Source organism: Pseudomonas sp. (assembly GCF_051660785.1).
GTDB lineage: Bacteria > Pseudomonadota > Gammaproteobacteria > Pseudomonadales > Pseudomonadaceae > Aquipseudomonas.
The window spans coordinates 1-50,099 of the sequence record NZ_JBOFQE010000024.1 but is presented as its reverse complement, the minus strand read 5'-3'; the positions used below and the strand labels follow the sequence as shown (position 1 = coordinate 50,099).

The following is a 50,099-nucleotide window of genomic DNA, read 5'->3' as shown; positions in this document are numbered from 1 at the left end:
GAGCCTGCTCGCGATAGCGGTGTGTCATCCAGCATGGATGTCGACTGATACACCGCCATCGCGAGCAGGCTCGCTCCCACAGGGGATTAGCGGTGCGGCGCGGGGTTTGGTATGGCGACGTTATCCAGCATCCGGTTCACCGCCAACTCAGCCAGCATGACGATCTGTTGAATCGCCATCGCCGTGTGCCGGTTCGGGCCTTCCAGATACCCCGCGAAATCACTCGCCATCACACTGGCCTGGGCCAATGACTCGCAGGTGTGGGCCAGCAGGTCTTCGTCTTTGATATCCGGTGCGATCACAAACATCGTGCTGGGTTTGCGGGCGACAGGGGATTTAAGGGCTGCGGGGTTTAGGTAGTGATCGAGCGCGCGTTCTGCGGCTTCGTTGAGTTTTTTGGAATCGATGGATTCGTAAGGGGGAACGTCGTCGGTTTCCGGGGGATTGGGTGTTTCTTTGAACATGGTGACACTCCGAATGAAAGGTTTGGCTGCCACTGATCGCTGCGACGCGATGTGAAGGAGGCAGCTGTACGCGGGGTCGCAGACCGAGCCATTCGGAAACTCGGCATACCCGAAGGTATCCCGCGCACAGCCACCATTAAGCAAAACGACTAGCATCGAAGCGCTGTGGTTTGGGCTGGCGATTATGCACCAAATGAACTGAACGGACTGCGACGCCCGGTCGCTGATGTGCAGCGACGTTCAAAGCCTATCCCCCCGACTTCCAACACAACAACCGCTAGAACGTGTCGGAATCGTCCCCCGGAACATGCAAGTCTGTAGGACGTCTGCAGTAATTTTCAGTCCAACATCGGCCCCAATGTGGGAGCGAGCCTGCTCGCGATGGCTGTTTAACATTCAACATTGAAGTTGCCTGACACACCGCTATCGCGAGCAGGCTCGCTCCCACAGGGGATCTTCTGTGCATTCCTGATTGGTTACAGATCCAGTACCAACGGCTGCGAACCTTGCGCCGGCACCGCGCAGCAAATCAGCACTTCTCCCGCATCAGGCACTTCCGCCGGGGGCTGTGGATAATTCACCTCCCCGCTGATCAGGCGAGTCTTGCAGGTCCCGCAGGAACCACCGCGGCAGCTGAATTCCGGGCGCAATCCACGGCTTTCCGCCAACTCCAGCAAACTGCCGCCCTCCGGCTGCCAGCGTGCCTCTTTTGCCGAGCGCTGGAACACCACGGGTACCGAAACGATGGCGGCCGGTGGTTGCTCGATAACCACGGCGTCCGGGTCCGGCGTGCGTCGCAGCGTCGACGGACCAAAGGTTTCGGCGTGAATCCTTGAGTCGCGAATGTCCATGTCCCGCAAGCTGTCGTACAGCCCTTGGGTAAAACTGCCCGGACCGCAGAGGACGAAATCCACCTGGTCGTAGTCTTGCACCTCAAGAATCGTCTTGAGCAAATCGGCGTCGATGCGCCCGGTCAGGTCAAAATCTTCACCCTCGCGGGCATCCGGCTCCGGCTGACTGAGTAACCGCAGCACGCGCACCGCGTCACCGAGGCCATCAAGCAAACGGTCCAGCTCAGGACGAAACGGTTGATCGGCCAGGGTTCGCGAACTCTGGAAAAACCAGGTCGGACGGATGCCCCGCGTGCGCAGGCCTTGATAAACAACCTCACGCACCATCGACAGCAGCGGCGTGATGCCGACACCCGCAGCCAACAGCACCAGCGGCCGCCGCTCATTGGGCGCCACGGTGAAATGCCCCTGAGGCGCCCGCGCTTCCAGCACATCGCCGACCCGGATCTGCTCATGCAGGTGCGAAGACACCACCCCGTCGCGCTTCACACTGATGCGGAAAAAGTCATCGGACGGTGCGCTCGACAGGCTGTACGTGCGGATATGCACCTCGCCGGCAATGTTGAATCGCAGGGGCAAATGCTGCCCGGCCTGAAACACCGGCAACCCGGCGCCATCGGCAGGCTCCAGATAGATCGAGCGGATGTTGTGGCTTTCCCGCTCGATCCGCGCCACCCGCAGCGGCCGCCAATGATCGCCCAGGGCCTTGGCTTGCAGGCGTGCATTCGCCTGCGCCCAGGTGCCGGTCAGCAAACTGGTGGGTGAGACGCCGTCAAAGCGCCAGCGCAAGGCCAAAGCTGCGGGCCGACGTACCACTCGCTCCACGTCGAATGTCCACAACCGCTCAGCCCCTTGAAAGGCTTCGACTTGCGGGCCTTCGAGGATGACTTGAGCGCGGCCACTGAGATGCAGCAGGTCGCCCGTATTGAAGTCGATGAACAACAGACCGGCACGAGGATTAATCAGCAGGTTGCCCAAGGTGTTGAAGAACAGGTTGCCGGCGAAGTCCGGGATGGTCAGGCGATTGCCTTCCACCTGGACGAAACCGGCCTGGCCGCCCCGATGAGAAACGTCCACCGAGCGTTGACCGTCGACGTCCACATAACTGGCGACAAAGAAGGTATCGGCGCTGGCGATCATGGCTTGGGCCGCGTCATCCAGCGCATTGAGGTGTTGCGGAACACGGGTCGCCGGATCCGCCAAGGCCACCGAACGAAACTGGCGCAGTTGAATGTATTGCGGGCAATTGCCGAAAGACTGCTCAACAGTCACCCCGAAACCGCTCTCGGTGACAGCGCCGACTCGGCCATTCATACGGTTGCGACGCCGGGTGTGCAGCTCGATACCGAGCAGACCGATCGCCGCGCCCTCTTGCAATTGCGCAGGGTCATCGCTGCCGGGCAGGCTGGCGAACTGCAACAGCGCAGGTGCTGGAGAGTGAGCAAAACCCGGCGGCCCTTCAAGAATACTGGCCCAAGGGTTACCGTCAGTATCCACCGCGCCGTACAGCATGAACGGCAGTTGCTGATAGAACTGACGGTGCTGATCCGGCATCTCGCCGCGAATCACCCTACGCCCTAATGTGTCCATTCGCTCGGCCACACCCACGTGAGCCTGCAACTGTTTCTCGCCAGCGTGCCAAGGTGAACGGTCCATAACGGCTTCTCCCCTGCGCTCATCGCGCAACAAGAACGGCCCGACTGAGTCGGGCCGTGAACATCAGGCAGTTTTTTGCAAACCGGCGACGGTGCGCGGCATGCCGACAAACCCTGGCAAGGCTTCGATACGCGCCAGCCAGGCACGGATGTTGGCGTAGTCGTCCAGCGACACGTTGCCTTCGGGAGCATGGGCGATGTAGCTGTAGGCCGAGACATCGGCGATGGTTGGTTCGTCGCCGACAAGGTATTGCGTGGCGGCCAGTTCCTGATTGATCACTTTGAGCCAGGTATGGGAATAAGCGATCACTTCTTCGGCGTTGTAAGACGCACCAAACACTGTGATCAACCTCGCTCTTGCCGGGCCAAAGGCAATCGGTCCAGCGGCGACCGACAACCAGCGCTGAACCCTGGCCGCACCGACCGGGTCAGCCGGCAGCCAGCGACCGTTGCCGTATTTCTGCGCCAGGTAAACCAGGATCGCATTGGAATCGGCCAGCACTACACCTTGGTCATCAATCGCCGGCACCTGACCAAACGGATTGAGTGCCAGGTAATCCGGCTGCTTGTGTGCGCCTTTGGCCAGATCGACAAAGATCACCTCGGTCGGCAATTGCAGCAGGGACAGCATCAGCTCCACACGGTGAGCATGGCCAGAGCGAGGAAAGTTGTAGAGTTTGATGGCTTGCATGGTCGACTCCGCTAAATGGAGGCGCCGTTTGGAAGGAGTGGGCGCCGATGGGTTGTCATCTTCCACCTGCTACCGAAACAAAAGAATAACCAGCAAATGCAATCCATTATTTCAACTGGCGCAATAACGCCTAGTTCTTCAAGGCTGGATGCTCGCGCAGAGCCTTCACCGTGAAGTCGACAAAACTGCGCACTCGCGCTGGCGCTTTACGCCCGCCCTGATAAATCACATGAATCGGTAACGGCGCCAACTCGAATTCGGCCAGGATGATTTGCAACTCACCCGCCGCCACCTTTCCCGCGACTTGATAAGACAACACACGGGTGAATCCCAGGCCCAGACAGGCGGCCGTGATGGCAGCCTGATTGGCGGTGACCACCAGCCGAGCCTCTGTGCGCACCGTCAACGGTTCGCCATTTTCAAGGAACGGCCAGTTGCGTAACTGGCCCGTGGCCGATGTCGCAATAATCGGCGCCTGCACCAGATCCTGCGGATGCAAGGGCTGACCATGGGCTGCGATCAGCGCTGGGGAACCACAAATCACCCGCCGCACTTCGCCGACCCGAATCGCATGCTGATTACTGTCAGGCAAATCGCCGATGCGCACCGCTACATCGATACCCTCTTCGACGACACTGACCACCCGATCAAGCAACAGCGCATTGATGCTGACCTCTGGAAACTGCGCCAGATAATCAACCATCACCGGCGTGACAAATAACTCCCCGAACAATACCGGCGCGGTAATCGTCAATTGCCCACGGGGTTGCGCGTGACTGCCCGCCGCCGAATCCTCCGCTTCCTGCACCTCAGTCAGAATCCTCCGACAGTCCTCCAGATAACGCTGCCCCGCCTCGCTCAAGTACACACTGCGAGTAGTGCGCGTCAGCAATTGCGTGCCGATGCGCTTCTCCAGCGCTGCTACTGCTCGAGTGACGCTGGCTGCCGACATCCCCAAACGCCGCGCCGCCGCCGAGAAGCCTTGCTCCTTGGCGACGGCGGCGAAGACCTGCATTTCCTGGAATCTGTCCATCGGGCAATGTCCTTCTTTGGATAAAAAAAATCGCAACCATAGGCTGCGATTTTTAGTGTTCAGTCAGCTGTGGATAACTTATTCCACCGTCACCGACTTAGCCAGGTTCCGCGGCTGGTCAACGTCCGTGCCTTTCAACACCGCCACGTAGTACGACAGCAACTGCAGCGGGATGGTGTATAGGATCGGCGACAGGATGTCGTGGATGTGCGGCATTTGCACCACGTGGGTGCCTTCGCCGTTGGTCATACCAGCCTTTTCGTCTGCGAAGACAATCAGTTCGCCGCCACGGGCGCGGACTTCCTGAAGGTTGGACTTGAGCTTCTCCAGCAGTTCGTTGTTCGGCGCCACGGTGACCACGGGCATGTCGTTATCCACAAGCGCCAACGGGCCGTGCTTGAGTTCGCCCGCCGGGTAAGCTTCAGCGTGGATGTAGGAGATTTCCTTGAGTTTCAGGGCGCCTTCCATCGCCACCGGGAATTGCGCGCCACGACCGAGGAACAGGGTGTGGTTCTTTTCGGCGAACAGCTCGGCGATTTTCTCCACGGTGCTGTCCATCGCCAGGGCTTCGCCCAGACGGGTTGGCAGACGACGCAGTTCTTCAACCAAGGTCGCTTCGACACCTTTGGCCAAGGTGCCGCGAACCTGGCCCAGGGACAGGGTCAGCAACAGCAGGCCGACCAATTGGGTGGTGAAGGCTTTGGTCGAGGCCACGCCGATTTCGCGACCGGCTTGAGTCAGCAGGGTCAGGTCGGATTCACGCACCAGCGAGCTGATGCCGACGTTGCAGATCGCCAGGCTGGCGAGGAAGCCCAGTTCCTTGGCGTTGCGCAAGGCGGCCAGGGTGTCGGCGGTTTCGCCGGACTGGGAAATGGTGACGAACAGGGTGTCTGCCTGCACCACGACTTTGCGGTAGCGGAATTCGCTGGCCACTTCGACCTGGCACGGGATACCGGCCAGTTCTTCGAGCCAGTAACGGGCAACCATACCGGCGTGGTAGCTGGTGCCGCAGGCGACGATCTGTACGTTGCGCACTTTGGCGAACAGCTCGGCAGCCTGTGGACCGAAAGCCTGAACCAGGACACCGTTCGGGCCCAGGCGACCTTCGAGGGTGCGTTGAACCACGGCCGGTTGCTCGTGGATTTCCTTGAGCATGAAGTGGCGGAACTCGCCTTTGTCAGCCGCTTCTGCACCGTCGCGATACTGCACGGCTTCACGCTCGACGACTTGGCCGTTGACGTCCCAGATGCTCACGCTGTCGCGGCGAATTTCGGCGATATCGCCTTCTTCCAGGTACATGAAGCGGTCGGTGACCTGACGCAGGGCCAACTGATCGGAAGCGAGGAAGTTTTCACCCAGGCCCAGGCCAATCACCAACGGGCTACCGCTGCGAGCTGCAACCAGACGATCAGGTTGATCAGCACTAATTACCGCCAGACCATAAGCACCGTGCAGTTCTTTAACGGTGGCTTTGAGGGCCACGGTCAGATCGCGCAGGTCCCTGAGTTTGTGGTTGAGCAGGTGAGCGATGACTTCGGTGTCGGTGTCCGAAGTGAACACATAACCCAAGGCCTTCAGCTGTTCGCGCAGGGCTTCGTGGTTTTCGATGATGCCGTTGTGCACCACGGCCAGGTCGCCGGAGAAATGCGGGTGAGCGTTGCGCTCGCACGGCGCACCGTGTGTGGCCCAACGGGTGTGGGCGATGCCGAGGCGACCGACCAGCGGTTCGGCTTCAAGGGCGAGTTCCAGCTCGCTGACCTTGCCCGGACGACGCGTGCGCTCAAGCTTTTCGTCGTTGGTGAAGACCGCCACACCGGCGCTGTCATAGCCACGGTATTCCAGGCGTTTAAGACCTTCGAGCAGGATGGCGGTAATGTTACGTTCTGCGACTGCGCCGACAATTCCACACATGCTATTTCTCCTGACTGACAGCCGCGCAAATCAAATTGATGCCGCGGGCCTGAATCTGATCGCGCGCCGCGGACGGCAGGCGATCATCTGTAATAAGGGTATGGACGCTGCTCCAGGGCAGCTCCAGGTTGGGAATCTTGCGGCCGATCTTGTCGGCCTCCACCATCACGATCACTTCGCGGGCGACGTCAGCCATGACCCGGCTCAGACCCAGCAATTCATTGAAGGTGGTGGTACCGCGAACCAGATCGATGCCATCGGCACCGATGAACAACTGGTCGAAGTCGTAAGAGCGTAGTACTTGCTCGGCGACCTGCCCCTGAAAGGACTCTGAATGCGGGTCCCAGGTGCCACCGGTCATTAAAAGCACCGGTTCGTGTTCGAGTTCGCTCAAGGCATTGGCAACGTGCAGGGAATTGGTCATCACCACCAGTCCCGGCTGCTGGCCGAGTTCCGGAATCATGGCGGCGGTGGTGCTGCCGCTGTCGATGATGATCCGCGCATGCTCGCGAATCCGCGTAACAGCGGCACGGGCAATGGCCTGCTTGTATTTGGAGACCGGTTGACCAATGTCGGCGACCAGCTCCTGAGGCATGGTGATCGCTCCGCCATAGCGGCGCAGCAACAGACCATTACTTTCAAGCGCGGCCAAGTCCTTGCGAACCGTAACTTCAGAAGTTTCGAAGCGCTTGGCCAGCTCATCCACACTGACTTCACCCTGCTCAGTGAGCAAGGCGAGAATGTTGTGGCGACGTTGGGGTGTATTGCGTTTCGACATGATCTGATAAGTTTCGATTCGAAAGATAACGTAAGCAATCAAAACCTATCGGTGAAACTTCGTCAAGCCTGCGCAAGAAAAATATCTGTGGATAAAAGCATCGCGGGCAAGTCCGCTCTCACAAGGTCTTGCAAACCTTGTGAGAACGGGCTTGCCCGCAATGACGATCAATCAGGCTGTGTATCACTAAAACCTGAAAACGCTGTGTGGATAACTCAGCTCTTCTTGATCTTCACCGGCCGTTTCCAGCCATCAATATTCTTCTGACGTGCACGACCCACCGCCAATTGTGCGTTATCCACATTCTGGGTAATGGTCGAACCGGCCGCCGTCGTCGCACCTGAAGAGATATCCACAGGTGCCACCAACGAGTTGTTGGAACCGATGAACACATCTTCACCCAACACGGTCTTCCATTTGTTGGCGCCGTCGTAGTTGCAGGTGATGGTGCCCGCGCCAATGTTGGTACGCGCGCCGATCTCGGCATCACCCAGGTACGTCAGGTGACCGGCCTTGGCGCCTTCGCCCAGATGAGCGTTTTTCAGCTCGACGAAGTTACCCACATGCGCGCGAGCCTCAAGCACTGTGCCTGGACGCAAGCGTGCGAATGGGCCGGCATCGCTGCCCTCACCCAGGATCGCGCCTTCGATATGGCTGTTGGCCTTGATCACCACGCCTTTGCGCAGGGTGCTGTTCTTGATCACGCAATTCGGACCGATCACCACGTCATCTTCAATGACGACCTTGCCTTCGAGGATCACGTTGATGTCGATCAGCACATCGCGGCCGACAGTGACTTCGCCACGCACGTCGAAACGCGCCGGGTCACGCAGGGTCACACCTTGCGCCATCAAACGGCGACCGGCGCGCAGCTGATAATGGCGCTCGAGCTCAGCGAGCTGCTTGCGATCGTTGGCGCCCTGCACTTCCATGGCGTCGTGGGGTTGCTCGGTGGCCACTACCAAACCATCGCTGACTGCCATCGCAATCACGTCGGTCAGGTAGTACTCGCCCTGAGCATTGTTATTGGAGAGACGGCTCATCCAACTGCCCAGTTGCGCGAAAGGCAACGCCAGGATGCCGGTGTTGCCTTCAGTGATCGCGCGCTCGGCTTCGTTGGCGTCTTTCTGCTCGACGATGGCCGTGACCTTGCCGGCGGCATCGCGGACGATACGGCCATAACCGGTCGGGTCATCCAGCTCGACGGTGAGCAAACCCAGCTGCTGCGGCGCCACTTTCTTGAGCAGGCGTTGCAGAGTTTCCACTTCAATCAACGGCACGTCACCGTACAGGATCAGAACGGTGTCGGACTCGATGAACGGCACGGCCTGAGCCACCGCATGACCGGTACCCAGCTGCTGGTCCTGCAGGACGAAATTCAGATCGTCCGCCGCCAGACGCTCCCGCACCGCTTCGGCGCCATGGCCGATCACCACGTGGATGCGCTGTGGATCAAGTTGTCGGGCGCTGTGGATAACATGGCCAAGCATCGAGTTGCCGGCAATCGGGTGCAGGACTTTTGGCAACGCCGAACGCATGCGAGTGCCTTGGCCGGCAGCGAGGATAACGATTTCAAGAGACATGACTGGCTACCAATCCTGGGTGGTCAGCGGCTGCGACCAGGTTATAAAAGTCGGAAAAGAAAAAAGGGTAGCCGAGGCTACCCTTTTTAATCAATCGCGCAACAAGCAATGGCCTATTAGTGGCCAAACTTCTTGCGGATCTGCTGGACGGTGCGCAGCTGAGCTGCGGCCTCGGCCAGACGTGCGGCAGCAGAACCGTAATCGAATTCCGCGCCCCGCTCATGCAAGGCCTTCTCGGCAGCCTTAACGGCTTCCTGAGCGGAGGCTTCGTCCAGGTCGGCAGCACGTTGCACGGTGTCGGCAAGAACCTTGACCATGTTCGGCTGAACCTCGAGGAAACCACCGGAGATGTAGTACACCTCCTCTTCCCCGCCCTGCTTGATCAGGCGGATCGGACCCGGCTTGAGATTGGTGATCAGCGGCGCGTGACCCAGGGCGATACCAAGATCACCCAGAGCACCGTGCGCAACCACCATCTCGACCAGACCGGAAAAGATTTCTCCTTCCGCGCTGACGATATCGCAATGGACTGTCATAGCCATCTGATTGCCTCAACCTAAATGAGCGCCCGTTGCCGGGCGCCGGGATTACAGTTTCTTGGCTTTCTCGATCGCTTCTTCGATGCCGCCGACCATGTAGAACGCTTGTTCTGGCAGGTGGTCGTAGTCACCGTTGAGGATGCCTTTGAAGCCAGCAATGGTGTCTTTCAGGGAAACGTATTTACCCGATGCACCAGTGAAGACTTCAGCCACGAAGAACGGCTGCGACAAGAAACGCTGGATCTTACGAGCACGGTTTACCAACTGCTTGTCGGCTTCCGACAGCTCGTCCATACCCAGGATCGCAATGATGTCCTTCAGTTCTTTGTAACGTTGCAGAACATACTGTACGCCGCGAGCGGTGTCGTAGTGGTCCTGGCCGATTACGTTCGGGTCCAGCTGGCGCGAAGTCGAGTCGAGTGGATCGACCGCTGGGTAGATACCCAGGGAAGCGATGTCACGGGACAGAACGACGGTGGCGTCCAAGTGGGCGAAGGTGGTCGCTGGCGACGGGTCAGTCAAGTCATCCGCAGGTACGTATACCGCTTGGATCGAAGTGATCGAACCGTTTTTGGTCGAAGTGATGCGCTCTTGCAGAGTACCCATCTCTTCGGCCAGGGTCGGCTGGTAACCTACTGCGGAAGGCATACGGCCCAGCAGTGCGGATACTTCAGTACCGGCCAGGGTGTAACGATAGATGTTGTCGACGAACAGCAGAACGTCGTTACCTTCGTCACGGAACTTCTCGGCCATGGTCAGGCCGGTCAGTGCTACGCGCAGACGGTTACCCGGCGGCTCGTTCATCTGACCGTAAACCAGTGCCACTTTGTCCAGAACGTTGGAATCCTTCATCTCGTGGTAGAAGTCGTTACCCTCACGAGTACGCTCACCCACACCGGCGAACACGGAATAACCGCTGTGCTCGATGGCGATGTTACGGATCAATTCCATCATGTTTACGGTCTTGCCTACACCGGCACCACCGAACAGACCGACTTTACCACCCTTGGCGAACGGGCAAACCAGGTCGATAACCTTGATGCCGGTTTCCAGCAGGTCGTTGCCGCCCGCTTGTTCAGCGAAGGTTGGCGCAGGACGGTGAATGCCCCAGCGCTCTTCGGTGTCGATCGGACCAGCTTCGTCGATCGGGTTGCCCAGAACGTCCATGATCCGGCCCAGAGTCGCTTTACCGACCGGTACGGAGATGGCTGCGCCGGAGTCGGTGACTTCCAGACCGCGCTTCAAGCCTTCGGTGGAACCCATCGCAATGGTACGAACCACGCCGTCGCCCAGCTGTTGCTGAACTTCCAGGGTGGTTTCAGCCGCGCTCACTACTTTCAGCGCGTTGTAGATGCTCGGTACGCTGTCGCGTGGAAATTCCACGTCGATAACGGCGCCGATGATTTGAACGATACGTCCGCTACTCATAGCTGGATCCTCTGAATATTTGAACCGTTAAACCGCGGCAGCGCCGCCGACGATTTCCGAGATCTCTTGGGTGATCGCAGCCTGACGCGCCTTGTTGTAGACCAGCTGCAAATCGCTGATCAAATCACCGGCGTTGTCGGTAGCGTTCTTCATCGCGATCATCCGCGCAGCCTGTTCAGCCGCGTTGTTCTCGACCACCGCCTGGTAGACCTGCGACTCCACGTAACGGACCATCAAGCCGTCAAGCAGCTCTTTGGCGTCCGGTTCGTACAGATAATCCCAGTGGTGCTTGAGTCCTTGATCCGGGGTTGCCACCAGTGGAATCAACTGCTCCACGGTAGGCGTTTGCGTCATGGTGTTGACGAACTTGTTGGACACCACGGACAGGCGGTCAATACGGCCGTCCAGGTAGGCATCCAGCATCACCTTGACGCTGCCGATCAGGTCATTGATCGACGGCTCTTCACCCAGGTGGCTGATAGCTGCTACGACGTTACCGCCGAAGTTGCGGAAGAAAGCCGCACCCTTGCTACCAACAACACACAGATCAATCTCGACGCCGTTTTCGCGGTTTACCGCCATGTCCTTGACCAGGGCCTTGAACAGGTTGGTGTTCAAGCCACCACACAGACCACGGTCACTGCTCACTACGACATAACCGACGCGCTTGATTTCACGCTCGATCATGAACGGGTGGCGATATTCCGGGTTGGCGTTGGCCAAATGGCCAATAACCTGGCGGATGCGCTCCGCATAAGGACGGCTAGCAGCCATGCGCATTTGTGCCTTGCGCATTTTACTGACCGCCACTTTTTCCATGGCGCTGGTAATCTTTTGCGTGCTTTTGATGCTCGCAATCTTACTGCGAATCTCTTTTGCGCCTGCCATGTAACACCTATCAGGTTAGCAAGCGGGAGCCTTTCGGCCCCCGCTGCGGCTTACCAGGTTTGGGTGGCCTTGAACTTCTCGATACCGGCTTTCATGCCAGCGTCGATTTCGTCATTGAAGTCACCCTTCACGTTGATCTTCGCCATCAAATCGGCGTGATCGCGGTTGAAGAAAGCAATCAGCGCTTGTTCAAAGCTGCCGATCTTGGCGATTTCAACGTCAGTCAGGAACCCACGCTCAGCGGCATACAGCGACAGCGCCATGTCAGCGATCGACATTGGTGCGTATTGCTTCTGCTTCATCAGCTCGGTAACGCGCTGACCATGCTCAAGTTGCTTACGGGTCGCTTCGTCCAGGTCAGAAGCGAACTGGGCGAATGCCGCCAGTTCACGGTACTGAGCCAGAGCGGTACGGATACCACCGGAGAGCTTCTTGATGATCTTGGTCTGAGCGGCACCACCCACACGGGATACCGAAACACCGGCGTTCACAGCAGGACGGATCCCGGAGTTGAACATGGCCGATTCCAGGAAGATCTGACCGTCGGTGATGGAAATCACGTTGGTCGGAACGAACGCGGAAACGTCGCCAGCCTGGGTTTCGATGATCGGCAGTGCGGTCAGGGAACCGGTTTTGCCGGTCACTGCGCCGTTGGTGAACTTCTCTACGTATTCTTCCGAAACGCGGGATGCGCGCTCCAGCAGACGGGAGTGGAGATAGAACACGTCGCCTGGGTAAGCTTCACGGCCTGGTGGACGGCGCAGCAGCAGGGAAATCTGGCGGTAAGCCACTGCTTGCTTGGACAGATCGTCATAAACGATCAGCGCGTCTTCACCGCGGTCGCGGAAGAATTCACCCATGGTGCAACCGGAGTACGGTGCCAGGAATTGCAGTGCTGCAGATTCCGAAGCGCTCGCTGCCACGACGATGGTGTTAGCCAGTGCGCCGTTTTCTTCCAGCTTGCGAACCACGTTGGCGATGGTCGATTGTTTCTGACCGATTGCCACGTAGACGCAGAAAATGCCGCTGTCTTTCTGGTTGATGATCGCGTCGATCGCCAGAGCGGTTTTACCGATCTGACGGTCACCGATGATCAGCTCACGCTGGCCACGGCCGACAGGGATCATGGCATCGACAGCCTTGTAGCCAGTCTGTACAGGCTGGTCTACCGACTTACGCCAGATCACGCCTGGAGCAACTTTCTCGACCGCATCGGTCTCGGTGTTGTTCAGCGGACCTTTGCCGTCAACCGGGTTACCCAGTGCGTCGACTACGCGACCCAGCAGTTCCTTACCAACCGGAACTTCGAGGATGCGGCCGGTGCACTTGGCGCTCATGCCTTCAGCCAGAGACTGGTAGGAGCCCAATACAACGGCACCTACGGAGTCTTGCTCCAGGTTGAGAGCCATACCGAAGACGCCGCCCGGAAACTCGATCATCTCGCCGTACATGACGTCGGCCAGACCGTGAATCCGCACGATACCGTCAGATACGCTGACGACAGTGCCTTCGTTACGGGCTTGGGAGGTCACATCGAGCTTGTCGATGCGGCCCTTGATAATTTCACTTATTTCGGAAGGATTGAGTTGCTGCATTGCTCTGCTGCCCCTTCAAACTCAAGATTTCAATGCTTCGGCAAGGCTCGCGAGTTTGCCGCGAACCGAGCCATCGATAACCAGGTCGCCGGCGCGGATGACAATGCCCCCAATAAGGGATTTGTCTTCCTCGACTTGCAGGCGCACTTCCCGGTTGAGTCGTGCACTGAGAACCTTGGCGAGTTTGTCTTGCTGTTCTTGGTTCAATGCAAAAGCACTGGTCACTTCAACGTCTACCGACTTCTCTTGTTCGGCCTTGTACAGGTCAAACAGAGCGGCAATCTCCGGCAACAGCGGGAGACGGTCGTTTTCGGCAACGACGTGAATGAAGTTCTGTGCCTTGGCATCAAACTTGTCGCCGCACACGTCAATAAACGTGGCGGCCTTGTCTGCGCTCGTCAGTCGCGGGGCCTTGAGCACGCGCTGCATAGTGTCGTCTTGCGACACTGCTGCAGCCAGGCCGAGCATGGCTGACCAAGAGGCCAGTTGCTGGTGGGCCTGGGCGTGCTCGAAGGCTGCCTTAGCGTAAGGTCGGGCCAACGTGGTCAATTCTGCCATGATCGCCCTCGCTTAAATTTCAGCAGCCAGTTTGTTTACCAGCTCCGCGTGCGCGTTTTGATCGATTGTGGAACCCAGGATCTTCTCGGCGCCGGAGACTGCCAGGCTACCCAGTTGGGTACGCAGCGCGTCTTTGACACTGTTCAGTTCCTGCTCGATCTCGGCCTGAGCCTGAACCTTCACACGGTCAGCGTCGATACGGGCTTTTTCAACAGCCTCTTCAACGATCTGGTTACCGCGTTTCTTGGCTTGCTCAATGATTTCGGCTGCCTGAGCTTTTGCTTCGCGCAGTTGCTGACCCGCTTTATCTTGGGCCAGCTCCAGGTCGCGAGCTGCTCGGGCGGCAGCGTCCAGTCCATCCGCGATCTTCTTCTGACGTTCGTGCAAAGCCGCGATGACCGGAGGCCACACGAACTTCATGCAAAACAGTACAAAAATGAAGAACGCAACGGACTGGCCAATCAGGGTTGCATTAATGTTCACGCCAACACCTCGCTCGTTCGTTGCACATCACACCAATTACTCGAAGGTTCGAGTAATTAGCCAGCGAGTTGACCAACGAATGGGTTCGCGAAAGTGAAGAACAAAGCGATACCAACACCGATCATGGTTACGGCGTCGAGCAGACCGGCAACGATGAACATTTTAACTTGCAGCATTGGAACCATTTCTGGCTGACGCGCTGCGCCTTCCAGGAACTTGCCGCCCAACAGGCCGAAACCAATTGCGGTACCCAGTGCGCCCAGGCCGATCAACAGTGCAACAGCGATAGCGGTTAGACCAACTACAGTTTCCATCTTTCCTCCCGACTTTTACGTCGTATGGTTTAGGTTTTTTAGATTTTAAAGCGGTAAAACAAATCGTTTCATAGCCCTGTTCGGGCACCCACCCGTTTGACCGGGTGGGACATCAGACTAGTCGAGACTGGTCTTAATGGTTCTCTTCGTGCGCCATCGACAAGTAAACGATGGTCAGCATCATGAAGATAAACGCCTGCAGGGTGATGATCAGGATGTGGAACACAGCCCACGCCCACTGCAGAACTATGCCCAGGCCGCTAAGCCAGAGCAGACCGCTGCCGAACATCACAGCAATCAGAATGAAGACCAGTTCGCCGGCGTACATGTTGCCGAACAGACGCAGTGCCAGCGAAATAGGCTTGGCCACCAGTGTCACGAACTCCAGCAGAAAGTTCACCGGAATCAGCAGGGCTTGAACGAAGATGTTCTTGCTGCCGAACGGGTGCAGGGTCAGTTCGCCAATGAAGCCGCCGATACCCTTGACCTTGATGCTGTAGAAAATGATCAACGCGAACACCGACAGGGCCATGCCCAGGGTAGCGTTCGGGTCAGTGGTTGATACGGCACGGAACGGAATGTGCGCATCACCAGTGATCAGGATGGCCAGCTGAGGAATCCAGTCGACCGGAATCAGGTCGACCGCGTTCATCAGGAAGACCCAGACGAAGATGGTCAGTGCCAACGGTGCAATCACCGGGCTACGGCCATGGAAGCTGTCTTTCACGCTGCCATCGACGAATTCGACCAATACTTCAACGAAGTTCTGCAAAGCACCAGGCTGACCGGAAGTCGCCTTCTTTGCCGCCATGCGGAAAAGAAGAACGAAAATCAGACCCAACGCGACCGACCAGCCGAGGGTATCGACGTGGAAAGCCCAGAAGCCCATTTCTTTAGCTTCTGCTGCGGTGTGGGCAAAACCCCACCCGCCAGTTGGGTGCTGACCGAAGGTCAGGTTCTGCAAGTGGTGCTGGATATAGCCCGAAGCGGTTGTCTCTGCCATGGTTGCCTCAAACGCCCTAAGGTCTCGAAAGTCTTGTTCTCATCAGCAGGGGCGCGAACCAGCTGACCAGTTGGGTCAACACGAAGACGCCGAATACTGCTAGCGGCGCCAATGGCTTCACACCTGCGAACGTCAATGCAAAGAGCACTGCCGTCAAAATCAGTTTGCCCGCCTCACCGGCATAAAAAGACCGGACGATGGCTTGGGCTGCTCGGGCGCCGGAAAACCGAAATGCCCTGTGAGCGAAATAAACATTGGGCAGCAAGGCTATCAGGCCTCCGCAGAGTCCCGAGTATCCGGCTACGACTCCATGCCAGTACCAGAGCGCCAAAGCGGCCAGTACCAAAACGACAAATTGAGCCATCAAGACCGGAAAAACTGCCAGGCGATGGAACGGCAAGCGGTTTGGCGTGCGGCTCTCCATCGTTTTTGCTCCCCAATGATCGGCTGCCAGAATTCAATAACTTGGCATAATTTGTGCCGACAAAATGCGCGCAGAGTATAGGGGCGGTTCTGCCCCTATTCAACTGTCAGGTAGTGATTTCCGACTGCACGCTACATGAGGAAATGTTTCAGCGAATGTGCGCGAGCACACCCTGAAGCTCATCGAGGGAGTTGTAACCAATGACCAACTGCCCTTTCCCCTTCTTTCCGTGGCGGATCTGCACCGCAGAGCCTAGGCGTTCGGCCAGGCGCTGCTCGAGTCGGGCGATATCCGGGTCCGGTTTGACCGGTTCGGCAGGCTCCTGTTTGCCACTCAACCACTGGCGAACCAGTGCCTCAGTCTGGCGTACCGTCAGCCCCCGTGCGACAACATGTCGCGCCCCTTCAACCTGTTGATTCTCCGGCAAACCGAGCAAAGCACGTGCGTGACCCATTTCCAGGTCACCGTGCGACAGCATGGTTTTGATAACTTCCGGCAACGCGATCAAGCGTAGCAGGTTGGCCACGGTCACGCGGGATTTGCCCACGGCTTCGGCCACTTGTTGCTGAGTCAGCTGGAATTCCTGCTGCAAACGCTGCAGGGCCACGGCTTCTTCGATGGGATTGAGGTCTTCACGCTGGATGTTCTCGATCAGCGCCATGGCGATCGCGGTTTCATCCGGCACATCGCGAACCATCGCCGGGATGGTTTCCTGGCCAGCCTGCTGGCTGGCACGCCAGCGACGTTCACCGGCAATGATTTCGAAGCGACCGCTGCCGATCGGACGCACCACGATCGGCTGCATCACGCCCTGGGCCTTGATCGACTGCGCCAGCTCTTCCAGCGCCTGGGGATCCATGTCCCGACGCGGCTGGTATTTGCCGCGCTGGATCAGGTCCAGAGGCAGGTGCTGCAGCTCACGCTGATCGGCCTGCACCGCTTGTTCTTCCAGCGAGCTGACAGTCGGACCACTCAGCAGTGCATCCAGTCCACGTCCGAGACCTCGTTTCTTGACGGCCATGGGGATTCCTTAAGTTGGCTGAGCGGCGGCGGTGCGTGAGTTTTTGCGTTGACGACGAACCAGCTCGCCGGCCAATGCCAGATAGGCGATAGCGCCACGCGATGCTTTGTCGTAGGCCAGTGCCGGCATGCCGTAGCTGGGTGCTTCGGCCAGACGGATATTGCGTGGGATGACTGTGTCGTACAACTGCTCGCCGAAGTGTTCCTTGAGCTGCGCCGAAACGTCGTTCATCAGGCTCAGGCGCGGGTCATACATGGTCCGCAACAGGCCCTCGACTTTCAGGTTCGGGTTGAGCAATTCAGCGATGCGCTTGATGTTATCCACAAGGTCGCTCAACCCTTCGAGCGCGAAGTACTCGCATTGCATGGGGATAATTACCCCGTCTGCTGCGACCAGTGCGTTCAGCGTCAGCATCGACAGCGACGGTGGGCAGTCGATCAAAATGTAATCGTAGTTTTCACGGATCGGCGCCAATGCACTGCGCAAGCGGCTTTCCTTCATCTGCATTTCCAGCAGAACCACTTCGGCTGCGGTCAGGTCACGGTTGGCCGGCAACAACTGGTAACCGCCGTGCTCGGAGTAGTGCATGGCCTGGGCCAGGTCGCACTCACCGATGAGCAGGTCGTAGACCGAGTTTTCCAGTCCGTGTTTATCCACACCGCTACCCATGGTGGCGTTGCCCTGTGGATCGAGATCGATCAACAGCACCCGGCGCTTGGTAGCGACCAGGGACGCTGCGAGGTTGATGCAGGTGGTGGTTTTACCCACACCACCTTTCTGGTTCGCTATCGCGAATACCTTAGCCATTCTTGCTTGTGTTCCCAATCATGCCGTGCGGCGCAGTATCAGCAGATGGCGTTGGCCTTGGCAACCAGGTACGGCCAGGGCGTGTTCGCTATCGAGGTGGAAGTCTGCGGGCAATGCTACCAGCTCATCGGCCGGATGAACGCCCTTCATTGCCAGCCAGCGTGTATCGGCGTCGCCCAAGTGGCGAGTCCAGTTACTGAAATTCTCCATGCTGCTGAACGCCCGGGAAATGATCCCGTTGAATGGCTGCGCAGGCTGGAAAGATTCGACACGGCTGTGGATAACTTGCAGGTTATCCAGTTTGAGTTCGAGTTTGACTTGGGTCAGGAAGCGGGTTTTCTTGCCGTTGCTGTCCAGACAGGTCACTTGCGACTCTGGAAACAGGATGGCCAACGGAATACCAGGCATGCCGCCGCCGCTGCCAACGTCCAGCCAGCGACCGTTCTCGACGAAAGACATCACGCTCAAACTGTCGAGCAGGTGACGGGAGACCATTTCGTCCGGATCACGCACGGCAGTCAGGTTGTAAGCCTTGTTCCATTTGATCAACAGGGCCAGATAGCCCAGCAATTGCGTGTGCTGGGCTTCTGTCAGCGTGACACCGAGCTGGCGGGCACCTGTGGATAACTCTTCGGCATGTTGCGAGGTGACCAACGAACTCAAGCGCTTTGCTCCAACTGACGGCCCGCGCCGCGTTTTTTCAAATGAATCATCAACAGCGAAATCGCTGCCGGCGTGACGCCCGGGATACGTGACGCCTGGCCCAAGGTCTCTGGACGGGTCGCACCGAGCTTGCTCTGAATCTCTTTGGAGAGACCGGAAATGTTTGTGTAATCGATATCCACAGGCAGTTTTGTGTCCTCGCTTGCCCGCAGACGAGCGATTTCATCCTGCTGACGATCGATGTAACCGGCGTATTTGGTCTTGATTTCAACCTGCTCGGCGACTTGTGGATCTTCTGCGCCACCACCGGTGACGGAGATCAAACCAGCGTAGTCGATTTCCGGACGGCTCAGCAGATTGAGCAAATTGTATTCGTGGGTCAGCGGCGTACCGAACTTCTCGGAAATTGCATCGCCCTGCTCGGTGCCCGGGCGGACCCAGGTACTTTTCAGACGCTGCTCTTCCACGTCGATGCTCTCGCGTTTCTTGCAGAACGCCGCCCAACGCGCGTCATCGACCAGTCCCAATTCGCGACCTTTTTCAGTCAGACGCAGGTCGGCGTTGTCTTCGCGCAGGATCAAGCGGTACTCGGCGCGGGAGGTGAACATCCGGTAGGGCTCTTGGGTACCAAGGGTGATCAGGTCGTCGACCAATACTCCGATGTACGCCTCGTCGCGACGCGGACACCAGGCGTCTTTGCCCTGTGCACGCAGTGCGGCGTTGGCTCCGGCCAACAAACCTTGGGCGCCGGCCTCTTCGTAACCGGTGGTGCCGTTGATTTGCCCAGCGAAAAACAGACCGCCGATGACTTTGGTTTCGAGGTTGTACTTCAGGTCACGCGGGTCGAAGTAGTCGTATTCGATGGCGTAGCCCGGGCGAACAATGTGCGCGTTTTCCATGCCGCGGATCGATTGCACGATCTGCAATTGCACGTCGAACGGCAAGGATGTGGATATCCCGTTCGGGTACAGCTCATGCGTCGTCAAACCTTCCGGCTCGATGAAGACCTGGTGGCTTTCCTTGTCGGCAAAGCGGTGGATCTTGTCTTCGATCGACGGGCAATAACGCGGGCCGATGCCTTCAATCTGCCCTGCATCGGAATACATCGGCGAACGATCGAGGTTCGCGGCAATGATTTCGTGGGTGCGGGCGTTTGTATGGGTAATCCAGCAGCTCACCTGTTTCGGATGCTGCTCTTTGGAGCCCATGAACGACATCACTGGAATCGGCGTATCGCCTGCTTGCTCGGTCATGACCGAGAAATCCACGGAACGACCGTCGATACGCGGTGGTGTACCGGTTTTCAGGCGACCCACCCGCAGTGGCAATTCACGAAGACGACGAGCCAGGGCGATCGATGGCGGATCGCCGGCGCGACCGCCGGAATAATTCTGCATGCCTATGTGGATAAGTCCACCGAGGAAAGTGCCAGTGGTCAACACCACGGAATCTGCGAGGAAACGCAGGCCCATTTGGGTGACAACACCGCGCACTTGTTCCTGTTCGACGATCAGGTCATCAGCAGCTTGTTGAAATATCCACAGGTTCGGCTGGTTTTCCAATGCTTCGCGGACAGCGGCCTTGTACAGAACCCGGTCTGCCTGAGCGCGAGTTGCACGCACGGCGGGGCCTTTGCGGCTGTTCAAAACGCGAAATTGAATACCACCTTTGTCGGTAGCCATGGCCATCGCGCCGCCAAGGGCATCAATTTCTTTCACCAGATGGCTTTTGCCGATCCCGCCAATGGCAGGGTTGCAACTCATGGCACCGAGGGTTTCCACGTTATGCGTCAGCAACAGGGTTTTCGCACCCATACGTGCTGAGGCCAGTGCTGCCTCGGTACCGGCATGACCGCCGCCGATGACGATCACTTCAAAACGGGAAGGGAAATCCACCACGCACCTCGTGCCTGCTTCAGTCAGGTAATCAGGAATAGTTTGAGCTCAGGTTTCTATACCTGGTCGGCAAGTATAGGGACTTCGCCCTTCCTAAAGAACCCTCTGCACAAAATTTAACCAGCTGTGGAGAAGTCTGGGTTATAGAAATTAAAAAGAGAGAAATTTATTAAATCTTTGTTTTTATGTTTATTTCTACTGAGGCACCTTTCTGTGGATAGATCTCTACAGGCCTTTACATTCAATATGTACAGAGATTCAAAACCCTGTGACCATGTGCCAATGAGGCCGTTGGATAACCGGTTTAAGCCTGTGGATGAAAGGGGTGGTTATCCACAGGGGACGTTATCTTCAGTTTTAAGGCCCTGTTATCAACTGCCCTTAGTGGCAGTTACTCACAGGGCTTAATCCACAGAAAACAGCTGATCGAGTAGATTCCGCACACGGAAATCCACTCAAGCAGAAAGAATCTGCTCAGCGCTGGAGGAAGATTTAGGAAAAGGGAGGGAACAGACAGGCCCTAATGGCCTGTCTGTGAACTACGGAAGGACTATTTACCGATGCAGAAGCTGGAAAAAATGCGTCCCAACAGGTCATCGGAGCTGAAGGCACCGGTGATTTCACCCAAAGAATGCTGAGCCTGGCGTAAATCTTCGGCCAGCAGTTCACCGGCGCCCGCCAAGGTCAACTGTGCACGGCCATGCTCAAGGGATGCGCTGGCATGTCGCAATGCCTCAAGGTGACGTCTGCGTGCGCTGAAGCTGCTTTCCGAAGTCTGTTCGTAGCCCATGCAGGCCTTGAGGTGATCGCGCAGCAATTCCAGGCCCTCGCCTGCGGACTTGGCACTCAGGCTGATGGTGACGTGGCCATCGTCACTGACTTCCAGGGCGATGGCTTCGCCAGTCAGATCAGCCTTGTTACGAATCAGCGTGACTTTGGCCGGATCCGGTCGGATTTCGAGGAACTCCGGCCATAAAGCGAACGGATCAAGTGCCTCAGGAGCGGTTGCATCGACCACCAGCAGCACGCGATCTGCCTCGCCGATGGCTTTCAACGCCCGCTCGACGCCGATTTTTTCCACCTGATCATCGGTATCCCGCAGACCAGCGGTGTCGACGACGTGCAACGGCATGCCATCGATGTGGATATGTTCGCGAAGAATGTCCCGGGTGGTGCCGGCAATCTCGGTCACGATCGCGGCTTCTCGACCGGCCAAGGCATTCAGCAGGCTGGACTTGCCAGCATTCGGCCGGCCGGCAATAACCACGGTCATCCCATCGCGCAGCAAGGCACCTTGCCCGGCTTCGCGAAGCACTGTGGATAATTCATCGCGCACTTTGTCGAGCATCGCCAGTACGTGGCCGTCAGCCAGGAAGTCGATTTCTTCTTCCGGGAAATCGATGGCCGCCTCGACGTAGATGCGCAGGCCAATCAACTGTTCGGTAAGGTTATGCACACGTTGGGAGAATGCGCCCTGCAACGAACGCAGCGCGTTTCGCGCAGCCTGTGCAGAACTTGCCTCGATCAAGTCGGCGATGGCTTCCGCCTGCGCCAGATCGAGTTTGTCATTGAGGAATGCACGCTCACTGAATTCACCTGGCCGGGCCAGACGACAGCCCAATTCCAGGCAACGTTTGAGCAACATATCCAGAACGATCGGCCCGCCGTGACCCTGCAGTTCAAGCACGTCTTCGCCGGTGAAGGAGTTCGGTCCCGGGAAATACAGCGCGATGCCTTCGTCCAGCACCTCTTCGTTTTCATTGAGAAACGGGCCGTAGTGGGCAAAGCGGGGTTTGAGTTCGCGACCGCTGATCGCCTTGGCGGCAATGCTCGCCAACGGCCCGGAAATACGGACGATGCCCACACCGCCACGCCCTTGAGCGGTGGCGACAGCTGCGATGGTTTCACGAGGAACGCTCATAAACCGGTATCCAGACAAAAGTGACAGATAGCAAAACGCCCCACTAGGGGGCGTTTTGAGTGGTTATCCACAGTGTAAATCAGGCAGCTGCTTTAGTAGCCGCTTCGACTTTACGCGTGATGTACCACTGTTGGGCGATGGACAGGCAGTTGTTCACTACCCAGTACAGCACCAGACCAGCCGGGAACCACAGGAAGAAGAAGGTGAAGATGATTGGCATCAGCTTCATCACCTTGGCCTGCATCGGATCCGGAGGAGTCGGGTTCAACTGCTGCTGGATGAACATGGTTGCACCCATGATGATCGGCAGAATGAAGAACGGGTCCTTGATCGACAGGTCAGTAATCCACAGCATGAACGGCGCTTGGCGCATTTCAACGCTTTCCAGCAGAACCCAGTACAGCGAAAGGAAAACCGGCATCTGCACGAGGATTGGCAAGCAACCACCCAGCGGATTGATCTTCTCTTTCTTGTACAGCTCCATCATGGCTTGCGACATTTTCTGCCGGTCATCGCCATGTTGCTCTTTCAGCGCGGCCAGTTTCGGTGCCACTGCACGCATGCGTGCCATGGATTTGTAGCTGGCAGCCGACAGCGGGAAGAAAATCCCTTTGATCAGCATGGTCAGGAAGATGATCGACCAGCCCCAGTTACCGATCAGCGCGTGGATGTGTTGCAGCAGCCAGAAGATTGGCTGGGCAATGAACCACAGAATGCCGTAGTCGACGGTCAATTCCAGACCTGGGGACAACTCTTTCAGCACAGCCTGGCTTTTCGGGCCGGCGTACAGAACAGCGCTGACTTCAGCTTTTGCACCTGGTGCAACGGTCACTGCCGGAGCGGTGTAGCCGATGATGTAGTTGCCTTTGCTGTCTTTACGGGTCTGGACGACGTTGTTTTCGCCCTTCGCCGGAATCCATGCGGTCACGAAGTAGTGCTGCAACCAGGCAACCCAACCACCGTTAACGGTTTCTTTCAGCTGAGCCTTGTCCATGTCCTTCATCGACACTTTCTTGTACGGCTCGTTACTTGTCCACAGGGCGGCGCCCAGGTAAGTCGCGGTGCCGGTGGCAGTGCTGGAAGAAGGATCGGAGCTGGCGTCACGCTTCAGCTGGGCAAACATCGCACCCGACCAAGGCTTGGCGCTTTCGTTGTCGATCAAGTAGGAAACAGTTACGTCGTACAGGCCACGTTTCACGGTGAAACGCTTGATGTAGTTGACGCCGTCCTTGCTGAACTTGAGGTCCACGACCAATTGGTCCTGGCCGTCAGCCAACTGGTAGATCTTCTTCTCGGAGGAGTAAACCGGACGACCGGCCGGATTTGCGTCCGGACCATCAGTACCGATCAAACCGCTCTGGGCCAGATAAGTCCGCTCGTTGCCGTTATCGAACAACTGGAATGGAATTTCCGGATGGTCCTGGCGACGTGGATACAGCGGCAGCGTCAACTGGGCAACATCACCACCTTGTGGATCGATAGCCAGGTTGAGCACATCCGTTTTGATCTGGATGAGATCTTTGCTTACAGCTACTGGTGTTTCAGCAGGTGCAGTTGCACTGGTATCACTTGCGGCGCGTGGAATGTCGTCACTGACAGAAGCATTATTGCCAGTCGCCGTGTCCGGTAGGCCCGGTGCGGTAGTACTGGAAGCAACATTCTGAGTCGGCAGGGCAGCCTGGCCATAGTCCTGGTTCCATTTAAGAACCATAACGTAGGACACGATTGCCAGGGCGACGATCAGGATCGTGCGTTTGATATCCATGATTACTCGGCCATCGAAGAAGAACGGGAGGTAGGGATAGATGGAACCGGGTCATAACCACCGGGATTCCACGGATGACAGCGACCTAAACGACGAAAGGTCAGCCAGCCACCGCGCAGAAGGCCATGATTTTCTATGGCTTCATACGCGTAGCAGGAACAACTGGGGTAGAAACGACAGTGACTGGCCATCAGAGGACTAATGGCATAGCGATAAAACTGGATCGGAACGAGTGCCAGTTTACGCATCGGGACTGTCTACCCCTACAGTTTCGGTGTTGACTGCTGGTACCGGCTTGCTACGTGCCAGACGCTTCCAGAGCTTGCCGAAATGCTGAATCAATTCGGGGTTTTCTACGTCACCCAAACCTTTGCGCGCGACGATAACGATGTCCCATCCGACCAGAGAATCCTGGTTCAGGCGAAACGATTCGCGCATCAGACGTTTGAGGCGATTGCGCTCGACGGAGAGCTTTACGCTCTTTTTCCCGATAACCAGCCCGAGACGGGGGTGATCGAGATCGTTGTTGCGCGCAAGGAGCAGGAGATTTTTCCCCGGAACCTTGCCGGTAGGGGAGTCAAAGACTGCCTTGAAATGCCGGGGAGTAAGCAGACGCTTTTCCCGACTGAAGTCCTGACTCACCTCCAGTGCCGGCTTATCAAACTGCCAGACGCGCACGACCTTTGGCGCGGCGACGCGACAGAACGGCACGGCCGTTCTTGGTAGCCATGCGAGCACGGAAACCGTGGGTACGAGCGCGTTTGATAGTGCTTGGTTGGAAAGTACGTTTCATTGTCGTGTTACCTGGTTCGTCCACAACGGGCCGGAATGGCCCCCGTTTTAAGAGACCGGGGATTCTAGAGAAAGCAAGCCTCTAGGTCAATTTCCAACCAGCGTTTCCTTATAAATAGATATCCAGGCTTTTTCTCGTCCGCAGGTCCTTCGCTAGATATAAAAATAAAGAAGGAAGTTATTTAAAGCTTTTCTGTAAAGCTTATAAAAGCTAGGCACCCGATCATCTGTGGATAACTGCCTTTAGCCCATCTATCTCGTGCTGTACAGAGAATGACAACTACGGTGGAAAACGGTGGTCAGCCTGTGCTGCGCTGTCGGATAAGCTGTGTGTGGAATGGGTAGTTATCCACAGGCAGGTTATCCACCGAGTTTCGCCCCCACTTGTCCAGTGCCCTCATGGGCAGTTATCCACAGAGCTTATTCACATACCATTGGTCGTCTTTTTGACGGTTACCGCGTTGATAATTCATGGCCTGTGCGCAACCTGCATGTGGATAAGTGGACGTCTGGCCGCTACAATGGCCGCTTGTTTTTGCCTCACCGGCTTTCAACTTAGGGGATATCCGTGTCAGTGGAACTTTGGCAGCAGTGCGTGGAGCTTTTGCGCGATGAGCTGCCTGCCCAACAATTCAACACTTGGATCCGTCCACTACAGGTCGAAGCCGAAGGCGACGAGTTGCGTGTTTACGCACCGAATCGTTTTGTTCTCGACTGGGTAAACGAAAAGTACCTGGGCCGCGTCCTTGAACTGCTGGATGAGCATGGCAATGGCATGGCGCCTGCGCTCTCCTTATTAATAGGCAGCAAACGCAGTTCGGCACCGCGTGCGGCACCGAATGCACCGTTGGCTGCCGCAGCTTCCCAGGCTCAGGCCGCTCAAGCACCACTCAGCGCGCCAGCACCTGCTCCCGCGGTCCAACAGACCAAGCGTGCAACGCAAAAAGTCGCCGAGGTGAGTGAAGAGCCGTCTCGCGACAGCTTCGACCCAATGGCCGGCGCCAGTTCGCAACAGGCACCGGTTCGCTCCGAGCAGCGCACGGTGCAGGTCGAGGGCGCGCTCAAGCACACCAGCTACCTGAACCGGACCTTCACCTTCGAAAACTTCGTTGAAGGTAAATCCAACCAACTGGCCCGGGCTGCAGCCTGGCAAGTGGCGGATAACCCGAAGCACGGTTACAACCCGCTGTTCCTTTATGGTGGCGTCGGCCTGGGTAAGACCCACTTGATGCACGCGGTGGGTAACCACCTATTAAAGAAGAACCCGAATGCCAAGGTCGTTTACCTGCACTCGGAGCGCTTTGTCGCTGACATGGTCAAGGCCCTGCAGCTGAACGCGATCAATGAGTTCAAGCGCTTCTACCGTTCGGTGGATGCGTTGCTGATCGATGACATTCAGTTCTTCGCCCGCAAAGAGCGATCCCAGGAAGAGTTTTTCCACACCTTCAACGCCCTGCTTGAAGGTGGCCAGCAGGTCATCCTTACCAGTGACCGCTATCCAAAAGAAATCGAAGGACTTGAAGAACGCCTTAAATCCCGCTTCGGCTGGGGCCTGACGGTTGCCGTCGAGCCTCCGGAGCTGGAAACCCGCGTAGCGATCCTGATGAAAAAGGCCGACCAGGCTAAAGTCGATCTGCCACACGATGCGGCATTCTTCATTGCCCAGCGCATTCGCTCCAACGTCCGCGAGCTGGAAGGTGCGCTCAAACGCGTCATTGCCCACTCTCACTTCATGGGTCGCGATATCACCATCGAGTTGATTCGCGAATCTCTGAAAGACTTGTTGGCGCTGCAAGACAAACTGGTCTCTGTGGATAACATTCAGCGCACGGTCGCCGAGTACTACAAGATCAAGATATCCGATCTGCTGTCCAAGCGTCGTTCACGCTCGGTCGCACGTCCGCGTCAGGTTGCAATGGCGTTGTCCAAAGAGTTGACTAACCACAGCCTGCCGGAAATCGGTGATGTGTTTGGCGGCCGCGACCACACGACCGTTTTGCACGCCTGCCGCAAGATCAACGAACTCAAGGAATCCGACGCGGACATCCGCGAGGACTACAAGAACCTGCTGCGTACACTGACCACTTGATGAACACCAGCGCAGCTTATTAAGGCAAGGGACTAGACCATGCATTTCACCATTCAACGCGAAGCCCTGTTGAAACCCCTGCAACTGGTCGCAGGCGTCGTCGAGCGCCGACAGACCTTGCCGGTGCTCTCCAACGTGCTGCTGGTTGTCGAAGGCCAGCAACTGTCGCTGACCGGTACCGACCTGGAAGTCGAGCTGGTCGGTCGTGTGCAACTCGAAGAGCCTGCGGATCCGGGTTCCATCACCGTGCCTGCGCGCAAGCTGATGGACATCTGCAAGAGCTTGCCGAACGATGCGCTGATCGACATCAAGGTCGACGAGCAGAAGCTCGTGGTAAAGGCTGGCCGTAGCCGCTTTACCCTGTCGACCCTGCCGGCCAACGATTTCCCAACGGTTGAAGAAGGCCCTGGCTCGCTGACGTGCAGCCTGGAGCAAAGCAAACTGCGTCGCCTGATCGAACGCACGAGCTTCGCCATGGCCCAGCAAGACGTGCGTTATTACCTGAACGGCATGCTGCTGGAGGTTTCTGAAGGCATCATCCGCGCCGTGGCCACTGACGGTCACCGTCTGGCCATGTGCTCGATGAAGGCGGATATCGGTCAGCCGGATCGCCACCAGGTGATCGTGCCGCGCAAGGGTATCCTTGAGCTGGCGCGTCTGCTGACCGAGCCGGACGGCATCGTCAGTATCGTGCTGGGTCAACACCACATCCGCGCCACTACCGGCGAGTTCACCTTCACCTCGAAACTGGTCGACGGCAAATTCCCTGACTACGAGCGCGTTCTGCCAAAAGGTGGCGACAAACTGGTACTCGGTGATCGCCAGGCCCTGCGTGAAGCCTTTAGCCGCACCGCGATTCTGTCCAACGAGAAGTACCGCGGCATCCGTCTGCAATTGGCCAACGGTCAGCTGAAGATCCAGGCGAACAACCCGGAGCAGGAAGAAGCTGAAGAAGAAGTGGGCGTTGAGTACAACGGCGGCAATCTGGAAATCGGCTTCAACGTGAGCTATCTGCTCGACGTGCTGGGTGTTATGACCACCGAGCAGGTTCGCCTGATCCTGTCCGACTCCAACAGCAGTGCGCTGGTGCAGGAGTCCGACAACGACGACTCGGCTTACGTCGTCATGCCGATGCGTCTGTAATCATGCTCAGCAGAAGCTAGATGTCCTTAAGTCGCGTCTCGGTCACCGCGGTGCGCAATCTGCACCCGGTGACCTTCTCCCCCTCCCCCCGAATCAATATTCTTTACGGCGCCAACGGCAGCGGCAAAACCAGTGTTCTGGAAGCCATTCACCTGCTGGGGCTTGCCCGTTCGTTTCGTAGCAGCCGGCTCTTGCCCGTCATTCAGTACGAGCAGTTGGCGTGCACGGTGTTTGGGCAGGTTGAGGTGGCCGAGGGCGGCCACAGCGCCTTGGGGATATCTCGCGACCGTCAGGGAGAGTTCCAGATACGCATCGACGGTCAGAACGCTCGTAGCGCGGCGCAACTGGCGGAGATCCTGCCGCTTCAGCTGATTAACCCGGATAGTTTCCGCTTGCTGGAGGGCGCGCCGAAGATTCGTCGGCAGTTTCTCGACTGGGGCGTGTTCCACGTGGAACCGCGATTCATGTCCACTTGGCAGCGCTTGCAGAAGGCCCTGCGCCAGAGAAACTCTTGGCTGCGGCATGGTACACTTGACGCCGTTTCGCAAGCGGTTTGGGACAGGGAACTGTGCCAGGCCAGCGCTGAAATAGATGAATACCGCCGCGCTTACATCAAAGCCTTGAAACCAGTCTTTGAACAGACCTTGAGCGAACTGGTTGAGCTCGAGGGCTTGACGCTCAGTTATTACCGCGGTTGGGACAAGGACCGCGAGCTGAGTGCTGTGCTCGCCGGATCCCTTCAAAGGGATCAGCAAATGGGTCATACCCAGGCTGGACCACAACGTGCTGATTTGCGTCTTAGATTGGGCGCACATAACGCCGCGGACATCTTGTCCCGTGGCCAGCAGAAGTTGGTGGTCTGTGCATTGCGGATTGCCCAAGGGCATCTGGTGAGCCAGGCCCGACGCGGCCAGTGTATTTATCTGGTGGATGACCTGCCGTCCGAACTGGACGAGCACCACCGTCGCGCGCTTTGCCGCTTGCTGGAAGACTTACGCTGCCAGGTGTTTATCACCTGTGTAGATCACGAATTATTGAGGGAAGGCTGGCAGACGGAAACGCCAGTCGCTCTGTTCCACGTGGAACAGGGCCGTATCACCCAGACCCACGACCATCGGGAGTGAAGGCATTGAGCGAAGAAAATACGTACGACTCAACGAGCATTAAAGTGCTGAAAGGCCTGGATGCCGTACGCAAACGTCCCGGTATGTACATTGGTGACACCGACGATGGCAGCGGTCTGCACCATATGGTGTTCGAGGTGGTCGACAACTCGATCGACGAAGCGCTCGCTGGCCACTGCGACGACATCAGCATCATTATCCACCCGGACGAATCCATCACCGTTCGCGACAACGGCCGTGGCATCCCGGTAGACGTACACAAAGAAGAAGGCGTTTCCGCAGCCGAGGTCATCATGACCGTGCTGCACGCCGGCGGTAAGTTCGACGATAACTCCTACAAAGTATCCGGCGGCCTTCACGGTGTAGGCGTCTCGGTTGTGAACGCCCTGTCCGAAGAGCTGGTCCTGACCGTTCGCCGCAGCGGCAAGATCTGGGAACAGACCTATATCCACGGCGTTCCGAAAGAGCCGATGAAAATCGTTGGCGAGAGCGAAACCACCGGTACTCAGATCCACTTCAAACCGTCCGACCTGACCTTCAAGAACATCCATTTCAGCTGGGACATCCTGGCCAAGCGGATTCGTGAACTGTCCTTCCTCAACTCCGGTGTCGGCATCGTCCTCAAGGATGAGCGCAGCGGCAAGGAAGAGTTGTTCAAATACGAAGGCGGCCTGCGTGCGTTCGTTGAATACTTGAACACCAACAAGACTCCGGTCAACCAGGTGTTCCATTTCAACATCCAGCGTGAAGACGGCATCGGCGTAGAAATCGCCCTGCAGTGGAACGACAGCTTTAACGAGAACCTGTTGTGCTTCACCAACAACATTCCACAGCGCGACGGCGGTACTCACCTGGTGGGTTTCCGTTCCGCACTGACGCGTAACCTGAACACCTACATCGAAGCAGAAGGTCTGGCGAAGAAGCATAAAGTCGCCACCACCGGTGACGATGCCCGTGAAGGCCTGACCGCGATCATTTCGGTAAAAGTGCCGGATCCGAAGTTCAGCTCCCAGACCAAAGACAAGCTGGTGTCTTCCGAAGTGAAGACCGCGGTCGAACAGGAAATGGGCAAGTACTTCTCCGACTTCCTGCTGGAAAATCCAAACGAAGCGAAACTGGTCGTCGGCAAGATGATCGACGCGGCTCGCGCTCGTGAAGCGGCGCGTAAAGCCCGTGAGATGACCCGTCGCAAAGGCGCGCTGGATATCGCCGGCCTGCCGGGCAAACTGGCTGACTGCCAGGAAAAAGACCCTGCCCTCTCCGAACTGTACCTCGTGGAAGGTGACTCTGCTGGCGGTTCCGCCAAGCAGGGACGTAACCGCCGCACCCAGGCCATCCTGCCTCTCAAGGGCAAGATCCTGAACGTCGAGAAGGCGCGCTTCGACAAGATGATCTCTTCCCAGGAAGTGGGCACCTTGATCACCGCGCTGGGCTGCGGCATCGGTCGCGACGAGTACAACATCGACAAGCTGCGTTACCACAACATCATCATCATGACCGATGCTGACGTCGACGGTTCGCACATCCGTACCCTGCTGCTGACCTTCTTCTTCCGTCAGCTGCCGGAGCTGATCGAGCGTGGCTACATCTATATCGCCCAGCCACCGCTGTACAAAGTCAAGAAAGGCAAGCAAGAGCAATACATCAAAGACGACGACGCCATGGAAGAGTACATGACGCAGTCGGCCCTGGAAGACGCGAGCCTGCACCTGAACGAAGAAGCCCCGGGTATCTCCGGTGAAGCGCTTGAGCGCTTGGTGAATGATTTCCGTCTGGTGATGAAGACCCTCAAGCGTCTGTCGCGCCTGTACCCACAGGAACTGACCGAGCACTTCATCTACCTGCCGGCTGTCAGCCTGGAGCAATTGTCCGATCACGCAGCGATGCAGGAATGGATGGCCCAGTACGAAGTCCGCCTGCGCACCGTCGAGAAGTCTGGCCTTGTCTACAAAGCCAGCCTGCGTGAAGACCGTGAACGTAACGTCTGGCTGCCAGAGGTCGAACTGATCTCCCACGGCTTGTCGAACTACGTAACGTTCAACCGCGACTTCTTCGGCAGCAACGATTACAGAACCGTTGTATCCCTGGGCGCTCAACTGAGCACCTTGCTGGACGACGGCGCGTACATCCAGCGTGGCGAACGCAAGAAGCCGGTCACCGAGTTCAAGGAAGCCCTTGAATGGCTGATGGCTGAAAGCACCAAGCGTCACACCATCCAGCGATACAAAGGTCTGGGCGAAATGAACCCGGATCAGCTTTGGGAAACCACCATGGACCCAAGCCAGCGCCGGATGCTCAAAGTGACCATCGAAGACGCCATTGGCGCAGACCAGATCTTCAACACCCTGATGGGTGATGCGGTCGAACCTCGCCGTGACTTCATCGAAAGCAACGCCCTGGCGGTGTCCAACCTGGACTTCTGATCCGGGGTTAATTGGACACATTCAGTAGCTCACTAAAATAAACCCCGGCCTTTTCGTCGGGGTTTTTTTTCGTTAATAGGTTGAGAATAGGACCGCTGACTGAGCGCCACGACATTGAGCTGATGAACGACGAGGGATGAGAATAATGGACGAGCAATACCAGTCTTTTGAAACGCAAAAGCAGATCGACGAGCAAGGAGCGGAATATTGGTCTGCGAGAAACCTTTCAAAACTGCTCGATTATTCTGAATATCGCCATTTTCAGTCTGTTTTGAATAGAGCCAAAGAGGCTTGTTCGAACAGCGGTCAGACTATTCTGGACCATTTCGAGGATGTGCTCGTGATGGTCAGGATAGGTTCAGGGGCTCAAAGGGAGCTGCGGGATGTAATGCTTTCGCGCTACGCCTGCTATCTGGTTGTCCAGAACGGTGATCCGTCCAAGCCAATTATTGCTGCTGGTCAAACGTACTTCGCCATCCAGACACGTCGGCAGGAGCTTGCCGATGACACTACCTTCCAGCAACTGAAGGAAGATCAGAAGCGCTTACTGCTGCGCAATGAATAACAACCAGCTTGTGGAGGTTGCGCAGCAAGCAGGTGTGGAAACCGGACTAGACTTCGCAATTTTTCTAAACCATGGATATCAGGGGCTCTATGGGGGGCTTGATCAAAAAGCTATCCACAGGCGTAAAGATCTCAAGAGAAGCCAGAAGATTCTTGATCATATGGGTTCTACTGAATTAGCGGCCAATCTGTTCCGTGCTACACAAGCTGAAGAAAAGCTTCGTCGCGATGACGTCAAGAACAAGCAGCACGCAAATCAAGTTCACTTAGAAGTTGGTAAGAAGGTCCGCGAAACCATCGCAGATTTGGGAGGCACCATGCCGGAGGATCTCCCCACCCCCGAAAATAGCATCAAGCAAATAGCGTCCGCTTTGAAAAAGCTGCAGAACAAGCCCTCTACGGAATGAGCGGTATCCTTGTTTTAGTCTTTAGTGCACCGCAAATCCCAGGCATAAAAAAACCGGCTATATCAGCCGGTTTTTTTGCGCCCGAAAAAAACTTATGCACCATTTCCCGCGTTTTATGTGTTTAAGAAATATGTATATAAATCATAAAGATATGATCATAAATCCATAGTTTTCAGTAAAACGGTACACAGGTTATCCACAGAATCTCAGACAGCGACCTGATCGTTCGCAGAGGGTGCAGCCGGAGCTGCCGGCAGCGAACCCATTTCCCTTTGCATTTGCTCGTTCCAGCTCTGCACCCGGTCATTCAGGTCGGCAATGGCGCGCGGCCCACTGCCCACGGCGTACATCGGTTTTCCGATGATCACGGTGATGACGCCTTGCTTCTTCGCCCAACCGGTTTTCGGCCAGAACTTGCCAGCATTGTGCGCAATCGGCAGGACTGGAAGTGCTGCGTTGACCGCCAACGCGGTGCCACCGCGGGAAAACTTGCCGATGGTGCCATAAGGAACGCGAGTCCCTTCGGGGAAGATCAGCACCCAGACGCCATCCTTCAGCAGTTCATCGCCTTTCTTCGCCACATGCTTGAGCGCGGCTTTCGGATTGTCACGGTCGATGGCGATCGGTCGCAGCATGGCCATGGCCCAGCCGAAGAACGGCACATACAGCAAGGAGCGCTTGAGCACCTGGCTCAACGGCTCGAAGTAAGCGGAGAGGAAGAATGTTTCCCAGGTGCTCTGGTGGTTCGACTGAATCACGCAAGGCTGGTCAGGCACGTTCTCGGCGCCCTTCACTTCGTAGCGGATGCCGAGGAACACTTTGCTCAGCCACAAGGCGCAACGGCACCAATATACGTTGATGAAGCGATAGCGCGCCTTGAAGGGCAGGAACGGCGCGATAAAAAAGCTCAGGCTGCACCAAAGCAAGGAGCTGGTGCCCAGCAACAGATAAAAGAGGAACGTTCTGATGGCCTGCAGTATCGACATGGCGACGTTTACCGTGCGGGCTCTGCCCGTCTATATAAAGCGCACTCCCGATCAATCCTTGGTCAGGAAATTCGAAAGCACTCTAATTGTGGATAAGTTCTGCGGCAATCGCCGCCAGATCGTCAAATATCAAGGTGCCTACCGGTAGGGTCTTGCCCAAAGTCTTTTCGCCTTTCCCGGTCCTTACTAAAACTGGCTGAGAATCGACGGCTTTTGCGGCTTCCAGGTCACCAAGACTGTCGCCGACGAACCATAGATCAGTCAGCAATACGTTGTAATGCGCGGCGATGGTTTTCAACATCCCGGGTTTTGGCTTGCGGCAATCGCAGCCGTCGTCCGGCCCGTGCGGGCAGTAGACGATCAGCCCGACCTCGCCGCCCTGCTCCGCCACTAGCGAGCGCAAGCGCTCGTGCATGGCGTCCAGGGTCGCGATGTCGTAATAGCCGCGAGCAATGCCCGACTGGTTGGTAGCCACAGCTACCGTCCAGCCGGCCTTGCTCAACTGCGCGATGGCTTCGATCGAACCGGGGAGCGGAATCCACTCCTCCACCGACTTGATGTAAGCGTCGGAGTCGAAATTGATCACCCCGTCCCGATCGAGAATCAGCAGTTTCAACAGCAGTCCCTCAGCCCAGCATCGAAATGTCGGCAACGCCGAGGAACAGCCCACGCAGGCGCGCCAGCAATGCATAACGGTTGGCGCGGACCTTGGCGTCTTCAGCGTTGACCATCACCGCTTCGAAGAACGCATCCACCGGCTCGCGCAAGGCAGCCAGACGTGCCAGCGATTCGCTGTACTGACGCGCCGCAGCCATCGGCTGGACAGCCTGGTCAGCCTGCTGGATCGCCGAGTACAGGGAGAACTCGTTGGCATTGTCGAAGTACTTGGCTTCCACGACCGAAGGAACGGAGCCTTCGACCTTGCTCAGCAAGTTCGAAACGCGCTTGTTCACCGCAGCCAGGGCAGCGGCTTCCGGCAGTTTGCGGAACGCTTCTACCGCTTGAACGCGCTGATCGAAGTCCAGCGCCGAACCCGGCTTCAGTGCACGAACCGACAGGTAAGTCCCGACATCCACGCCTTCGTCTTCGTAACGCGCACGCAGGCGGTCGAAGATGAACTCCAGCACCGAGTCGTTGAGGCCGGCAACCTTGACCTTGGTACCGAACGCATTCACGGCAAACGCCACGGCGTCGTTCAGGTCGAGGTCGAGCTTCTTGTCGATAAGGATGCGCAACACGCCGAGTGCCGCACGACGCAGGGCATACGGGTCTTTGCTGCCAGTAGGCAACATGCCGATACCGAAAATGCCCACCAGCGTGTCGAGCTTGTCGGCGATGGCCACGGCCGCACCGGTCAGGGTGGTCGGCAGTTCAGCACCGGCACCGCGCGGCATGTACTGCTCGTTCAGCGCCAGGGCAACTTCTTCCGGCTCGCCATCGTTGAGGGCGTAGTAGTAACCGGCGACACCTTGCATCTCCGGGAACTCACCGACCATCTCGGTTGCCAGGTCGCACTTGGACAGCAGGCCGGCACGGGAGGCCCAGGCAGCGTTACCGCCAATGCGTTGAGCGATGAACGCAGCCAGTTTGGAAACGCGCTCGGCCTTGTCGTAGACGCTGCCGAGTTTTTCCTGGAACACCACGTTCTGCAGGCGCAGGTTGAAGTCTTCGAGTTTTTGCTTTTTGTCTTGCTTGAAGAAGAACTCGGCGTCGGTCAGGCGTGGGCGAACCACTTTCTCGTTACCGGCGATGATCTGCTGCGGGTCTTTGCTTTCGATGTTGGCCACGGTGATGAAACGTGGCAGCAACTTGCCGTCGGCATCCAGCAGGCAAAAGTACTTCTGGTTGTCCTGCATGGTGGTGATCAGGGCTTCTTGCGGCACATCAAGGAAGCGTTCCTCGAACGAGCACACCAGCGGCACCGGCCATTCAACCAGCGCGGTCACTTCATCGAGCAGGGATGGAGGAACGATGGCAGTACCTTCCTGCATCGTTGCCAGCTCTTCGGTGCGCTTGCTGATCAGCTCGCGACGCTCGTTGGCATCGGCCAATACGTAAGCGGCACGCAGGTCGCTCAGGTAATTGGCCGGCGAAGTGATGCGTACGCTTTCCGGATGATGGAAGCGGTGACCACGGGAATCACGGCCGGACTTCTGGGCGAGGATCGTGCAATCGATGACCTGGTCACCGAGCAGCATCACCAGCCACTGGGTCGGACGAACGAATTCTTCCTTGCGAGCGCCCCAGCGCATGCGCTTCGGGATCGGCAGGTCGTTCAGCGAGTCTTCGACGATGGTTGGCAGCAGGCTCGCAGTCGGCTTGCCGGCGATGCTTTGGCTGTAACGCAGTTTCGGACCGCTCTGATCGATTTCGCTCAGGTCGACGCCGCACTTCTTGGCAAAACCCAGGGCTGCTTGAGTCGGGTTGCCTTCAGCATCGAACGCGGCCTGACGCGGTGGGCCGTCGAGGTTGATGCTGCGATCCGGCTGATGGGTCGACAGCGAAGTGATCAGCACCGCCAGGCGACGTGGCGCGGCGTAGACGGTTTTGGTCTCGTAGTTCAGGCCAGCGGCTTGCAGGCCCTTGTCGATACCGGCCAGGAACGCGTCGGCCAAAGTGTTCAGGGCTTTGGGTGGCAGTTCTTCGGTGCCCAGTTCAACCAGAAAATCTTGAGCACTCATTGTGCAGCCTCCAGCTTGGCCAGTACTTCATCACGCAGGTCCGGGGTCGCCATCGGGAAGCCCAGCTTGGCGCGGGCCAGCAGGTAGGCTTGCGCAACGGAACGCGCCAGGGTGCGTACGCGCAGGATGTATTGCTGACGCGCGGTCACCGAGATTGCCCGGCGCGCATCCAGCAGGTTGAAGGTATGGGAGGCCTTCAACACCATTTCGTAGCTTGGCAACGGCAGTGGCTGGTCGAGTTCGATCAGGCGCTTGGCTTCGCTTTCATAGAAGTCGAACAGTTCGAAAAGCTTCTCGACGTTGGCGTGTTCGAAGTTGTAGGTCGACTGCTCCACTTCGTTCTGGTGGAACACGTCGCCGTAGGTGACCTTGCCCATCGGGCCGTCAGCCCAGACCAGGTCGTAGACCGAGTCCACGCCTTGCAGGTACATGGCCAGACGCTCGAGACCGTAAGTGATCTCGCCGGTCACCGGGTAGCACTCGATGCCGCCCGCTTGCTGGAAGTAAGTGAACTGCGTCACTTCCATGCCGTTGAGCCAGACTTCCCAGCCCAGACCCCAGGCGCCCAGCGTTGGCGACTCCCAGTTGTCTTCGACGAAGCGGATGTCGTGGACCAGCGGGTCCAGGCCGACGTGCTTCAGGGAGCCCAGGTACAGTTCCTGGAAGTTGTCCGGGTTCGGCTTCAGGACCACCTGGAACTGGTAGTAGTGCTGCAGACGGTTCGGGTTTTCGCCGTAGCGGCCGTCAGTCGGGCGACGACTGGGCTGCACATAAGCGGCGTTCCAGGTTTCCGGGCCAATGGCGCGCAGGAATGTAGCGGTGTGGAAAGTGCCGGCGCCTACTTCCATATCGTAGGGCTGAAGTACCACACAACCTTGCTCGGCCCAGTATTGCTGGAGGGCGAGGATCAAGTCTTGGAAGGTACGCACGGCTGGCGTAGGCTGGCTCACGAAATTCACCTGTTTCTTGGGCTGCGATTTAAAGAGCGGGAGTATACCCGATTCGGTCCTGCGCACGCCCCCTGGAGCCTTATGCCACGCTGCTTTTGGTGTTCCGAAGATCCGCTGTACATGGCTTATCACGATCAGGAGTGGGGCACGCCGCTACGCGATGCGCAGGGTTTGTTCGAGTTGCTTTTGCTCGAAGGGTTCCAGGCCGGCCTTTCCTGGATCACCGTGCTGCGCAAACGTGAGCGATATCGCGAGGTATTGTTCGGCTTCGACGTACAGCGAGTGGCGCAGATGAGCGACGCGGAAATCGATGAATTGATGCTCGATCCGGGCATCATCCGCAACCGCCTCAAACTCAACGCGGCCCGTCGCAACGCCCAGGCCTGGCTGGCGCTGGAGGACCCGGTTGAGTTTCTCTGGTCCTTCGTCGGCGGCACACCTGTGATCAATCATTTCAAGGATCGCACCGAGGTGCCGGCGGTCACGCCGGTCGCGGTGGAGATGAGCAAAGGTTTGAAAAAGGCCGGCTTCACGTTCGTCGGTCCGACCATTTGTTACGCGCTGATGCAGGCCTCGGGCATGGTCATGGATCACACGCAAGACTGCGACCGCTACGCTCAGCTCGCCAACGGCGGTTAGAATGGCCGCCTCGCGCACAGCACAAGATCAGGAGTGACCTGTGGATAAGTTTAAAGGCGCCTTGCTGGTAGGCGCTCTGCGGCTGTTTGCCCTGCTCCCGTGGCGGGCAGTGCAGGCCGTGGGCTCGGCCATCGGCTGGGTCATGTGGAAAACCCCCAACCGTTCCCGTGATGTGGTGCGGATCAACCTCGCCAAGTGCTTTCCGCAGATGGACCCGGCTGAACGTGAGCGTCTGGTCGGCCAGAGCCTGCGGGACATCGGCAAGTCCCTGACCGAAAGCGCCTGCGCATGGATCTGGCCTGCCCAGCGTTCCATCGACCTGGTGCGTGAAGTCGAAGGGCTCGACGTGCTGAAGGACGCCCTCGCCTCCGGCAAAGGTGTGGTCGGTATCACCAGCCACCTGGGCAATTGGGAAGTGTTGAACCACTTCTATTGCAACCAGTGCAAACCGATCATCTTCTATCGTCCGCCAAAGCTGAAAGCTGTGGATGATTTGCTGCGCAAGCAGCGGGTTCAATTAGGTAACCGCGTGGCCGCCTCCACCAAGGAAGGCATCCTCAGCGTTATCAAGGAAGTGCGCAAAGGTGGTGCAGTGGGCATTCCCGCTGACCCGGAACCGGCCGAATCCGCCGGGATCTTCGTGCCGTTCTTCGCCACCCAGGCGCTGACCAGCAAGTTCGTACCGAATATGCTTGCCGGCGGTAAAGCGGTCGGCGTGTTCCTGCATGCGCTGCGGCTGCCGGATGGTTCGGGGTACAAAGTGATCCTCGAAGCCGCGCCGGAGGCCATGTACAGCACTGATACCGAAACGTCCTGCGCGGCCATGAGCCAGGTGGTCGAGCGTTATGTGCGGGCCTATCCGAGCCAATACATGTGGAGCATGAAGCGCTTCAAGAAGCGGCCACCGGGTGAAGAGCGTTGGTATTGAGTTGATTGGCATGATCTGTGGATAACCTTGAACCCAGGGTTATCCACAACGGTTCATACAAGGGCGCAAAAGATGTCCGAACACCGCAAATCGTTTCGCATCAAGATCACTCACGAAAGCTTCGGCGAATGCCTCGGCCAGACCCGCAACCTCTCGGCCACGGGCGTCTACGTCAAGCATCCGGGCTTGTCGTCGTTGCCTAAAGGCGCGGTGGTGTATGGACAGGTGCAGGACTTACCCACAGGCGCGCCGCGAGTGCCCATGGAAGTAGTGCTGGTGGATGCCGATGGCATTGGCCTTCGCTACCTCTGATCAGTGCGCCTGACGCTCAAGCTTTTTCAAAAACACCGTCATCTCCTTCTCTGCCTGCTTGTCACCATGGGCGCGGGCGGCTTCCAGGCCCTGCTCCCACGCGTGACGCGCAGCCGCAAAGTCTGCCAGCGCCAGATGGGCCTTGCCTAACAGCTTCCAGGCTGCCGAATACTTCGGATCGAACTCGACGCAACGCTGGAAATGCTCGGCGGCCTTGGCGTTTTCCCCGAGATCCAGATAACCCTTGCCCAGGCCGAAGCGCAGCAATGAGTTATCCACACCCTTGGCGAGCATTTTTTCCAGGGATTCGAGCATTAGTGGATTCCTTATTCGGGTGTGTCAGGGGGGGATCTGTTTTTGTGAGACCGCTATCGCGAGCAGGCTCGCTCCCACAGTTGATCTTCGGTGAACACAGAAGTTGTGTACGGCAGAAATCCATTGTGGGAGCGAGCTTGCTCGCGATGGGGCCGGACCAGCCGACGCAAATTTAGAAGAAGCTCAACCCCACATGGAACAGCTTCTCCACATCCCGAATATGCTTTTTATCCACAAGGAACAAAATCACATGGTCGCCCGCCGCGATCACCGTGTCGTCATGCGCAATGATCACTTCTTCATCACGAATGATCGCGCCAATCGTGGTACCCGGCGGCAACCCGATGTTCTCGATGGACTTGCCAATCACCTTGCTCGACTTCGCATCGCCATGGGCAATCGCCTCAATGGCCTCCGCAGCGCCGCGGCGCAACGAGTGCACGCTGACGATATCGCCACGCCGCACGTGGGCCAGCAAGGTGCCGATGGTCGCCAGTTGCGGGCTGATGGCGATGTCGATATCGCCGCCCTGGATCAAATCCACGTAAGCCGGGTTGTTGATGATCGTCATCACCTTCTTCGCGCCCAGGCGCTTGGCCAGCAGCGAGGACATGATGTTGGCTTCGTCATCGTTGGTCAGGGCCAGGAAAATGTCGGCGTCGGCGATGTTCTCTTCCATCAGCAAGTCGCGGTCGGAGGCGCTGCCCTGCAACACCACGGTGCTGTCGAGGGTGTCCGAGAGATGGCGGCAGCGGGCCGGGTTCATCTCGATGATCTTCACCTGATAACGGCTTTCGATCGCTTCGGCCAGACGCTCACCGATCTGCCCGCCACCGGCGATGACGATGCGCTTGTAGGTTTCATCCAGGCGGCGCATTTCGCTCATCACCGCGCGAATATTCGCCTTGGCGGCGATGAAAAATACTTCGTCGTCAGCCTCGATCACCGTATCGCCCTGGGGCAGGATCGGCCGGTCACGACGGAAAATCGCGGCAACCCGGGTTTCTACGTTGGGCATGTGTTCACGCAACTGGCGCAATTGCTGACCCACCAACGGTCCGCCGTAGTACGCCTTGACCGCCACCAGTTGCGCTTTGCCTTCGGCGAAGTCGATCACCTGCAAGGCGCCCGGATGCTGAATCAGGCGCTTGATGTAATTGGTCACAACCTGTTCCGGGCTGATCAGCACGTCCACCGGAATTGCTTCGTTATCGAACAGCTCGGAGCGCGTCAGGTAAGCGGCTTCGCGGACCCGGGCGATCTTGGTCGGGGTGTGGAACAGGGTATGGGCGACCTGACAGGCGACCATGTTGGTTTCGTCACTGTTGGTCACCGCCACCAGCATGTCGGCGTCATCCGCGCCGGCCTGACGCAGTACGGTCGGCAACGATCCGCGGCCCTGCACGGTGCGGATGTCCAGACGATCGCCGAGGTCGCGCAGGCGTTCGCCGTCGGTGTCGACCACGGTAATGTCGTTGGCCTCGCTGGCCAGATGTTCTGCCAGCGAACCGCCGACCTGCCCTGCGCCGAGGATGATGATTTTCATCCAGTCACTCCCTTAAAACCCATTAACCGCGCGCGGCGGCGATCTTGATCAGCTTGGCGTAGTAGAACCCGTCATGGCCGCCTTCCTGGGCCAGTAACTGGCGACCGTGAGGTTGCTTGATACCGGCCGCCGTGGCGAGGTCCAATTCACGAGCGCCCGGCGTGCGAGCGAGGAAGGCTTCGATGACTTCGGTGTTCTCGGTCGGCAGCGTGGAGCAAGTGGCGTAAAGCAAGATGCCGCCGACGTCCAAGGTTATCCACATCGCATCGAGCAACTCGCCCTGAAGCACCGCCAGTGCGGCGATGTCATCCGGTTGGCGAGTCAGCTTGATGTCCGGGTGACGACGGATCACGCCGGTGGCCGAGCACGGTGCATCGAGCAGGATGCGCTGAAACGGTTTGCCATCCCACCAAGTCGCGGTGTCGCGGCCGTCGGCGGCAATCAGTTCGGCGCTAAGGCCCAGGCGTGCGAGGTTCTCACGCACGCGCACCAGACGTTTGGCTTCCAGGTCCACCGCCACGACGCCCGCCAGTTTGGGCTCGGCTTCGAGGATGTGGCAGGTCTTGCCGCCCGGTGCGCAGCAGGCATCGAGCACCCGCTGGCCCGGCGCCAGGTCGAGCAGGTCGGCGGCCAGTTGCGCCGCTTCGTCCTGCACGCTGATCCAGCCTTCGGCGAAACCCGGCAGGCTGCGCACGTCGGACGCGGCTTCGAGGATGATGCCGTCCTGACTGTAAACGCATGGCGTGGCGGCGATGCCAGCCTCAGTCAGCAAGCCGAGATACGCATCACGGGTGTGATGACGACGGTTGACCCGCAGAATCATCGGCGGATGCGCGTTGTTCGCCGCGCAAATGGCTTCCCACTGCTCAGGCCAGAACGCCTTGAGGGATTTTTGCAGCCAGCGCGGATGCGCGGTGCGCACCACCGGGTCGTGTTCCAACTCGGCCAGCAGCGCTTCGCTTTCTCGTTGGGCGCGGCGCAAAACAGCGTTGAGCAAGGCTTTGGCCCAGGGCTTTTTCAGCTTGTCGGCGCAACCGACGGTTTCGCCGATGGCGGCGTGGGCCGGGACGCGGGTGTAGAGCAATTGATAGAGGCCGACCAGCAACAGCGCCTCGACATCGGCGTCCGCTGCCTTGAATGGCTTCTGCAACAACTTGGCCGCCAGCGCCGACAGACGTGGCTGCCAGCGCGCGGTGCCAAACGCCAGGTCCTGAGTGAAGCCGCGATCACGGTCTTCAACCTTGTCCATTTGAGTCGGCAGAGAACTGTTGAGTGAGGCTTTTCCGTTAAGAACAGCGGCGAGTGCCTTGGCGGCGGCCAGACGTGGATTCATTGAGCGTCCGCCGCTTGACCGAGGATCGTGCCGAGGGCGAATTTCTCACGACGGCTGTTGAACAAGTCGCTGAAGTTCAGCGCCTTGCCGCCGGGCAATTGCAGACGGGTCAGGCACAGCGCCTGCTCACCGCAAGCGACGATCAACCCGTCCTTGCTGGCGCTGATGATCTGGCCCGGTGCGCCCTGCCCCTCGGCGAGGCTCGCGGCCAGCACCTTCAGCGCTTCGCCGTTCAGCGTGCTGTGGCAGATAGGCCACGGATTGAAGGCGCGGACCAGGCGTTCCAGCTCAATGGCCGGACGGCTCCAGTCGATGCGCGCTTCCTCCTTGTTCAATTTGTGAGCGTAGGTGGCGAGGCTGTCGTCCTGCACTTCGCCTTCCAGTGTGCCGGCCGCGAGGCCGGCAATCGCCTGAATCACGGCCGGTGGGCCCATTTCTGCCAGACGGTCGTGAAGGCTGCCGCCAGTGTCTTCGGCGGTGATTGGCGTGGTGACTTTCAGCAGCATCGGACCGGTGTCGAGGCCCAGTTCCATGCGCATCACGGTCACGCCGCTTTCGCTGTCGCCCGCTTCGACGGCACGCTGGATCGGCGCCGCTCCGCGCCAGCGTGGCAGCAACGAGGCGTGGCTGTTGATGCAACCCAGGCGCGGAATATCCAGCACCGCTTGAGGCAGGATCAGGCCGTAGGCGACCACTACCAGCAAGTCCGGTTTCAGTGCAGCCATTTCAGCCTGTGCGTCTTCGTTGCGCAGGGTCGGCGGCTGCAACACCGGGATATTGTTTTCCAATGCGAGTTGCTTGACCGGGCTCGGCATCAGCTTTTGCCCACGGCCCGCCGGACGGTCCGGCTGGGTGTAGACCGCGACGATCTCGTAAGGGCTGGCGAGCAGGGCCTTGAGGTGTTCGGCGGCGAATTCCGGGGTGCCGGCAAAGACGATGCGCAGTGGCTCAGTCATGGGAGCAATCTCTGAAAAGAAAAAGGCTTGCCGCAGCAAGCCTTTGAAAGAAGGGCATCAAGCGTTCTGGCGATGGAGCTTTTCCAGTTTCTTCTTGATTCGGTCGCGTTTGAGGTTGGACAGGTAGTCGACGAACAATTTGCCATTGAGGTGGTCGCATTCGTGCTGGATGCACACGGCGAGCAAGCCTTCGGCGATCAGTTCGTAAGGCTTGCCGTCGCGGTCCAGGGCCTTGACCTTGACCTTCTGCGGGCGATCGACGTTTTCGTAGAACCCCGGCACCGAGAGGCAGCCTTCCTGGTATTGCTCCATCTCGTCGGTCAGCGGTTCGAACTCGGGGTTGATGAACACCCTTGGTTCTGTGCGGTCTTCGGAGAGGTCCATCACGACGATACGTTTGTGCACGTTGACCTGGGTCGCGGCGAGGCCGATGCCTGGCGCTTCATACATTGTTTCAAACATGTCATCGACCAACTGACGCACTTCGTCGTCCACTACGGCCACAGGTTTGGCGATAGTGCGCAGGCGCGAGTCGGGAAATTCGAGGATGTCTAAAATGGCCATAAGCTTAATTGCTGCACGTGTGAGGTAAAGTCGGGCGATGGCCTGGCGGGTCCGAAGATGCCGGCTACCGTTGTGAAGCGTAGCTCCCTTTTCTTTTCAGAAACGAGGAGCGAGCCACGAGGGCTCTGGCGTTTCACGCGAACGCACATAATAAAGGGATTCACCGCATGAGGAAATCACTACTCGCCTTGCTCCTTCTGGCCTCGGCCGGTTTGGCGCACGGGCAAGTGCAACTCAAGGAAGGTTTTCCACAGCAATACACAGTGGTGGCGGGTGACACACTCTGGGACATTTCCGGAAAATTCCTCCGGGAGCCGTGGAAGTGGCCGGAGCTGTGGCAGGCCAATCCACAGATCGAAAACCCCAATCTCATCTACCCCGGCGACTCGCTGTCGCTGGTCTACGTCAACGGCCAGCCACGCCTGACCCTCAATCGCGGGACTTCGCGTGGCACCATCAAGCTCTCGCCACGGGTGCACAGCTCGCCGGTAGCCGATGCGATCCCGAGCATTCCGTTGAAATCGATCAACAGCTTTTTGCTGAGCAATCGCATCGTCGACAAGGTCGAGGACTTCGATAAAGCGCCTTACATTGTCGCCGGCGATGCCGAACGCGTGCTGAGCGGCACCGGTGACCGCATTTTCGCCCGCGGCCATTTCGACCCTGATCAACCGGGTTACGGCATCTTCCGTCAGGGCAAGGTTTACACCGATCCCGACAGTAAAGAGTTTTTGGGGATCAATGCGGATGACATCGGCGGTGGCGAGATTGTGGCTACCGAAGGCGACGTCGCCACGTTGGCGCTGCAACGCACGACTCAGGAAGTCCGTCTAGGCGACCGTTTGTTCAGCGGTGAGGAGCGATCCATCAACTCGACTTTCATGCCCAGTGCGCCAAAAACCCAGGTCAATGGGTTGATCATCGATGTGCCGCGCGGCGTCACGCAGATTGGCGCAATGGATGTCGTCACGCTGAACAAGGGCCAGCGCGATGGCCTGGCCGAAGGCAATGTTCTGGTGGTGATGAAAACCGGTGAAACCGTGCGTGACCGGATTACCGGCCAACCGCTGAAAATTCCCGATGAGCGTGCTGGTTTGCTGATGGTTTTCCGCACCTACGACAAACTCAGTTACGGGCTGGTACTCCACGCTTCGCGCTCGCTGGCGGTCATGGACAAAGTGCGAAATCCGTAAGCAGGCTCCACAAGTTACCAACAGAGTTATCCACAGCTTATTCCCGTTTGTACGGGGCTCATAACGATCAAGGATGATCCATGTCGCTGTCTGCCGTCACACCGGTTTCCCCTGCGGAACTGGAAGCTCGTTTACGTCTGCACCGTTTGCCGGAGCTCGGTCCGGCGCGTTTCAAAAAATTGCTCGAAGCGTTCGGCTCGGCGTCCAAAGCCATCAGTGCACCGGCCAGTGCCTGGCGCTCGCTGGGCTTGCCCCTGGCGTGCGCCGAGGCGCGGCGCTCCGATCAAGTGCGCGATGGCGCGAGCCACGCATTGGCCTGGCTAGAGCGCCCGGGCCAGCATTTGCTGATGTGGGACCAGCCCGAATACCCGGCGTTGCTGGCAGAAATCAGTGATGCGCCGCCACTGTTATTTGTGGCGGGCGATCCGGGCATCCTGGAAAAACCGCAATTGGCGATGGTCGGCAGTCGTCGCGCTTCGCGGCCGGGCATGGACACCGCGGCTGCGTTTTCGCGCAGCCTGGCCAGCGCCGGTTTCGTCATCACCAGCGGTCTGGCGCTGGGCATTGATGCCGCCGCGCATCAAGCCGCCCTGGACGTCGGCGGGCGAACGGTCGGTGTACTTGGCACGGGACTTGAAAAGTTTTATCCACAGCGCAATCGGCGGCTGGCCGACGCCATGATTGCGTCGGGCAGCGCGGTGCTTTCCGAGTTCCCGCTGGACACCGGCCCCAGCGCCGGCAATTTCCCTCGGCGCAACCGGATCATCAGCGGATTATCCCTCGGCGTGTTGGTCGTCGAGGCGAGTGTCGCCAGCGGTTCATTGATCACGGCGAGGCTGGCGGCGGAACAAGGGCGCGAGGTCTACGCGATTCCAGGGTCGATCCATCACCCGGGGGCCAAGGGTTGTCATCAGTTGATCCGCGACGGGGCGATGTTGGTGGAAACCATCGAGCACATTCTCGAAGCCTTGCGCGGCTGGCAACGGTTGCCGTTATCCACAGAATCGCTGTCGGCGCCCACTCATCCACTGCTGATGTTGCTTCACGCCGCGCCCCACACCAGTGAAGCACTGTCAGTCAGCAGTGGCTGGGCCTTGTCCAAAGTGCTGGCAGCCCTGACGGAACTGGAAATGGATGGGCAGGCGGTGTGCGAAAACGGGCGCTGGTTTGCGCGGGTGAGCTAGGTTTTATAATGAAGATCGGTAAACTGCGCAGAGCCTTATTCCGGAGAGTTTTTCATGGTCAACAATTGGCGTGTGCAACAAGCCGCACAAGCCGTTCGCGCAGGGGCGGTGATTGCCTATCCAACCGAAGCGGTCTGGGGCCTGGGTTGCGATCCGTGGGACGAAGGCGCGGTTTCTCGTCTGCTGATGATCAAAGGCCGGTCCATGGAAAAGGGCCTGATTCTGGTGGCTGACAATATCCGTCAGTTCGACTTTCTGTTCGAAGACTTTCCCGAGCTGTGGATGGACCGCATGGCCAGTACCTGGCCGGGACCGAACACCTGGCTGGTGCCGCATCAGAATTTGTTGCCCCTGTGGATTACCGGCGCGCATGAAACCGTGGCGCTGCGGGTCAGCGATCATCCGTTGGTGCGGGATTTGTGCGCGGCGGTCGGGCCGTTGGTGTCGACCTCGGCTAACCCTCAAGGGCGCCCTGCGGCGCGCACGCGGATTCGCGTCGAGCAGTATTTTCGTGGGCAGGTGGATTACGTGTTGGGCGGTAACCTTGGCGGGCGCAAGAATCCGAGCGTGATTCGCGATCTCGCGACCGGGAACGTTATTCGCCCGGATTGAGACCGAGGTGTGCCCATCGCGAGCAGGCTCGCTCCCACATTTGATCTTCAGTGAACACAGATTTTGTGTTCGACACCGATCCACTGTGGGAGCGAGCCTGCTCGCGATGGCGTCCGTCAGGGCAACAAAACAGTCGAGCCAGTGGTACGCCGCGCCGTCAACTCGGTCTGCGCTTTCGCCGCTTCAGCCAACGGATATTTCTGGCTGATGTCCACCTTAAGCTTGCCGCTGATGATCATCTCAAACAGCTCATCCGCCATACGCTGCAGATTTTCCGCATTGTTTGCGTAAGTCGCGAGTGTCGGCCGGGTCACGTACAACGATCCCTTTGCCGACAATATCCCCAGGTTCACTCCGTCCACCGCGCCAGACGCATTGCCGAAGCTCACCACCAGACCCCGTGGTGCCGCGCTGTCGAGCGACGTCAGCCAGGTATCTTTGCCGACGCCGTCGTACACCACCGGGACTTTTTTGCCGTCGGTCAATTCCAGCACCCGTTGTGCGACGTTTTCGTGACTGTAGTCGATGGTCGCCCAGGCGCCGTTGGCTTTGGCCAGCGCGGCTTTCTCCGGTGAGCTGACCGTGCCGATCAACTTCACACCCAAGGCCTTGGCCCATTGGCAGGCCAGGGAGCCGACGCCACCGGCAGCGGCGTGGAACAGGATGGTTTCGCCACCCTTGAGTTCATAGGTCTGACGCAGCAGGTATTGCACGGTCAGGCCCTTGAGCATCACACCGGCAGCCTGTTCGAAACTGATGGCATCCGGCAGATGCACCAGATTGGCCTCCGGCAAAACGTGAACGTCACTGTAGGCGCCCAACGGGCCGCTGCCGTACGCCACGCGGTCGCCGACCTTGAACCGGGTTACTTCGCTGCCGACTGCCTCGACCACGCCCGCGCCTTCCGAGCCCACGCCCGATGGCAGGGCGGGCGGCGGATAAAGACCGCTGCGGTAGTAGGTGTCGATGAAGTTCAGGCCGACGGCCTTATTGGACACGCGAACTTGCTGCGGTCCAGGCTCGGCGGGTTGATAGTCGACATACTCGAGCACTTCGGGGCCGCCATGGGTGCGGAACTGGATGCGCTTTGCCATCAGAACTCTCCTTGGGTCATTTGCGAAGCTCCCTATCGGACTCCTAAGCTTGATCCTCGTCAACTGCGGCAGGCCTGTCTGCGATGTTATGCTACGCGCCCATTTGCGCCGGCCCCTGCTCCGATGGAGCGCCGCGTAGCTTTGCCCGATTCAAGGTGATGACATGACGACCCGCACCGAGGCCGTAAAAGCCTACCTGCTCGACCTGCAAGATCGCATTTGCGCTGCCCTGGAAGCTGAAGACGGTGGCACGCAATTCGTCGAAGACGCCTGGACCCGGCCCGCCGGCGGTGGCGGTCGTACGCGAGTGATCGAAAACGGCTCCATGATCGAAAAGGGCGGCGTCAACTTTTCCCACGTCTTTGGCAGCGGCCTCCCACCGTCCGCCAGCGCCCATCGCCCCGAGTTGGCCGGCCGTGGTTTCGAAGCCCTGGGCGTGTCGCTGGTGATTCATCCGCACAACCCTCATGTACCGACTTCCCACGCCAATGTGCGCTTTTTCATCGCTGAAAAAGAAGGCGAAGAAGCGGTCTGGTGGTTCGGCGGCGGTTTCGACCTGACCCCGTATTACGGCAATGAAGAAGACTGCGTGCACTGGCACCGCGTCGCCGAACAGGCCTGCGCGCCGTTCGGCCCGGACGTCTATCCGCGCTACAAAGCCTGGTGCGACAGCTACTTCCACATCAAGCATCGTCACGAGCCACGAGGCATCGGAGGTCTGTTTTTCGATGACTTGAACGAGTGGGACTTCGACACCAGCTTCGCGTTCATGCGCGCCATCGGTGACGCCTACATCGACGCCTACCTGCCGATCGTGCAGCGCCGCAAGAACGATGCGTTTACCGCCAAACAGCGCGAATTCCAGGAGTTCCGCCGTGGCCGCTACGTCGAGTTCAACCTGGTGTACGACCGTGGCACGTTGTTCGGCCTGCAATCGGGCGGGCGTACCGAGTCGATCCTCATGTCTCTGCCTCCGCAGGTGCGCTGGAGCTATGACTGGAAAGCCGAGCCGGGCAGCGAAGAAGCCCGCCTGACCGAATACTTCCTGCAAGACCGCGATTGGTTGGCCAAGGCCTGAACGAGGAGTTCTGATGGACCGTTATGTCGTATTCGGTAACCCGATTGGCCACAGCAAATCGCCGCTGATCCACCGTTTGTTTGCCGAGCAGACCGCTCAGCAACTGGATTACAGCACTTCGCTGGCACCACTCGACGACTTTTCTGAATTCGCCAAGGCGTTTTTCCTTGAAGGTCGCGGAGCGAATGTGACGGTGCCGTTCAAGGAAGAGGCGTATCGCCTGGCCGACAGCCTGACGGAGCGCGCACAGCGGGCCGGCGCGGTGAATACTTTGAGCAAACTCGCCGACGGCAGTCTGCTCGGTGACAACACCGACGGCGCCGGGTTGGTGCGCGACCTGACGGTCAACGCCGGTTTCAGCCTCAAGGGCAAACGTATCCTGCTGCTCGGTGCCGGCGGCGCGGTGCGGGGTGCGCTGGAGCCATTGCTGGCTGAGCAACCGGCGTCTCTGATCATCGCCAATCGCACCGTGGACAAAGCCGAGCTGCTGGCGGAATTGTTCGCCGACCTGGGGCCGGTGTCGGCCAGTGGTTTCGATTGGTTGCAGGAGTCGGTGGACCTGATCATCAACGCGACGTCGGCGAGCCTGTCGGGCGATGTTCCGCCGATTGCGAGCAGCTTGATCGAACCGGGCAAGACGGTGTGCTACGACATGATGTACGGCAAGGAGCCGACCTCGTTCTGCCGCTGGGCCAGTGAACACGGCGCGGCGGTGTCGATGGATGGCTTGGGAATGCTCGCTGAACAAGCGGCGGAAGCGTTCTACCTGTGGCGTGGTGTGCGGCCGGATACGGCGCCAGTACTGGCCGAGCTCCGCCGCCAACTGGCGCTATAACTCCTGTGGGAGCGAGCCTGCTCGCGATAGCGGTGTATCAGTCGATAGTGATGGCGACTGACACTCCGCTATCGCGAGCAG

49 protein-coding genes are annotated in these 50,099 nt (G+C 58.3%); 14 read left to right on the top strand and 35 right to left on the bottom strand.

Annotation, left to right across the window (positions count from 1 at the left end):
- Positions 1 to 86 precede the first annotated feature (86 nt).
- The 25 genes from ACRC4F_RS06425 to rpmH form a co-directional block, all read right to left on the bottom strand.
- Positions 87 to 464: a DUF6124 family protein gene (locus ACRC4F_RS06425; RefSeq protein ID WP_438658579.1), complete on the bottom strand. Its 378-nt coding sequence runs from the start codon at positions 462 to 464 to the stop codon at positions 87 to 89.
- Positions 465 to 940: 476 nt separating this feature from the next.
- Positions 941 to 2,971, bottom strand: a complete 2,031-nt coding sequence (locus tag ACRC4F_RS06420) for a pyridoxamine 5'-phosphate oxidase family protein (RefSeq protein ID WP_438658578.1) — start codon at positions 2,969 to 2,971, stop codon at positions 941 to 943.
- 63 nt (positions 2,972 to 3,034) lie between these two features.
- Positions 3,035 to 3,661 (bottom strand): glutathione S-transferase family protein, encoded by a 627-nt coding sequence (locus tag ACRC4F_RS06415; RefSeq protein WP_438658577.1) that lies wholly within the window; start codon positions 3,659 to 3,661, stop codon positions 3,035 to 3,037.
- A 130-nt stretch (positions 3,662 to 3,791) separates the two neighbouring features.
- A complete protein-coding gene (locus ACRC4F_RS06410; RefSeq protein ID WP_438658576.1) occupies positions 3,792 to 4,694 on the bottom strand; it encodes a LysR family transcriptional regulator in 903 nt (300 codons plus the stop codon).
- Positions 4,695 to 4,772: 78 nt separating this feature from the next.
- Entirely contained in the window at positions 4,773 to 6,605 is a 1,833-nt protein-coding gene (gene glmS / locus ACRC4F_RS06405) for a glutamine--fructose-6-phosphate transaminase (isomerizing) (protein WP_438658575.1), read from the bottom strand.
- A 1-nt stretch (position 6,606) separates the two neighbouring features.
- Positions 6,607 to 7,386, bottom strand: coding sequence for a DeoR/GlpR family DNA-binding transcription regulator (locus ACRC4F_RS06400; RefSeq protein WP_438658581.1), 780 nt, complete (start codon positions 7,384 to 7,386; stop codon positions 6,607 to 6,609).
- Positions 7,387 to 7,598: 212 nt separating this feature from the next.
- Complete coding sequence (glmU, locus tag ACRC4F_RS06395; protein ID WP_438658574.1) at positions 7,599 to 8,966, bottom strand: bifunctional UDP-N-acetylglucosamine diphosphorylase/glucosamine-1-phosphate N-acetyltransferase GlmU; 1,368 nt, start codon at positions 8,964 to 8,966, stop codon at positions 7,599 to 7,601.
- Positions 8,967 to 9,082: 116 nt separating this feature from the next.
- On the bottom strand, positions 9,083 to 9,508 hold the full coding sequence (locus ACRC4F_RS06390) for a F0F1 ATP synthase subunit epsilon (RefSeq protein ID WP_010465460.1): 426 nt from the start codon (positions 9,506 to 9,508) through the stop codon (positions 9,083 to 9,085).
- A 45-nt stretch (positions 9,509 to 9,553) separates the two neighbouring features.
- Positions 9,554 to 10,933 carry a F0F1 ATP synthase subunit beta gene (atpD, locus tag ACRC4F_RS06385; protein ID WP_008155715.1) on the bottom strand — a complete coding sequence of 460 codons (1,380 nt, stop codon included), beginning with the start codon at positions 10,931 to 10,933 and terminating at the stop codon, positions 9,554 to 9,556.
- Between the two features lie 27 nt (positions 10,934 to 10,960).
- Entirely contained in the window at positions 10,961 to 11,821 is an 861-nt protein-coding gene (gene atpG / locus ACRC4F_RS06380; protein WP_438658573.1) for a F0F1 ATP synthase subunit gamma, read from the bottom strand.
- Between the two features lie 50 nt (positions 11,822 to 11,871).
- Positions 11,872 to 13,416, bottom strand: coding sequence for a F0F1 ATP synthase subunit alpha (gene atpA, locus ACRC4F_RS06375; RefSeq protein ID WP_008007884.1), 1,545 nt, complete (start codon positions 13,414 to 13,416; stop codon positions 11,872 to 11,874).
- Positions 13,417 to 13,437: 21 nt separating this feature from the next.
- Entirely contained in the window at positions 13,438 to 13,974 is a 537-nt protein-coding gene (locus ACRC4F_RS06370; protein ID WP_109626976.1) for a F0F1 ATP synthase subunit delta, read from the bottom strand.
- A 12-nt stretch (positions 13,975 to 13,986) separates the two neighbouring features.
- Positions 13,987 to 14,457 carry a F0F1 ATP synthase subunit B gene (locus ACRC4F_RS06365; RefSeq protein ID WP_131059033.1) on the bottom strand — a complete coding sequence of 157 codons (471 nt, stop codon included), beginning with the start codon at positions 14,455 to 14,457 and terminating at the stop codon, positions 13,987 to 13,989.
- Positions 14,458 to 14,513: 56 nt separating this feature from the next.
- Positions 14,514 to 14,771, bottom strand: a complete 258-nt coding sequence (gene atpE, locus ACRC4F_RS06360) for a F0F1 ATP synthase subunit C (RefSeq protein ID WP_002555987.1) — start codon at positions 14,769 to 14,771, stop codon at positions 14,514 to 14,516.
- Positions 14,772 to 14,904: 133 nt separating this feature from the next.
- Positions 14,905 to 15,774 carry a F0F1 ATP synthase subunit A gene (gene atpB / locus ACRC4F_RS06355; protein ID WP_017341701.1) on the bottom strand — a complete coding sequence of 290 codons (870 nt, stop codon included), beginning with the start codon at positions 15,772 to 15,774 and terminating at the stop codon, positions 14,905 to 14,907.
- 16 nt (positions 15,775 to 15,790) lie between these two features.
- Complete coding sequence (locus tag ACRC4F_RS06350) at positions 15,791 to 16,198, bottom strand: F0F1 ATP synthase subunit I (RefSeq protein ID WP_150630636.1); 408 nt, start codon at positions 16,196 to 16,198, stop codon at positions 15,791 to 15,793.
- A gap of 148 nt (positions 16,199 to 16,346) precedes the next feature.
- Positions 16,347 to 17,219: a ParB/RepB/Spo0J family partition protein gene (locus tag ACRC4F_RS06345; protein WP_008027541.1), complete on the bottom strand. Its 873-nt coding sequence runs from the start codon at positions 17,217 to 17,219 to the stop codon at positions 16,347 to 16,349.
- A gap of 9 nt (positions 17,220 to 17,228) precedes the next feature.
- Positions 17,229 to 18,026 carry a ParA family protein gene (locus ACRC4F_RS06340; RefSeq protein ID WP_438658572.1) on the bottom strand — a complete coding sequence of 266 codons (798 nt, stop codon included), beginning with the start codon at positions 18,024 to 18,026 and terminating at the stop codon, positions 17,229 to 17,231.
- Positions 18,027 to 18,044: 18 nt separating this feature from the next.
- Positions 18,045 to 18,689, bottom strand: a complete 645-nt coding sequence (gene rsmG / locus ACRC4F_RS06335; RefSeq protein WP_438658571.1) for a 16S rRNA (guanine(527)-N(7))-methyltransferase RsmG — start codon at positions 18,687 to 18,689, stop codon at positions 18,045 to 18,047.
- Positions 18,686 to 20,584: a tRNA uridine-5-carboxymethylaminomethyl(34) synthesis enzyme MnmG gene (gene mnmG / locus ACRC4F_RS06330; protein WP_438658570.1), complete on the bottom strand. Its 1,899-nt coding sequence runs from the start codon at positions 20,582 to 20,584 to the stop codon at positions 18,686 to 18,688. Before mnmG ends, rsmG begins: the two co-directional genes overlap by 4 nt.
- Positions 20,585 to 21,134: 550 nt before the next feature.
- Positions 21,135 to 22,505, bottom strand: coding sequence for a tRNA uridine-5-carboxymethylaminomethyl(34) synthesis GTPase MnmE (mnmE, locus tag ACRC4F_RS06325; RefSeq protein WP_438658569.1), 1,371 nt, complete (start codon positions 22,503 to 22,505; stop codon positions 21,135 to 21,137).
- A 79-nt stretch (positions 22,506 to 22,584) separates the two neighbouring features.
- Positions 22,585 to 24,270 carry a membrane protein insertase YidC gene (gene yidC / locus ACRC4F_RS06320; protein ID WP_438658568.1) on the bottom strand — a complete coding sequence of 562 codons (1,686 nt, stop codon included), beginning with the start codon at positions 24,268 to 24,270 and terminating at the stop codon, positions 22,585 to 22,587.
- 2 nt (positions 24,271 to 24,272) lie between these two features.
- A complete protein-coding gene (yidD, locus tag ACRC4F_RS06315) occupies positions 24,273 to 24,518 on the bottom strand; it encodes a membrane protein insertion efficiency factor YidD (protein ID WP_052966011.1) in 246 nt (81 codons plus the stop codon).
- The gene (gene rnpA, locus ACRC4F_RS06310) at positions 24,511 to 24,912 is read right to left on the bottom strand and encodes a ribonuclease P protein component (RefSeq protein ID WP_003187205.1); all 402 of its coding nucleotides are present in this window, start codon (positions 24,910 to 24,912) and stop codon (positions 24,511 to 24,513) included. The genes yidD and rnpA overlap by 8 nt, the downstream gene beginning before the upstream one ends.
- 16 nt (positions 24,913 to 24,928) lie before the next feature.
- The gene (gene rpmH, locus ACRC4F_RS06305; protein ID WP_003213577.1) at positions 24,929 to 25,063 is read right to left on the bottom strand and encodes a 50S ribosomal protein L34; all 135 of its coding nucleotides are present in this window, start codon (positions 25,061 to 25,063) and stop codon (positions 24,929 to 24,931) included.
- A 567-nt stretch (positions 25,064 to 25,630) separates the two neighbouring features.
- Between rpmH and dnaA the strand changes: the two genes are divergently transcribed.
- The 6 genes from dnaA (at position 25,631) to ACRC4F_RS06275 (ending at position 32,812) form a co-directional block, all read left to right on the top strand.
- Complete coding sequence (gene dnaA / locus ACRC4F_RS06300; protein ID WP_438658567.1) at positions 25,631 to 27,151, top strand: chromosomal replication initiator protein DnaA; 1,521 nt, start codon at positions 25,631 to 25,633, stop codon at positions 27,149 to 27,151.
- 39 nt (positions 27,152 to 27,190) lie between these two features.
- Positions 27,191 to 28,294, top strand: coding sequence for a DNA polymerase III subunit beta (gene dnaN, locus ACRC4F_RS06295; protein WP_008155702.1), 1,104 nt, complete (start codon positions 27,191 to 27,193; stop codon positions 28,292 to 28,294).
- Positions 28,295 to 28,314: 20 nt separating this feature from the next.
- Positions 28,315 to 29,418 (top strand): DNA replication/repair protein RecF, encoded by a 1,104-nt coding sequence (recF, locus tag ACRC4F_RS06290; RefSeq protein ID WP_438658566.1) that lies wholly within the window; start codon positions 28,315 to 28,317, stop codon positions 29,416 to 29,418.
- Positions 29,419 to 29,423: 5 nt separating this feature from the next.
- Entirely contained in the window at positions 29,424 to 31,841 is a 2,418-nt protein-coding gene (gene gyrB, locus ACRC4F_RS06285) for a DNA topoisomerase (ATP-hydrolyzing) subunit B (RefSeq protein WP_438658565.1), read from the top strand.
- Positions 31,842 to 31,986: 145 nt separating this feature from the next.
- The gene (locus tag ACRC4F_RS06280) at positions 31,987 to 32,406 is read left to right on the top strand and encodes a BRO family protein (RefSeq protein ID WP_438658564.1); all 420 of its coding nucleotides are present in this window, start codon (positions 31,987 to 31,989) and stop codon (positions 32,404 to 32,406) included.
- Entirely contained in the window at positions 32,399 to 32,812 is a 414-nt protein-coding gene (locus tag ACRC4F_RS06275) for a hypothetical protein (RefSeq protein WP_438658563.1), read from the top strand. Before ACRC4F_RS06280 ends, ACRC4F_RS06275 begins: the two co-directional genes overlap by 8 nt.
- A 206-nt stretch (positions 32,813 to 33,018) precedes the next feature.
- Here the strand turns inward: ACRC4F_RS06275 and ACRC4F_RS06270 are convergent, their stop codons facing one another.
- The 4 genes from ACRC4F_RS06270 to glyQ all read right to left on the bottom strand — a co-directional run bounded on the left by ACRC4F_RS06270 (position 33,019) and on the right by glyQ (position 37,429).
- A complete protein-coding gene (locus ACRC4F_RS06270) occupies positions 33,019 to 33,798 on the bottom strand; it encodes a lysophospholipid acyltransferase family protein (protein WP_438658562.1) in 780 nt (259 codons plus the stop codon).
- A gap of 82 nt (positions 33,799 to 33,880) precedes the next feature.
- Positions 33,881 to 34,420 (bottom strand): D-glycero-beta-D-manno-heptose 1,7-bisphosphate 7-phosphatase, encoded by a 540-nt coding sequence (gene gmhB, locus ACRC4F_RS06265; RefSeq protein ID WP_438658580.1) that lies wholly within the window; start codon positions 34,418 to 34,420, stop codon positions 33,881 to 33,883.
- A gap of 4 nt (positions 34,421 to 34,424) precedes the next feature.
- Positions 34,425 to 36,479, bottom strand: coding sequence for a glycine--tRNA ligase subunit beta (glyS, locus tag ACRC4F_RS06260; RefSeq protein ID WP_438658561.1), 2,055 nt, complete (start codon positions 36,477 to 36,479; stop codon positions 34,425 to 34,427).
- Positions 36,476 to 37,429 (bottom strand): glycine--tRNA ligase subunit alpha, encoded by a 954-nt coding sequence (gene glyQ, locus ACRC4F_RS06255; RefSeq protein WP_008155694.1) that lies wholly within the window; start codon positions 37,427 to 37,429, stop codon positions 36,476 to 36,478. The genes glyS and glyQ overlap by 4 nt, the downstream gene beginning before the upstream one ends.
- Before the next feature lie 81 nt (positions 37,430 to 37,510).
- Between glyQ and tag the strand changes: the two genes are divergently transcribed.
- The 3 genes from tag (at position 37,511) to ACRC4F_RS06240 (ending at position 39,308) form a co-directional block, all read left to right on the top strand.
- On the top strand, positions 37,511 to 38,068 hold the full coding sequence (gene tag / locus ACRC4F_RS06250) for a DNA-3-methyladenine glycosylase I (RefSeq protein ID WP_438658560.1): 558 nt from the start codon (positions 37,511 to 37,513) through the stop codon (positions 38,066 to 38,068).
- A 40-nt stretch (positions 38,069 to 38,108) separates the two neighbouring features.
- Positions 38,109 to 38,996, top strand: a complete 888-nt coding sequence (locus ACRC4F_RS06245; RefSeq protein WP_438658559.1) for a lysophospholipid acyltransferase — start codon at positions 38,109 to 38,111, stop codon at positions 38,994 to 38,996.
- Positions 38,997 to 39,068: 72 nt separating this feature from the next.
- Positions 39,069 to 39,308: a PilZ domain-containing protein gene (locus ACRC4F_RS06240; protein WP_438658558.1), complete on the top strand. Its 240-nt coding sequence runs from the start codon at positions 39,069 to 39,071 to the stop codon at positions 39,306 to 39,308.
- Here ACRC4F_RS06240 and ACRC4F_RS06235 read toward each other — a convergent pair whose 3' ends face one another.
- From ACRC4F_RS06235 to def, 5 genes are all read right to left on the bottom strand, one after another.
- The gene (locus ACRC4F_RS06235) at positions 39,309 to 39,623 is read right to left on the bottom strand and encodes a tetratricopeptide repeat protein (RefSeq protein WP_438658557.1); all 315 of its coding nucleotides are present in this window, start codon (positions 39,621 to 39,623) and stop codon (positions 39,309 to 39,311) included.
- 172 nt (positions 39,624 to 39,795) lie between these two features.
- Entirely contained in the window at positions 39,796 to 41,169 is a 1,374-nt protein-coding gene (trkA, locus tag ACRC4F_RS06230; protein ID WP_438658556.1) for a Trk system potassium transporter TrkA, read from the bottom strand.
- A 22-nt stretch (positions 41,170 to 41,191) separates the two neighbouring features.
- Positions 41,192 to 42,502, bottom strand: a complete 1,311-nt coding sequence (gene rsmB / locus ACRC4F_RS06225) for a 16S rRNA (cytosine(967)-C(5))-methyltransferase RsmB (protein ID WP_438658555.1) — start codon at positions 42,500 to 42,502, stop codon at positions 41,192 to 41,194.
- On the bottom strand, positions 42,499 to 43,458 hold the full coding sequence (fmt, locus tag ACRC4F_RS06220) for a methionyl-tRNA formyltransferase (RefSeq protein WP_438658554.1): 960 nt from the start codon (positions 43,456 to 43,458) through the stop codon (positions 42,499 to 42,501). The genes rsmB and fmt overlap by 4 nt, the downstream gene beginning before the upstream one ends.
- A gap of 57 nt (positions 43,459 to 43,515) precedes the next feature.
- Positions 43,516 to 44,022: a peptide deformylase gene (gene def, locus ACRC4F_RS06215; RefSeq protein ID WP_438658553.1), complete on the bottom strand. Its 507-nt coding sequence runs from the start codon at positions 44,020 to 44,022 to the stop codon at positions 43,516 to 43,518.
- A 167-nt stretch (positions 44,023 to 44,189) separates the two neighbouring features.
- On the opposite strand from def, the gene ACRC4F_RS06210 reads away from it, so the two are divergent.
- The 3 genes from ACRC4F_RS06210 (at position 44,190) to ACRC4F_RS06200 (ending at position 47,011) form a co-directional block, all read left to right on the top strand.
- Positions 44,190 to 45,215, top strand: coding sequence for a LysM peptidoglycan-binding domain-containing protein (locus tag ACRC4F_RS06210; RefSeq protein ID WP_438658552.1), 1,026 nt, complete (start codon positions 44,190 to 44,192; stop codon positions 45,213 to 45,215).
- Positions 45,216 to 45,295: 80 nt separating this feature from the next.
- Positions 45,296 to 46,399 carry a DNA-processing protein DprA gene (dprA, locus tag ACRC4F_RS06205; protein WP_438658551.1) on the top strand — a complete coding sequence of 368 codons (1,104 nt, stop codon included), beginning with the start codon at positions 45,296 to 45,298 and terminating at the stop codon, positions 46,397 to 46,399.
- Between the two features lie 54 nt (positions 46,400 to 46,453).
- Complete coding sequence (locus ACRC4F_RS06200; RefSeq protein ID WP_438658550.1) at positions 46,454 to 47,011, top strand: L-threonylcarbamoyladenylate synthase; 558 nt, start codon at positions 46,454 to 46,456, stop codon at positions 47,009 to 47,011.
- 116 nt (positions 47,012 to 47,127) lie between these two features.
- On the opposite strand, the gene ACRC4F_RS06195 is transcribed toward ACRC4F_RS06200, so the two are convergent.
- Entirely contained in the window at positions 47,128 to 48,105 is a 978-nt protein-coding gene (locus ACRC4F_RS06195; RefSeq protein WP_438658549.1) for an NADPH:quinone reductase, read from the bottom strand.
- Positions 48,106 to 48,268: 163 nt separating this feature from the next.
- Here ACRC4F_RS06195 and hemF point away from each other — a divergent pair, with 163 nt between their 5' ends.
- Positions 48,269 to 49,183 carry an oxygen-dependent coproporphyrinogen oxidase gene (gene hemF, locus ACRC4F_RS06190; RefSeq protein ID WP_438658548.1) on the top strand — a complete coding sequence of 305 codons (915 nt, stop codon included), beginning with the start codon at positions 48,269 to 48,271 and terminating at the stop codon, positions 49,181 to 49,183.
- A 13-nt stretch (positions 49,184 to 49,196) separates the two neighbouring features.
- The gene (gene aroE / locus ACRC4F_RS06185; RefSeq protein WP_438658547.1) at positions 49,197 to 50,018 is read left to right on the top strand and encodes a shikimate dehydrogenase; all 822 of its coding nucleotides are present in this window, start codon (positions 49,197 to 49,199) and stop codon (positions 50,016 to 50,018) included.
- Positions 50,019 to 50,099 lie beyond the last annotated feature (81 nt).

Excerpts from the sequence above, each read along its gene's own strand:
- hemF (WP_438658548.1), top strand. The coding sequence starts at position 48,269 with ATGACGACCCGCACCGAGGCCGTAAAAGCCTACCTGCTCGACCTGCAA.
- ACRC4F_RS06415 (WP_438658577.1), bottom strand. The coding sequence starts at position 3,661 with ATGCAAGCCATCAAACTCTACAACTTTCCTCGCTCTGGCCATGCTCAC.
- ACRC4F_RS06390 (WP_010465460.1), bottom strand. The coding sequence starts at position 9,508 with ATGGCTATGACAGTCCATTGCGATATCGTCAGCGCGGAAGGAGAAATC.
- recF (WP_438658566.1), top strand. The coding sequence starts at position 28,315 with ATGTCCTTAAGTCGCGTCTCGGTCACCGCGGTGCGCAATCTGCACCCG.
- ACRC4F_RS06370 (WP_109626976.1), bottom strand. The coding sequence starts at position 13,974 with ATGGCAGAATTGACCACGTTGGCCCGACCTTACGCTAAGGCAGCCTTC.
- ACRC4F_RS06420 (WP_438658578.1), bottom strand. The coding sequence starts at position 2,971 with ATGGACCGTTCACCTTGGCACGCTGGCGAGAAACAGTTGCAGGCTCAC.
- yidC (WP_438658568.1), bottom strand. The coding sequence starts at position 24,270 with ATGGATATCAAACGCACGATCCTGATCGTCGCCCTGGCAATCGTGTCC.
- ACRC4F_RS06240 (WP_438658558.1), top strand. The coding sequence starts at position 39,069 with ATGTCCGAACACCGCAAATCGTTTCGCATCAAGATCACTCACGAAAGC.
- glyS (WP_438658561.1), bottom strand. The coding sequence starts at position 36,479 with ATGAGTGCTCAAGATTTTCTGGTTGAACTGGGCACCGAAGAACTGCCA.
- rpmH (WP_003213577.1), bottom strand. The coding sequence starts at position 25,063 with ATGAAACGTACTTTCCAACCAAGCACTATCAAACGCGCTCGTACCCAC.
- dprA (WP_438658551.1), top strand. The coding sequence starts at position 45,296 with ATGTCGCTGTCTGCCGTCACACCGGTTTCCCCTGCGGAACTGGAAGCT.
- tag (WP_438658560.1), top strand. The coding sequence starts at position 37,511 with ATGCCACGCTGCTTTTGGTGTTCCGAAGATCCGCTGTACATGGCTTAT.
- atpD (WP_008155715.1), bottom strand. The coding sequence starts at position 10,933 with ATGAGTAGCGGACGTATCGTTCAAATCATCGGCGCCGTTATCGACGTG.
- ACRC4F_RS06210 (WP_438658552.1), top strand. The coding sequence starts at position 44,190 with ATGAGGAAATCACTACTCGCCTTGCTCCTTCTGGCCTCGGCCGGTTTG.
- ACRC4F_RS06270 (WP_438658562.1), bottom strand. The coding sequence starts at position 33,798 with ATGTCGATACTGCAGGCCATCAGAACGTTCCTCTTTTATCTGTTGCTG.
- ACRC4F_RS06425 (WP_438658579.1), bottom strand. The coding sequence starts at position 464 with ATGTTCAAAGAAACACCCAATCCCCCGGAAACCGACGACGTTCCCCCT.
- aroE (WP_438658547.1), top strand. The coding sequence starts at position 49,197 with ATGGACCGTTATGTCGTATTCGGTAACCCGATTGGCCACAGCAAATCG.
- mnmE (WP_438658569.1), bottom strand. The coding sequence starts at position 22,505 with ATGAGCGTTCCTCGTGAAACCATCGCAGCTGTCGCCACCGCTCAAGGG.
- atpG (WP_438658573.1), bottom strand. The coding sequence starts at position 11,821 with ATGGCAGGCGCAAAAGAGATTCGCAGTAAGATTGCGAGCATCAAAAGC.
- fmt (WP_438658554.1), bottom strand. The coding sequence starts at position 43,458 with ATGACTGAGCCACTGCGCATCGTCTTTGCCGGCACCCCGGAATTCGCC.
- rsmB (WP_438658555.1), bottom strand. The coding sequence starts at position 42,502 with ATGAATCCACGTCTGGCCGCCGCCAAGGCACTCGCCGCTGTTCTTAAC.
- ACRC4F_RS06195 (WP_438658549.1), bottom strand. The coding sequence starts at position 48,105 with ATGGCAAAGCGCATCCAGTTCCGCACCCATGGCGGCCCCGAAGTGCTC.
- trkA (WP_438658556.1), bottom strand. The coding sequence starts at position 41,169 with ATGAAAATCATCATCCTCGGCGCAGGGCAGGTCGGCGGTTCGCTGGCA.
- ACRC4F_RS06280 (WP_438658564.1), top strand. The coding sequence starts at position 31,987 with ATGGACGAGCAATACCAGTCTTTTGAAACGCAAAAGCAGATCGACGAG.
- ACRC4F_RS06275 (WP_438658563.1), top strand. The coding sequence starts at position 32,399 with ATGAATAACAACCAGCTTGTGGAGGTTGCGCAGCAAGCAGGTGTGGAA.
- ACRC4F_RS06410 (WP_438658576.1), bottom strand. The coding sequence starts at position 4,694 with ATGGACAGATTCCAGGAAATGCAGGTCTTCGCCGCCGTCGCCAAGGAG.
- ACRC4F_RS06350 (WP_150630636.1), bottom strand. The coding sequence starts at position 16,198 with ATGGAGAGCCGCACGCCAAACCGCTTGCCGTTCCATCGCCTGGCAGTT.
- ACRC4F_RS06340 (WP_438658572.1), bottom strand. The coding sequence starts at position 18,026 with ATGGCTAAGGTATTCGCGATAGCGAACCAGAAAGGTGGTGTGGGTAAA.
- ACRC4F_RS06200 (WP_438658550.1), top strand. The coding sequence starts at position 46,454 with ATGGTCAACAATTGGCGTGTGCAACAAGCCGCACAAGCCGTTCGCGCA.
- glmS (WP_438658575.1), bottom strand. The coding sequence starts at position 6,605 with ATGTGTGGAATTGTCGGCGCAGTCGCAGAACGTAACATTACCGCCATC.
- yidD (WP_052966011.1), bottom strand. The coding sequence starts at position 24,518 with ATGCGTAAACTGGCACTCGTTCCGATCCAGTTTTATCGCTATGCCATT.
- dnaN (WP_008155702.1), top strand. The coding sequence starts at position 27,191 with ATGCATTTCACCATTCAACGCGAAGCCCTGTTGAAACCCCTGCAACTG.
- def (WP_438658553.1), bottom strand. The coding sequence starts at position 44,022 with ATGGCCATTTTAGACATCCTCGAATTTCCCGACTCGCGCCTGCGCACT.
- atpB (WP_017341701.1), bottom strand. The coding sequence starts at position 15,774 with ATGGCAGAGACAACCGCTTCGGGCTATATCCAGCACCACTTGCAGAAC.
- atpE (WP_002555987.1), bottom strand. The coding sequence starts at position 14,771 with ATGGAAACTGTAGTTGGTCTAACCGCTATCGCTGTTGCACTGTTGATC.
- ACRC4F_RS06345 (WP_008027541.1), bottom strand. The coding sequence starts at position 17,219 with ATGGCCGTCAAGAAACGAGGTCTCGGACGTGGACTGGATGCACTGCTG.
- atpA (WP_008007884.1), bottom strand. The coding sequence starts at position 13,416 with ATGCAGCAACTCAATCCTTCCGAAATAAGTGAAATTATCAAGGGCCGC.
- glmU (WP_438658574.1), bottom strand. The coding sequence starts at position 8,966 with ATGTCTCTTGAAATCGTTATCCTCGCTGCCGGCCAAGGCACTCGCATG.
- ACRC4F_RS06235 (WP_438658557.1), bottom strand. The coding sequence starts at position 39,623 with ATGCTCGAATCCCTGGAAAAAATGCTCGCCAAGGGTGTGGATAACTCA.